Origin of the sequence: Pseudomonas sp. Mn2068 (assembly GCF_049319725.1) — a bacterium.
Lineage (GTDB): Bacteria > Pseudomonadota > Gammaproteobacteria > Pseudomonadales > Pseudomonadaceae > Aquipseudomonas > Aquipseudomonas gingeri.
On record NZ_JBMOUG010000009.1, the window covers coordinates 171,254 to 228,645 of the forward strand.

Here is a 57,392-nt window from a genome sequence, read left to right on the forward strand (position 1 = left end):
GGTGATGTCATCCAGACTCTGCCAGGCCGGCTGCTGTGGCTTGGGGATGAGATTGTGGTTGGGGTCGAATACGTTGATTGGCAGGCCGATATCAGTCTGGGCTTGCTTGCTCAGGGTATGTTGCTGCGACCAGTTCGCGCCCACCATCAACTCATGAGTCAAACCGAAGGCGTCGAAGTTGCCCGAGACGTGTCCGTCAATTCCCTTGCTGGTGATGTACTCGCGTCGGAACTGCGTGGCGCTCAGCTCTGTGTTGCTCAAGGTGACAGGGTCGACGGCGCCTTGAGCATAAGCTACGCGTTGGTTGAACATGCTTTCTGACTGAGTTACCGATAATTTGGAGGTCCAGTTATCGTTGATATGGTGCTCGAGGTCGGCGAAGACTTCGTTGACTTCGATTTCGTGGCGGTTCCAGTCCTGGCCCAGAGAGGTGGAGCGTGAGACATCGAGGGCGTGTCCGTCGGTGTAGCGGGGTAGACCGTAGATCGTATAACCCTCGTAGATCGTACGCTGGTGACGCAGGCCGACGGCCAGGGTGGTGGCGTCGTTCAGATCGGCTTCGACGATCCCGTACAGCAACGGGGTCTGGGAGTTGAGGCCGTCCTGGAAGTAACCGCGATCCTCGTAGGCGACTACGGCGCGACCGCGCAGGGTGCCTTGATCGTTCAGCCGGCCGCTGCCGTCCAGGTCCATGCGGTAGTTGTCCCAGGAACCGGCGCTGGTGCTGATCGAGAAGCGCGGATCGGCGGTAGGGCGCTTGCGCACCAGGTTCACCGCGCCGCCTGGATTACCGACCCCCACTAGCAGACCCGCGGAGCCCCGCAAGACTTCGACACGGTCGAATACCGCCATGTCGGGACGTAGCCAGCCAGTGAGATTATAGGCCAGTCCCGGTACGCCATCGATCAGATAGCTGTCGTCTTCCAGGGTGAAACCCCGGGAGTTGAATACGTTACCGCCGAAGTTGCGGTTGGAGCGGGTGATACCAGTGGTCTGGGCCAGTACCTCATCGAGCTTTGTGAGGTTCTTGTCGTCCATCTGCTGGCGGGTGACCACCGTCACCGATTGCGGGATCTCGCGCAGGGTGTGGGGCGTCTTGCCGATGGTCACCGCGCCTGTGGTGTAGGAGCCGGTGCCGTCGGTGCTGGTGCCGAGCATCTGGCCGCCGATGGTCGTGGCCGCCAGGTTCACGCCCGAGCTGGCGCCGGTGGCGGGGGCGTTGCTCAGGGTCAGCGTATCGCCCTGCATGCTGTAGTTCACACCGCTGTTCTTCAGCAGCTCACTGGCCGCCTGGCCGGGAGTCAGCTTGCCCTTTACCGCGCCACCTTGCAGTCCCTTGACCCGCTCCGGGTTGTACAGCACCTGGATATTGCCCTGGCGCCCCAGTTCCTGCAGGGCGCTCGCCAGCGACTGCGCCGGAATGTTGAACTCGAACTCCTGGGCCTGGACCTGGGCGGCCATCGGCAGTGCCAGCGCCATCCCCATGGCGCTGAGCGAAACAGGCGAGCAGAAGAGCTGGCGAACCAGCAACGCTTTGCTCAAAGGGGTCAGTCGGTGTGTTTTCGGCATTGTTTCAGCTCTTTTTAAAGTGTCGGAGAAGCGAGTAGGAATTGTTATCACTTGAGAAGAAGACGCACCGGCTCGACAAAATCGGAAAAAAAAGAAGAAAAAATTCGCTGAGGGGGCTTTCTTCCATGGCGCCTGCGCGGTGGACGCAGGGCCGGAGGGGACTGTCGGGTCGTTGGCTATAGGGAAGAACGAAACGGGCGCGGGGAAATTTAGGGCGGGGTTGCTCCCGCGTGGCACGCACGGGAGCGAGGGCACTCGGTGATCAGGCCGGCAGGGCTTGCCGCTCGACGCGCTCGACCTGGATCTGCCCGGCCTGCATCCGCACCAGCTGGTCGGCGACCGAGAAGTAGCGGTCGTCGTGGGAGATCACGATGATGGTCTTGCCCTGCTGTTTGAGCTCCGGCAGCAACTCGGTGTAGAACACCCGGCGGAAGGCCGGATCCTGGTCGGCGGCCCATTCGTCGAACACCAGCACCGGACGCTGGTCGAGCCAGGCGTTGATCAGGGCCAGGCGCTTGCGCTGGCCGGTGGACAGGTCGGTGGTGGTGAAGCTGCCGTCGCGGATGCTGACCTTGTGGGCGATATCCAGGCGTTCCAGGTACTTGATCGATTCCGGCGGCAACGGGTTGCTGCCCTGGGTCACTTCGTCGAACAGGTAGTAGTCGGCGAAGATGGTGGTGAACAGCTGCCGGTAGTCGTCCAGGCCCTCGGCGGTGACTGCCTTGCCGTTGAGGCGGATCTCGCCCTGCTGCGGGGTATACAGGCCCAGCAGCAGCTTGATCAGGGTGGTCTTGCCGCAACCGTTCTCGCCGACGATGAACAGGATTTCGCCTTGCTGGATGGTCAGGCTCACCGGCCCCAGGTGGAAGGCCTGGCTGCCTTCGACCTGCGGGTAGTCATAGCGCAGCTGGTGCAGTTCGATGCTTTGCAGCGGGGCCGGATCGACGGCGCGGTCGCTGACCAGCAGGTGCGGTTCCGGGGAAGAAAAACGCCACGACAGCTCGGCGATACGGCGGAAGGCGATCTCGGCGCGGCTGATGCTCGGCAGGGTGTTGATCAACTGTTCCAGCGGACCCTTCATGTACAGCATGACCAGCACGAAGCCGCCGAGCACGGTCTTGTCGGTGGTGGGCCAGAGCGCCTGGAAGGCGATGGCGATACCGATGACGGCGAAGAACAGCATCGACCCGAAGGTTTCCGCGCTGACGAAGATGTTCGCCGCGCGGATGTTGGCCTTGCAGATGCGTTCGGTGGTGCCGTGAATCTGCTCGTCGAGCATGTGCTGGCGGCGCTTGCGCTGGATCCGCAGTTCCTTGGCCCCGCCGGAAATCGCCTGGTAATGCTTCTGCAGGTCGTCTTCGCCGTCCCGGGCCTTGAGAATGCTGCGCATGCCGAAGCGGTGGGCGAGGAACTGCGCGCCGGTCCCGATGATCACGGTCAGCACGGTCAGCAGCAGGATCTGCCAGGACAGCATCGCCAGGTAGGACAGGCAGCCGATGGTCACGGTGAAGGAAATCACCATCGGTGCCACCGACAGGGCAAAGGAACTGATGGTGCCGACATCATTGAGCAGCACCGGGATCAGCCGGTGGGCGCGGTAGCGCTCCAGTTGCTCGATGGGGGCCACCAGGACCTTGGCGGCCAGTTCGCGGCGCAGCTTGGCGACCACCCGCTGGCCGACATAGTTGGTCAGCAGGTTGGAGACGGTGGAGCAGGCCAGGGTCAGGAGGCACAGCCCGCCGAACAGCAGGGCGGTATGGGTATCCGGGCCGCCGACCGCGTTCATGGCGCTGTTGATGGTCGCCAGCAGCGCCGTGACACTGAGGCCACTGACAATCCCCAGCGCGGCCGAGAGCGCGACCAGTAGCCAGAAAGGCTTGAGGATCCTCAGGGTTTCCTGGGCGAGGCTTTGTGCTTGGAGGGTCATGGGGTCTACTCGTGATGGTTCGTCGGCGCCGCCGGGTGGGGCGGCGCCTTGATCTCTTAAAGGACGAGAGGGTCTGGCCGTGATTTAGCGTCAGAGCTCGCGGGCAACCCGAAAGCCCAGCCAGTCGCCGCGGGTGATCGCGCTGCGTTCGTTGCGGTTGCCGGAACGGGAAAAGATCGGCGCTTCGGTCCAGTCATTGCCGCGAATCGAACGGCGCTCCTCGCATTCCTGGCTGTCGAGTCGCGGGCTGCCATCGGTCGGGGCGCCTTTGTAGGTGTCGACATAGCAGTCGGCGGTCCATTCCCAGACATTGCCGTGGCCGTCGTAGACACCGAAGGCGTTGGGCGGGAAGCTGCCGGCCGGCGAGGTGTAGCTGAAGCCGTCCGCCGGACCGTAGGTGTTGGCGTGCTTGGCGATGCTGTATTCCTTGCCTTCATCGAACGGGAAGGGGAACGGCCCCGTGCTGCCACCGCGCACGGCATATTCGCGCTCGGCTTCGCTGACCAGGTGATAGGCCTTGCCGGTCTTTTTCGAGAGCCACTCGGTGTAGGCCTGGGCTTCGTGGAAATCCATGCACACCGCCGGCTGGCGGTCGCTCATGGGATAGCGCGGCTGGCCGGCGAGGCATTCGCGGCCAGGCCGGTCATCGCCGTCGGGCATCTTGTAGCCCGAACTGCGGATGTAGGCGTTCCACTCGCCGCTCAGCACCTGGAAACGGCTGATGGCGAAGGCCTTCTTGAACGTGACTTCGTGCATCGGCCCCTCGTCCGGCTCGCGGCCGAGTTCGTCCTCGGGCGAGCCCATGGTGTAGGTGCCGGCCGGCAGCACGACCATTTCCGGGCAGTCCTTGCAGTCCTTGAACACCTTGCCCGGCAGTGGCGCGGTGGCGGCGAGCGTGACGCCCGGCAGCCAGGCGCCGAGCAGGGTACCGAGGGTCAGGGCGGACCAGAGGCAGGCGCGAGGCCGGACAGTGAGCAGGTTGGATTTCATCGGATTTCTCGCAGGCAAGGAACAGAAGTCTGAAGGTGTCGGGGGGGGCGCGGTGCTCATGACTGTTTGCCGAGCAGGGTCATGAAGCGATCAAGCTCGGCTTCGGTATTGAGCAGGCCCGGCGCCGTGCGCACGACCGGCCCGACATCGCGATCCACCGCGTCGACCACCACCTTGTTCTTCATCAGGTAGGCGGCGACCTTGTCGCTGTCCTGGCCCTTGACCCGGAAGAAGCTGAAGCCGGCTGACAGTTCGGGGCTCATGGGCGTCACCAGCTCGATCCGCGAATCGGCTTGCAGGCGCTGCTTGAGGTCGCTGTTGAGGGCATGGATCCGCGCCTGGACATCGGCCTTGCCCAGTTCCATGTGCAAGTCGAAAGCCTTGTCCAGGGCCCAGCGGTGTTCGAAGGCGTGATAGCCGCCGGGGCTCATGGAGGTGGCGAAGTTGGTGTCTTCGGAGAAGGTCGGTTCCAGGGGCGTGACGTCGCGTACTTCTTCCGAGCGGGCGCAGACGATCCCGGTACCGCGCGGGCCGAACATCCACTTGTGGGTGCCGGCGATGAAGAAGTCGCAGTGCATGTCCGGGAAGTCGAGGTTGTCCACGCCAAAGCCATGCACGCCGTCGACCACGTAGAGGATTCTGTCCTTGTCGTCGCGGTTGCGGTTCTGTTCGGCCACCAGCTTGCCGATCTCGCCGATCGGCAGCTTGACGCCGCTGCCCGACTGCACCCAGGTCATGCCCAGGACACGGGTTTGCGGCTTGATCGCGCGGGCGATGTTGCCGAGCACTTCATCGGCTGAGACCTGGTGGGCGTCCTTGAACAGGCTGATCTTGCGCACCTGGGTGCCTTCGCGTTCGGTGCGCAACCGCAGGATGTTGCGGGTCGAGTAGTGCTCGTGCTCGGTGGTGAGGATTTCCTGGTCGGGACGCACATGAATGCCGCCGTAGATCATCGCCAGGCCTTCGGTGGTGCTGCCGGTTAGGGCGATCTGCCCCGGCCTGGCCTTCAGGTAGCGGCCGGCGGCGAGCCGGACCTGGCCTTCGCGCTTCCAGGTTTCCTCCAGGTCCCAGTCCATCGCTAGGCCGGGGTTGCGGTCGAGTGCCGCGCGGTGCAGTTCGATGGCGTCACGCACCGGCTTGGGGTGGGAGGTGACCAGGAAGTTGGAGAAGTGCAGGTAGTCGGGATCCTGGTCGAACAGCAGGCGCAGCTGTGCCCATTTGTCCCGGGGCAGGGGCGGCGTGCTGGCCGCCCGGGCTGTCAGGCTCACACCGAGTGGCAGGCTGGCGGCGAGTACACCGGCCTGTTTGAGAAAGGTTCTGCGGTCAGTCATGGGAGCGTTCACTTGAGCTGTCAGGGTGGTTGGGCGGCGGGTGGGCAAGCCTGCCCGCCACCTTTGCGGCGATCTCGAGATCAGCGTCTGGCGGCCTTTTGCACCTCGTCCCAGACCCGCAGGAAGTTGCCGCCCCAGAGCTTGGCGATATCGGCCTCGGAGTAGCCGCGCTCAAGCAGCTCGGCGGTCACGTTGCGGGCCTCGCTGACATCCTTGAAGCCGTCGATGCCGCCGCCGTCGTTGAAGTCGGAGCTGATGCCCACATGGTCGATGCCGATCTTCTTCACGGCGTAGTCGATGGCATTGCCGAAGTCCTTGAGGTCAGCCTTGGGCTCCTGGTCGAGAATGGCGTAGAGCGCGCTGGCGTACTCGCCGAAGCGTTGCTCGGGCCAGACGGTGATGATCGGATCGCCGGGCATCAGGGCCATGGCCAGGTTGGGCAGTGGCGGCAGGTCGAAGCGCTTGCGCAGGGCATTGAGCTTGTCCTGGGTGGGTTGGCTCAGGGGGCGCAGATAGGCCGGGAAGGCGACGATCTGGACCACGCCGCCGCTGTTCTTGATCAGTTGCATTTCCTTGTCGCTGAGGTTGCGCGGGATATCCACCAGGGCCCGTGGCGCCGAATGCGAGGCGACCATCGGCGTGCGGCTCAACTGGCTGACCTGCTCCAGGCCCCTGGTCGACATCTGCGAGACATCGATGATCACCCCGAGGTCGTTGAGGCGGTGCACGGCCTGCTTGCCGATATCGGACAGGCCGTCGAGGGCGTCGGGGGTATCGTTGAGGAACGGCAGCGGGCGCGAGGAATCGGCCCAGTCGTTATTGCCGACATAACTGAAGCCGAACATGCGCATGCCGCGCGCGGTCCAGGTGTCCAGCAGGTCGAGGTCATGGCCCAGCGGATAGGCATTGAGCATGCTGATGAATATCGCGAACTTGCCTTCGCCGTGCAGGCGCCGCATGTCGTCGGGGGTATAGGCGATCCCTACCTGGTTGGGAAAATCGCGGACCATGCCGGTGATGATCTTGTAGCGCACTTCCTGCTGCTTGCGCGCCTCGTCGACGAAGCCCGCCGTCGGACGGTGTGGCGCATTCGGCCCGTTCCAGATTTCCGGCCAGCCGAACACCGTCAGTGCCGCGCCCGACAGGCGCCCGCGAGCGGCCTTCACCAGGTCGAACTGGCCGGAACCGTCCTTGTCGGCCTCGCGGCCTTCGGTGCCGAAGGTCAGGGGCACGGTGATGTGGCTGTCGAAGGAAATGATCCGGTCCTGGAGTTCGTCCGCCTGTTTCATGACCTTGAGCGAGTAACCCGGATTGGGCCAGTAGTCCCAGGTCAGGTAGGCCGCCGCAGCGGAAATGGCCAGGGCCAGGGGCAGGCCGATATAGAGAGCCTTTTTCGAACGCGGTTTTGTCATTGCCATCTCATTCTGGTTCGCAGGTCACAGGCAGGCACAAGGGCCTTCGCTATCTGGGAAGAACGAGTGGAGGGGCACGCAATTTAGGCCCCGGGTGGCCTGTCGCGGGCTAAATTTCCCCGCGGGTGCAACGTTCTAGCTTGGATAAAGCCTGCTTCAGGGCTGACACAGGTAGGGCGATGACGATTTCTCGACGAGGGTTCATAGCGGGCCTGGCGCTGACCGGCGCCGCCATCCCCGCGGCTTATTATGCGCACCGTGAACTGACGCGGGAGGATGACCCGATTACCCCGGGCGAGGCCACGGTCGATCTGCCCGACACCGCTGGCCAGCGCCTGGCCAACCAGTTGCGCGGGGTCTGGAGCCTGCGTTTTGAGGGGCGCGATGGCGGTCTTGACGGTTTGCCGCTCAAGGGGCTGGAACTGTTTGTCGATATTGCCCCGCGGGGGCGGGGGGTGCGCGGTTTCATCGATACCGCCGAGGCCCTGCGTAGTGACGCCGAACCGCGCTTTCGCCTGCTGGGCGATCTGGCGGTCGCCGACGGAGCCCGCCTGTTCTGGCGTCTGATCCGTGTCGGGCAGGACATCCCCGAGTACGAGCTCAGCCTGACCCTGGATGAAGTCTGGGCCACTTATGGCAATGCCGGCACCGGCACGCTCAGCGGTCGCATCGATCGTCTCGACCGCCCGCTGGCGTTGCGGCAACTGGATAATCGTCTCGTCGCCAGCAAGCAGGTCTTCCCCGAGGCCCGTGAGCGGATCGCCCTCGGGGCGCCGTTGCTGGCCTCGCTGGTGTCGCCCGAGCACCGCCTGTTTCACCAGCTCTGGCACGCCACCCGGGACAAATGGCACACCTTGTCCGAAGACAAGCGCAACGGCTTGCGCGGGATCGGCTGGCAGCCCGGTCCGCGGGACAAGGAGCGCGACGCCCGGGGGCCACGCAAGGACCGCAACGGTTCGGGCATCGACTTCTTCTTCATGCACCGGCACATGCTGCGGGCGGCGCGCCAGTACCAGGCGCTGCCCTCGTGGACCCGCTTCCCGCAGCCCCAGCCCGAGCTGGAACGCGATCGGGCCGGTTTCGCCCGGTACTTCGACAACCACGACGGCTGGTCGGTACCGCCGACCTGGCTGGCCGAGGATGACGATGACTACAGCAAGTGGGTCGGCGACATCAAGAGTGCCGAGACCTACCACAGCAATTTCCAGGTATGGGAATCGCAGTACGGCGATCCGCGCTACCTGTCGAAGTTGACCCTGGGCCAGTTCGGTTCCGAGCTGGAACTGGGCCTGCACGACTGGTTGCACATGCGCTGGGCGTCCGTGGCCCGTGATCCTTCCAACAGTGCGCCGGTGCCGATGGCACGTGAATTCATGGACTTTGCCCCGCGCTGGTACGAGCCGGAAAACGACTTTCTCGGCGACCCGTTCTCGTCCCATGTGAACCCGGTGTTCTGGCTGTTCCACGGCTGGATCGATGACCGTATCGAAGACTGGTTTCGGGCCCACGAGCGCTTTCATCCGGGCGAGGTGTCACGCCTGGAGGTCAATGGCGTGCCCTGGTTCGCACCAGGACGCTGGGTCGAGGTGGATGATCCCTGGCTCGGCCCGAGCACCCATGGTTGCAGCACCACGCCGGGCCTGAGTGTCGGCAAGTCGGTGGAGATGGATCCGGAAACCATGAAGCTGGCGCTGCGGATCACCTTTACCGAGGAGAAAAGCGTCGGCGACCTGTTGCGGCGGGTTCCGCGACGTCCCTGGTATGCCCGTCACCTGTCGTTCAAGGACCGCTTGTTCTAGGTCGCGGCGCTGTTGTAGCCGGCTTGTCGGGACGGGCAGGGCAGCGATGGGGCCCTTGAGCCCTGAGGCGCTCTTTCGGGCGCCATCGCCGGCAGGCCGGCTCCTCAAGGGCGGGTATTTCAAGTTTGCGGGGGCTTGCCCGTCAGGGCGCCTGCCAGCCGCCCCCGAGCGCCTTGTACAGCGCGATACTGGCCTGCAGTCGGGACAGGCGCAGTTGCACGTTGAGGTCCTGGGCGGCGTAGAGCGTGCGCTGGGTTTCCAGCACGGTGAGCAGGTCGGCGGCGCCGGCCTGGTAGCGGCTCTGGGAGATCTCGAAGGCCGTCCTGGCCTGCTGCAGTTCCTCATCCTGCCAGCGTCGTTGCTGGTCCAGGCCGCTGATGCTGTTCAGGGCCTTTTCGACATCGGCGAAGCCATTGACGATCGAGCCGCGATAGGTTTCCAGCAATTCTTCCTGGCGGGCCGTGGCTTTGTCCCGTTCGGCCCGCAGCCGGCCGTTGTTGAAGATGGGCGCCACCAGGCCGGCGGTCAGGTTGTAGAACGGCGTGCGCAGGGCCTCGGAGGCGATGGTCGATTCCGAGCCCAGGCTGGCTCCCAGGGTCAGTTTCGGCAACATCGCCGCCCGGGCCACGGTGACATCGGCCTGCGCCGCCGCCAGTTGGGCTTCGGCCCTGGCAATGTCGGGACGCCGGCTCAGCAGTTCGCTGGGAACTCCCGAACCGATTACCGGCCAGTTCAGGCTGGAAAAGGCCTGGGTGCCGATCTTCAGGTCCTGCACCGGTTGGCCGAGCAGCGCCGCGAGGGTGATCAGCGACTCCCGGGCCTGTTGCCGGATCAGCGGCAGCTGGCGTTGCTGGGCGGCCACCAGGCTTTTCTGCTGGGCCAGCTCCAGGGCGGTGGTCGAGCCCGAGTCATAGCGGGTCTGGACCAGCCTGAGCACGCTTTGCGCGTTGATCAGGTTCAACTCGGCAATCCGCTCCTGTTCACGGGCGGACAGGGTCCGGGCGTATTGATCGGCGACGCCGCCCAGCAGGGTCAGCTCCACCGTGGCCTGGTCGAATTCACTGGCGCGCAGGCTCTGCAGGGCGCTGTCGCGGGCGGCGGCCAGGCCGCCCCAGAAATCCACTTCGTAGCTGGCGCTGAGACTGGCACCGAAACTCTTGCTGTTGTTGTCACTGTCGGCATTGTCGTTGCCGTGCAGCAGTTTGCTGCGGCTGGCATTGAGGCTCAGCTTGGCTTCCGGCAGCAGCGGCGCGCCGGCGATCACGGCCGAGGCCTGTGCCTGGCGGACCCGGGCCACGGCGGCGGCGACATCGTAGCTGCCCTGGCGGGCCTGCTCGATCAACTGGTCGAGCTCCGGGCTGCCGAATTGCCGCCACCACTGGCGGGTGTCCTGTTGCGTGCTGCGTTGTTGTTCGAACTGCCAGTTGGCCGGCGGCACCAGGCCGCTGTTGGAACCTGGCGGCGCGCCGCTGCAGGCGTTGAGCAGCAGGCAGACCGTGAGCAGGGAGAGTTGCGGCTTCATAGATCGATCATTCACTGGTAAGGGCCGTAACCGGGTCGAGCCGGGCAGCTTTGCGGGCAGGCATGAAGCCGAAGATGACACCGGTGACCAGGGCACAGGCAAAGGCTCCGACCACGGCGGCGAGGGAGAACGCCACCGCGACCTTGCCCAGCAGCAGCACGCCGCCAACCCCCAGGGCCAATACCACGCCCGCGAGGCCGCCGACCACCGAGAGCATCACCGCCTCGGTCAGGAACTGGCGCAGGATGTCCCGCTGGCGGGCTCCGGTGGCCATGCGGATGCCGATTTCCCGGGTACGTTCGCGCACGGTCATGAGCATGATGTTCATCACGCCGATGCCGCCGACCAGCAGGGAAATGGCGGCAATCGAGCCGAGCATCAGCGACAGGGTGTTCTGGGTGCGGGCTTCGGCCTGGATCATCGCGGCGTTGTTGGTCAGGCGAAAATCCCGCCGGCCGTTGTGCATGCGCAGCATCACCTGGTCGATGGCCTGCTCGGCCTCCTTGACGTTGCGTCCGTCGCTGGTGGCGATCGCCACATATTCCGGATTGCGCGTGCCGAACAGGCGTGTGCTGGCGGCGGAGTAGGGAATCGCGACCCGTTCGTCACTGTCGGTCTCGCCGGAGGTGGCGCCTTTTTCCTGGAGCACGCCGATTACCTGGAACGGCACGTTCTCGATGAGGATGTACTGGCCGATGGGATCGGGGATGTCCTTGAACAGCTTTTCGCGAATCTTGTGGCCGATCACCGCCACGGCGGCCCCGGCGCTGGCGTCGGCCTGGGTGAAGTAGCTGCCCTCGACCACCGGCCAGTTGAAGATCGCCGGGAACTGGGTGTCGTTGCCGCCGACATAGGCGGTGTGGTCGAGGCTGCCGAAACGCACCACCGCGTCATTGCCATTGACGGGCATGATCATTTTCACCTGGGGCAGGGCCGACAGCGCGGCCACGTCGTCGAGGGTGATGATGCCCAGGGGCGCGCGCGGGGTGGAGGGCGCGCCGCTGAGGTAGATGATGTTCGATCCGAAGGCGCCCATCTGGGCGATGACCTGGCGCTTGCTGCCTTCGCCGACCGCCAGCATGACCACCACCGAGGCGACGCCGATGACGATGCCGAGCAGGGTCAGGGCGGTGCGGAAGCGATTGATCCACATCACCCGCCAGGCTGCCTGCACGGCCTCCAGCAACTCGCTCTTCCAGGCGCCGCTGTATTCGCTGCCATCGCTCAGGCGTTGGCGCAGGTCCACGGCCTGCAGGGCGGAAGGGTTGGCGCTGCGCTGGACTTCGGGGTTGTGCCGCGCGGTGTCGCTGATGATCAGGCCGTCGCGGATCTCGATGATGCGCTTGGCGCGGGCGGCGACTTCCCGGTCGTGGGTGATCAGGATCACCACATGACCCTGGCTCGCCAGTTCGTCGAGCAGCGTCATCACTTCCGCGCCGCTGTGGCTGTCGAGGGCGCCGGTGGGTTCGTCGGCGAGAATGATATGGCCGCCGTTCATCAGGGCCCGGGCGATCGATACCCGCTGTTGCTGGCCGCCGGACAGCTGGTGCGGACGATTGCCGCTGCGGCTCGCCAGGCCCAGCCGGTCGAGCAGGGCGGCGGCCCGGGCATGGCGTTCGGCGGCGGGCGTGCCGGCATAGATCGCCGGCATCTCGACGTTTTCCTGGGCCGAGCCGGAAGGAATCAGGTGATAGCCCTGGAACACGAAGCCGAAGGCTTCACGGCGCAGCCAGGCCAGTTCGTCGCTGTCGAGTTCGGCGACGTTCTCGCCGGCGAAGCGATAGCTGCCGGAGGTCGGGCGGTCGAGGCAGCCGAGGATGTTCATCAACGTCGATTTGCCCGAGCCGGAGGCGCCGACAATGGCGACGAACTCCCCGGCATGGATCGACAGGTCGATGCCTCGCAGCACTTCCACCAGCGGGCTGTCGTCTCCCCCATAGGATTTGCGGATGTCCTGCAGGTCGATCAGTGGCGTTTGCATTCAGCCTCCGCTACCGACAGCCGGACCGATCAGCAGGTGGTCACCTTCGACCAGTCCGTCGAGTATCTGGATGCGCAGGCGGTCGCTGATGCCGGTACGGACTTCGCGGGTCTGGATCTCGCCCTTGGCGTTGACCATGCGTGCGCTCTGCACATGGGGCTGCGCACCGCCCTGCAGGGCGGCGATGGGCGCGGTCAGGACGTTTTGCGCACGGTCGGCGACGAAGAAGACCTGGGTGGTCATCTCGGCCATCAGCGCCTGGTCGGCATTGTCGACATCCAGCAGGACGGTATAGAGCACCACGCGGGCGGCCCCGCTTTTACTGCTGCTGTTGGGGCTGCCACCGCTCTGGCTGGTCTGCTCCAGCGGCTTGGGCGGTACCGGCAGAATCTGCCGCACGCTGCTGTTCCAGCGCCGGTTGCCGCCGCTGAGAGTGGTGAAGTAGGCGTTCATGCCCGGCTTGACGTGACCGATATCGGCCTCGGAAACCTCGGCCCAGACCGTCATCGGCGACAGCTTGGCGATGCGCAGGATCAGCGGGGTCTGCTGCTGGGCATTGAGGGTCTGGCCTTCCCGGGCGTCGAGGGCGACCACCGTGCCGGCCATGGGCGCGTAGATACGGGTGTAGCCCAGTTCCGCCTCGTCACTGCGCAGGCTGGCCTGCGCCTGGAGAATCTGCGCCTGGAACATGTCGATGCGGGCCTGGGTGGTGCGCATTTCGGCCTGGGCGCTCTGCACGTCTTCGACCCGGGTCGCGCCGCCGGCATTGAGCTGCTGCTGGCGCTGGTATTTCTGCCGGGCCAGGTCGTGCAGGGCACGTTGTTCCTGGAGCTGGGCCTTGAGGTTCTCGATGGAGTAGCGCCCGGCGTCCAGCTTGGCCTTCTGGGTGGACGGATCGATTTCCACCAGCAACTGGCCTTCCTTGACCTGGTCGCCGACTTCAACGTGGATCTTGTGGATCTGCCCGGAGGCCTGGGCGCCGACGTCGACGTAGCGGCGCGGTTGCAGAGTGCCGAGGGCGGTCACGCTGCTTTCTATATCGCCGCGGTTCACCGTGACGGTGGCGAACCTGTCCCGCCCTGGCGGCAGGATCTGCCAGGCGGCGAAGGCAACGACAGGGATCAGGCACAGTGAGACAAGCAGCGCGCGTCGGGTGCGTCGGGGACGTTTCATGCAGGGTTCCAGCCGGTGGAAGGTCGGTCCGTTGCCACGCCGGTGGGGCTGTTTCGCCCGGCGGCGCTTGTTGTCGCCGGGCGACAAACACGGAAGCTGTCCAATAGACGAGGGCTCGCCGCGGTAATTTAAGCCTTTGCCCAGGGCTTTTTTTCGAAACATTTCGGGCTTTTGCCCAGGGGTACTTTAAATCTATATGAGAATTACTATAAATTACGACCCCTCAAACTGACATCATCGGGACGTCCTTGCCGCGGACCTTGTCGATGGTTTCAAGGACAGCTCCCGCCGACTGTGCGGACAGGAGTCATGTTGGAAAACTACTACCGCGAACTGGTGTGTTTCCTCAATGCCAAGATGGGCAATCGTCATGGTGTCGAAGACGTGGTGCATGACGCCTATGTGCGGGTCCTGGAGCGTTCCAGCGATACGCCGATCGAACAGCCGCGGGCCTTTCTCTATCGCACGGCATTGAACCTGGTGATCGATGACTATCGGCGCAACGCCGTGCGCCAGAACGAGTCGCTGGAAGTGCTCGACAGCGATGAGCGGTTTTTCAGTCCTTCCCCGCAAACCTCGCTGGACCATGGTTTGCGCCTGGACATGTTGCAGCGGGCCCTGGCGGAGTTGCCGAGCCTGTGCCGCGACAGTTTCCTGTTGCGCAAGCTCGACGGCCTGTCGCATCCGCAGATCGCCGAGCGCCTGGGCATTTCCCGCAGCCTGGTGGAAAAACATATCGTCAATGCCATGAAACACTGTCGCGTGCGCATGCGTCAGTGGGACCGTGAATGACGCGGCCCGCGCCCTCAACCTGAACCCTTCCTGAAGAATCTTTCGGTAGCGCCGTGAAACACGCCGTTACCGTTTACCCGTGCAAATGACGAAGTGTAAGCTTCGCGCGTTTTCATCCCCCGCGGAGGCCCATGTGGGCACTTGTTCGAGTGGCAGTAGGCGGTCGGTCTCCATGACCGGCACAGTCTCGGCAAGATAACGCGCAGCTTCCCTGTCGTTGTCTCGCCCGAAAGCGAGAAGCGATATTCATGAAACTCACCCTGTTGAAAGAATTCTTTGCCGGCTTCCTGCGGACCCGGCATTTCGCCCGGCATTTCCGCCGTCTGGCCCTGTTCGAGAGCATCACCGACGCCAGCGTCAGCCGTGAGGTCCCGCCGACCCTGGCGCAGACCCTGGCGACGGCGGCCAACGACCATCCGCTCGGGCTGATGGAACGCCTCGGTGCCCATGCCGATGGCCTGAGCGAGGCCCAGGCCCAGGCCCTGCGCGAGAAGTTCGGCCTCAACGAGATCGAGCACGAGCAGCCGCTGGCGTGGTGGACCCACCTGTGGCACTGCTACAAGAATCCGTTCAACCTGCTGCTGACCCTGCTGGCGCTGATCTCCTGGCTGACCGACGACCTGAAGGCGGCCACGGTGATTTTCTCCATGGTGGTGCTCTCGACCCTGCTGCGTTTCTGGCAGGAGGCCAAGTCGAACAAGGCCGCCGATGCGCTCAAGGCGATGGTCAGCAACACCGCGACGGTCATGCGCCGCGATTTCGCCGCCGACACCTCGCCGGTGTTCGGCAGGTTCCACGGGGCCGCGGTGCAGATCCAGGGCGCCCAGCGCATCGAGCTGCCGATCAGGCAACTGGTGCCCGGCGACCTGATCGTGCTCTCGGCCGGCGACATGATTCCCGCCGATTGCCGGGTGCTGACGGCCAAGGACCTGTTCGTCAGCCAGGCGGCGATGACCGGCGAATCGATGCCCGTGGAAAAATTCCCGCGGCAGATCGACCCCAGCACCACCAACCCGCTGGATCTCGACAATATCCTGTTCATGGGCACCAACGTGGTCTCGGGCGCGGCCACGGCCGTGATCCTGACCACCGGCAACAACACCTACTTCGGTGCCCTGGCCCAGCGCGTCAGCGCCACCGACCGGGCGCCGACCTCGTTCCAGCACGGGGTCAACAAGGTCAGCTGGCTGCTGATCCGCTTCATGTTCGTGATGGCGCCACTGGTGCTGTTCATCAACGGCTTCACCAAGGGCGACTGGATGGAGGCGCTGCTGTTCGCGTTGTCCATCGCCGTCGGCCTGACCCCGGAAATGCTGCCGATGATCGTCACCTCGACCCTGGCCAAGGGCGCGGTGTTCCTGTCGCGCAAGAAGGTCATCGTCAAGCGCCTGGACGCGATCCAGAACTTCGGCGCCATGGACGTGCTGTGCACCGACAAGACCGGCACCCTGACCCAGGACAAGATCTTCCTGGCCCGGCATGTCGACGTCTGGGGCGAAGAGTCCGAGGACGTGCTGGAAATGGCCTACCTCAACAGCTACTACCAGACCGGCCTGAAAAACCTGCTGGACGTCGCCGTGCTCGAACACGTCGAAGTGCACCGCGAGCTGCAGGTCGGCACCGCGTTCCAGAAGGTCGACGAGATCCCGTTCGACTTCAACCGCCGGCGCATGTCGGTGGTGGTGGTCGAGCAGGACCATCCGCACCTGCTGATCTGCAAGGGCGCGGTCGAGGAAGTGCTGGCGGTGTGCACGCGGGTGCGCCATGGCGATGCCGAGGAGCCGTTGACCGACGCGCTGCTGGCGCGGATCCGCCAGGTCACCGCGGCGCTCAACGAAGAAGGCCTGCGGGTGGTGGCCGTGGCCGCGCGCGCCATGGAGGCCGGCGGCGATATCTACAGCCTGGCGGATGAACAGGACCTGACCCTGATCGGCTACGTGGCCTTTCTCGACCCGCCCAAGGACAGCACCGCGCCGGCCCTGCGCGCCCTGGCCGAACACGGCGTGGCGGTGAAGGTGCTGACCGGCGACAACGAACGGGTGACGGCGAAGATCTGCCGCGAGGTCGGCCTGGAGCAGCAGGGCCTGCTGATGGGCAACGATATCGAGCGCATGAGCGACAAGCAGCTGGCCAAGGCGATCGAGACCACCAACGTGTTCGCCAGGCTGACCCCGTCCCACAAGGAACGCATCGTCCGCCTGCTCAAGGCCAATGGCCATGTGGTCGGCTTCATGGGCGACGGCATCAACGACGCGCCGGCCCTGCGCACCGCGGATATCGGTATCTCGGTGGACAGCGCGGTGGATATCGCCAAGGAAGCGGCGGATATCATCCTCCTGGAAAAGAGCCTGATGGTGCTGGAGGAGGGCGTGCTGGAAGGCCGCCGGACCTTTGCCAACATGCTCAAGTACATCAAGATGACCGCCAGCTCGAACTTCGGCAATGTGTTCTCGGTGCTGGTGGCCAGTGCCTTCATCCCGTTCCTGCCGATGCTGCCGATGCACCTGCTGGTGCAGAACCTGCTGTATGACATCTCGCAGATCGTCATTCCGTTCGACCATGTCGACCAGGAAATGCTGAGTAAGCCGCAACGCTGGCAGCCGGCGGATGTCGGTCGCTTCATGTTCTTCTTCGGGCCGATCAGTTCGATCTTTGACATCACCACGTTCGCCTTGATGTGGTATGTCTTCGATGCCAATACCCCGGACCACCAGACCCTGTTCCAGTCGGGCTGGTTCGTGGTCGGCCTGCTGACCCAGACGCTGATCGTGCACATGATCCGCACGCCGAAGATTCCGTTCCTGCAAAGCCGCGCGGCGCTGCCGCTGATGGCGATGACGGCAATCATCATGGCGGTGGGGATCTTCCTGCCGATGGGCCCGCTGGCGCACTACTTCAAGCTGCAGGCGTTGCCGTCGCTGTACTTCGTGTTCCTGCCGGTGATCCTGCTGGCGTACATGGCGCTGACGCAGGCGGTGAAGGGGTTCTATATCCGCAGGTTCGGCTGGCAATAATCAGGAGCATGATCAAGGAGTGAGTGAATGCAGGCCCTCGACAACATCAACCTCGACTCGCTGGTCGACACCCTGGTCAGCCTCAGCGCCGCGTTTATCCTTGGCGGCCTGATCGGTTTCGAGCGCCAGTACCGCCAGCGCACCGCCGGTTTGCGCACCAATGTGCTGGTGGCGGTGGGCGCGGCGATCTTTGTCGACATGGCCAACCGCCTCGGCGGCGCCGAGGGCGCGGTACGGGTGGTGGCCTACGTGGTCTCCGGCATCGGTTTCCTCGGCGCCGGGGTGATCATGCGCGAAGAGGGCAATGTCCGCGGCCTGAACACCGCGGCGACGCTCTGGGCCTCGGCGGCGGTCGGTGCCTGCGCCGGTGCCGATCTGATCCTCGAAGCGCTCCTGGGGACCCTGTTCGTGCTGGCGGCGAACACCCTGCTGCGGCCGATCGTCAACTACATCAACCGCCAGCCGCTGGATGTGGTGTCGGCGGAGGTCACCTATATCCTCTATCTGATCGCCGGGCGCGACCAGCAGAAGACCGTGATGTCGTTGCTGGAAAAGGAGCTGGAACGCAGCAACTTCCCGGCCAGTGACGTCGAGGTGCGGCCGTTCGGCGACGAGGATGTGGAAATCGAGGCGACCCTGGCGATCACTTCGGTGGACGGCGATGAGCTGGATGCGCTGGTGGCACGCCTGTCGACATCGAGCCTGGTCCAGCAGGCGTTCTGGAGCCCGAGCACCACCGACTGACCCGCGTGGCCTGCCGGCTTCCTGCCGGGCGGCCGCGATCTTCCGTTCCGGCGGGACAGTCTTGGGATTATTCCTACATATCTTGCCAGGACCGCCCGCTAAAGTGCGTGCCCCATCCGGCCGACGGCTGAGGTATCGAGCCCGTGCGCCAAGGCAAGTTCCAGGAAGTTTCCTACACTCTATGGGGTTGGATTGTCTTCCCTTACTGATCGATGCAAGCACGTTCCCGTCTCAAGCAGTGGCCGGCGTACTTCTCAAGGATTTGCGGATGCGTAACGCACTGATTGTGGATGATCACCCGTTCGTTCGCCTGGCGATCAAGATATTGCTGGAGAAGCTCGGTTTTGAAGTGCTGGCCGAGGCCGATAACGGCGTCGATGCGGTGCAGCGGGCCCGGGAACTCGAACCGCAGTTGATCGTGATGGATCTGAACATTCCCCGGCTCGACGGCCTCGAGGTGATCACCCGGATCACCACGCTGGGGTTGTCGAGCAAGATCGTGGTGTTGACCGAACAATCGCCGGAGTTCTATTCGGAACGCTGCATGCGCGCCGGCGCCCTGGGCTATGTGTCGAAGACCGCCGAGCTCGACGAGCTGCAATTGGCGGTGCGGGCGGTGATGCTCAACAAGAGCTTCTTCCCGCGCCTGGAGGACCGTGGGCGCACGGCCGCGAGCGTCAATGAATCCGAGTCACGGCAGATCGAGAACCTGAGCAATCGGGAACTGAGCATCCTGCGGTATATCGCCCGTGGCATGAAGAACAAGGAGATCAGCGAGTTGATGCTGCTGAGCGACAAGACCGTCAGCACCTACAAGACCCGCCTGATCGACAAGCTGAACCTCAAGTCGGTAGTCGCGCTGGCGGAGTTCGCCAAGCGCAACCACCTGATCTGAGGGGGCGGGGCGATCAGTCCCAGTCTGGCGCGATGCCCTTGGGGCTGGTCAGGCGCTGGCCGCGCTCCAGGCCGGCGATCAAGGTCATCTCGGCGTCGCTCAGGCGCAGCTCGCGGGCCTTGAGGTTGCTGGCGAGGTTGTCCCGTCTGGTCGAGGACGGAATCACCGCATAACCCATCTGCATCGCCCAGGCCAGGGTGACCTGGGCCGCAGTGGCCTGGTGTTGCGCGGCGATCTGCTGGATCACCGGGTCCTTCAGTACCTCGCCATAGGCCAGGGTCATGTAGGAGGTGATCTGGATGCCCTGGCTCTGGGCGAACTCCACCACCTTGCGGTTTTGCAGGTAGGGGTGCAGTTCGATCTGGTTGGTGGCGATGTTGTCGGCACCGACGGCGGCGATGGCCTGTTTCATCAGGTCGATGGTGAAGTTGGAAATGCCGATCTGGCGGGTCAGGCCCAGTTGCCTGGCTTCCAGCAGCGCGCCCATGAACTCCTCGACCGGTACCTGGTCCTCGGGCGAGGGCCAGTGGATCAGCGTCAGGTCCAGGTAATCGGTGCGCAGCTTGCGCAGGCTTTCCTTGAGGCTGGGGATCAGCGCGTCCCTGGCGAAATTGGCGACCCAGATCTTGCTGGTGATGAACAGCTCGTCACGGGCCACGCCGCTGGCGGCGATGGCCTGGCCGACTTCGGCTTCGTTCTCGTAGATCTGTGCGGTATCGATGACCCGGTAGCCCAGTTCGAGGCCGGTGCTGACCGAATCGATGACGACCTGGCCCTGCAGGCGGAACGTGCCGAGGCCGAAGGCGGGAACAGACATGGGTGACTCCTGGAATGACAGTGGGAATGACCAGGAGTATCCCCATCGCTATCTTTGAGAAAAATAGGTGATGGGGAAAAGGACTCTTTACCGAAAATCAAGAGTCCCGTGGGACGGCGGCCACGGCTTCTTCCGGGGTGGCCCGATAGGCGAGCAGGTCACCTGGCTGGCAATCGAGGAAGCTGCAGATCGCTTCCAGGGTCGACAGGCGGAAGCCTTTGACCTTGCCCTGCTTCAACAGCGAGAGATTCTGTTCGGTGATGCCGATGGCTGCCGCGAGATCCTTGGACCTGACCTTGCGCTGGGCGAGCATGACATCGAGCTTGATTTCGATCGGCATGGTGCTGTCCTAGACGAACTGCTGGTTTTCACGGGCCAGCGAGCAGGCGTTGTAGAGGATTCTGGCGATCAGCATGATCGAGGCCGCGAGAAACAGGGCCACCACCTGTGCCGAACTGAAGCCGAGGGTCAGCATGCGCTCGCCCTCGGGCAACAGGAAGGTCATCCACACGCTCAGGGCCGGTTCCAGCAGAAACGTGGCGAGTACCCAGAAACCGACACTCCTGCCGATCCTGCCCAGCCGTTCGGCGGAGTCCGGGGAAAAGTAATCGCCCTGGCTATAGGCCTGGAACAGGCTGCGCAAGGCAAACAACCCGCGGGCCAGGATCAATAGCGGAATGCTCGACAGCAGGATGCAGCCCGCGACCTGCCACCACGGCATGTCATCGACTTTCACGCTGTACTCGGTGGCCATCGAGCCGAGGTTGAAACCCACGCCGTAGTTACTGACCAGGCTGGGATAGAACCAGCAGGCGATATTGACGAGCAGCATGGCAATGATCAGCAGCAAGGTGGCGGAGGCCAGGAGGCGGCTGTGGCGGGCCAGGCGATTGGAGGTCATAACACGTCCTTATTGTCGGGAAGCGATCTGGAGAACGCCCGAGAGGGTGGGCGTTTGAATGACTATATTGCAGCAATTAATTACTGTAAAACGATAATTTTATATGTTTGTAACCCTGTGCTTCCCAAGTCGCCCTTTCAGGTCGCGCGAACGCGCGCAGGGTGGCAGAGTGACAAGGGAGGGTCGTGTGAACAGGGGGAGCCATTCCAGCACCGTGCGGGTGAGGAAGTGGGGTTGATCCGGTTCTGTGATCGTGTAGCGGCTTCTGCCCATGGATTCATCCTTGAATCGGTGGTGGCCCGGCGACGCGGAGCGTCGATGGAGGCATTCCCACGCGGAGCGTGGGAACGATCATTGGAGTTTAGGCGCAGCCGCGGAGTGCTCGTACCGCAGAGTGTTAGCAGATCGTGCTGCACAGCTATCGATGCGGCCCCGCACCCCCGATCGTTCCCACGCTCCGCGTGGGAACGCATCCCGTGACGCTCCGCGTCACAGCGCATCATGACCTAGCACCATCGCTGAATTTCGATCAGCCCCTCCAGCCCTGCATAGTTGCGAGCGCTGGAGTATCGCCAGTGCTCCGCCTGATCGACATAGCCACGTTTCACTGGGTTGTGATGGATGTAGTCGAGCTTTTCGCGCATGACCTGTTCGCTGCACACCAGTTCGGCGTGTGAGCCTTCCTGCCAGAACTGATAGACCCGGTCGTGTTTGTGAGCGCGCTTGCTGAAGCGCAGGCGTTGTAGTGCGCGTTCAGCGTTGTTCTCATGAAGGTGATCAATGATCTGACGTGCAGTGAATGACTTGAAGCTGCGCAGGCATGTGTTCAACTCGGGTGCCTGAGCGACGAAATGCAGATGGTTTTCCAGCACAACGTAACCATACAGGCGCAGTCCCTGATTGGCTTGTTGATAACGCCAGCAGTCCAGCAGCAGAGTGACGAGGGAGGGGCGGGTGAACAGGGGGAGCCATTCCAGCACCGTGCAGGTGAGGAAGTGAGGTTGATCCGGTTCTGTGATCGTGTAGCGGCTTCTGCCCATGGATTCATCCTTGAATCGGTGGTGGCCCGGCGACGCGGAGCGTCGATGGAGGCATTCCCACGCGGAGCGTGGGAACGATCATTGGAGTTTAGGCGCAGCCGCGGAGTGCTCGTACCGCAGAGTGTTAGCAGATCGTGCTGCACAGCTATCGATGCGGCCCCGCACCCCCGATCGTTCCCACGCTCGGCGTGGGAACGCAGCCCGTGACGCTCCGCGTCACAAACCCACGCGGGGGCGTCAGGCGTGGACTGGCTGCGTGGCCTTGCGGGCGACGCGGTCCAGTACCAGGCTGCACAACGCCGGCAGGAACAGCAGCGTCAGCAAGGTGCCCACCAGGACGCCGCCGATCAGCACATAGGCCAGCGACGACCAGAACACCGACAGCGTCAGCGGGATAAACGCCAGTGCCGCCGCCAGCGCGGTCAGTACCACCGGTCGCGCTCGACGCACCGTGGCTTCGATGATCGCCTCGCGGATCGCCATGCCGTGTTCCTGGTTCTGGCGGATCTGGTCGGTGAAGATCAGCGTGTTGCGCATCAGGATCCCGCCGATCCCGATCAGCCCGAGGATCGCGTTGAAACCGAACGGCTGGTTGAACAGCAGCAGGGTCGGCACCGCGCCGATCAGGCCCAGGGGCGCGGTGGCGAAGACCATGAACATCACGCCGAACGAACGCACCTGGAACATGATCACCAGCAGGGTCAGCAGGATCATGATCGGGAACAGCGCCGCCAGCGCAACGTTGGCCTTGACGCTTTCTTCCACGGGCCCGGCGATCACCACCCGGTAGCCGCCCGGCAGCTTGGCCAGCAGTGGCTGCAGGTCGGCCCAGACCGCCAGCTCGACATCCGGCGGCTGGCTGCCGTCGACAATGTCGGCACGCACTTCAAAGGTAGTGGCGCGGTCGCGGCGCTTGAGGATCGGATCCTCCATCACCGGCTGGAAATGCCCGACCTGGGACAGCGGCACCGACTCCCCGGCGTTGTTGGTCAGGGTCATGTTGTCGAGGTTGCCGAGGTCTTCGCGCTGGTCGCCGCGGGAGCGCGCTACCACCGACACCACCCGCGTACCTTCGCGTACTTCGGTGATCGGGTTGCCGCTGAGCAGGGCATTGAGCTGGGATTTCACCTGGTCCGGAGTGAAGCCCAGCAGACGCAGACGATCCTGATCCAGGACCAGGCGATAGCCGCTGGTGCGCTCGCCCCAGTCGAGGAAGGCGTCGCGGGTCAGCTTGTTGGCCGCGACCACCTGGCGCACCTGCTCGGCCAGTCCACGGAGCACGTCGGCATCCGGCCCGGACACCCGGAAGACCACGGGGAAGGGCACCGGCGGACCGAACAGCAACTGCGTGACCCGTACCCGCGCCGAGGGAAATTCGCCGGCGGCGATCCGTTCGCGCATTTTCAGTTTCAGCGCATCGCGAGCATGGGCATCGGCTGTCTGCACGATCAGCTTGGCGAAGGCCGGGTCCGGCAGTTCCGGGTTCAGCGACAGGAAGAAGCGTGGCGCACCGCCACCGACATAGCTGTCCACCAGCAGGGTCTGCGGTTCCTCCAGCAAGGCCTTCTCCACCTGGGCGGTCACCGCCTCGGTGCTCTTGAAGGCGCTTCCCGGCGGCATATAGACCTCGAGGATCAGTTCCGAACGGTCGGAGTTGGGGAAGAACTGTTTCTTCACCACGCCCATGCCCAGGCCGCAGAGGACAAAGGCCGCCACCACCAGCCCGGTGACCAGCCAGCGGTTGGCGATGCAGCGTTCCACCAGGGCGCGGAAACGCCGATACCAGCGACCGTCATAGATCGCCTCGTGGCCACCCGGGACCGGTTTGATGTCCGGCAGCAGCTTGACCCCCAGGTACGGGGTGAAGACCACCGCCACCAGCCAGGAGGCGATCAACGCGAAGCCGACGATCCAGAAGATATTCCCGGCGTATTCCCCGGCACTGGAGCGGGCGAAACCCACCGGCAGGAAACCGATGATGGTCACCAGGGTGCCGGTCAGCATAGGCGCCGCGGTGGAGCTCCAGGCAAAGGTCGCGGCATGGATGCGGTCGAAGCCTTCCTCGAGTTTCACCACCATCATTTCAATGGCGATGATCGCATCGTCCACCAGCAGGCCGAGGGAAATGATCAGCGCGCCGAGGGTGATGCGGTCGAACTCGCGCCCGGTCATCAGCATGATCACGAAGACGATGGACAGGGTCAGCGGCACGGCGGCGGCCACCACCAGGCCGACCCGGAAACCCAGGGCCAGCAGGCTGATCACCATCACCACGGCGAGGGCGACAAAGAACTTCAGCATGAACTCGTTGACCGCCAGGCGGATGTTCTTCGCCTGGTCCGCGACCTTGTCGAAACGCATGCCCAGCGGCAGGTCCGCCTGGATTCGCGCTTCCTCGGCCTGCAGGGCCTTGTCCAGTTCCAGGCCGTTCCAGTGTTTTTCCATGATCACGCCGAGCATCAGCGACGGGTCGCCCTGATGGCGGATACGATAGCCGGGCGGGTCTTCATAGCCACGGGTCACGGTCGCCACATCGGCGATCCGCAGCACCTTGCCATTGGCCACCAGCGGCACGTTTTCGATCAGCGCCAGGCTGTCGAAGGCCCCGTCGACACGGATATAGGCGCGGGCGCCGGCGGTCTCGACAAAACCCGAAGGGGTGACGCTGTTCTGCGCAGCGAGGGCGGCAAAGATCTGCTCCGGCTTGATGCCCAGGGTCGCCAGGCGCTCATAGGAAAACTCGACGAAGATCCGCTGGGCCTGTTCGCCGAGGATGTTGACCTTCTTCACCCCGGGCAGGTTGAGCAGGCCCTGGCGCAGGTCCTCGGCCATCTGCACCTGCTGGCGATGGGGCAGGTCCTGGGCTTCGAGGGCATACAGGGCGAAATAGACATCGGAATACTCGTCGTTGAAGAACGGCCCGATCACCCCCTTGGGCAGTTTCGAGGCTTCGTCGCCGAGTTTCTTGCGGGTCTGGTAGAACAGGTCCTGGATTTCCCCGGGACGGGTGGAGTCGAGGAAACTGACCTTCATCGATACAAAACCGGGCTGGGCGATGGTCTCGACCCGGTCGTAGGAGTCCAGTTCCTGCAGGCGCTTTTCCAGGCGGTCGGCCACCTGCTCCTGCATTTCCTGGGCCGTGGCGCCGGGCCAGGCGGCGGTCACGGTCATGATCTTGACGGTGAACAGCGGGTCTTCCGAACGCCCCAGCTTGCCGAAGGCGAAGATGCCCGCGGCGAGGATGGCGAGAATCAGGAACAGCGTGACCGCGCGGTGCTTGACCGCCAGTTGGGACAGATTGAGGCCGCGCATATCAACGATCCTGGGCAGGGGTAGGCGTTCGGTTCAAGGCCAGGGCCTGGGCGGCCGGGACCCGTATCGGGTCGCCGGGATGCAACAGGTGCGCGCCGAGGGCGACGATCAGTTGACCGGCGCTGACGCCGCTGTCGAGCAGCGCGTATTCCTGGCCGAGGCTGGCGACCTTGACCGGGGCGAAGCTGACCCGGTTGTCGCTGCCGATCAGCCACACGCCGGTACCGGTGCCGGGATCATGCAGGGCGCCGATGGGCACGCGGGTCTGTTCCTGGCCGGCGGCGGACAGGCGCACGGTAATGGTCGAGCCGATGGCGAAGCGTTCGGCCTGGCCGTCGAGCACATAGCGCGCCCGGAAGGTCCGGGTGCTAGGGTCAGCCGCCGCGGACAACTCGCGCAGGCGGGCACCTACGGCCTGGTCCGGAGCGCCGAAGGGGAAGGCCTGGGCCGGATTGCCGGCCAGTGGGCGCTGGTTCTCCGGCAGGTTGATCACCGCTTCGCGGGCACCGTCCTGGGCCAGGCGGGCGACGACCTGGCCTTCGGCGACGACCTGGCCGCGATCGACCCGGACTTCGGTGATCACCCCGTCACCATCGGCCTTGAGCACCGAGTAGGTCCGGCGGTTTTCGATCTGCCGGGCGTCGGAGTCGGCCGAGGCCATTTCCGCTTCGGCGACCCGCAGGTTGGTCGCGGCCTGGTCGAAGATCTGCCGGGAGATGGCCCCGGTGGTCGTCAGGCGCTGGTAACGGTTGGCGTCATCACGACGCTGGCGCAGTTGGGCCTGGGCGGCGACCACGCGGTTTTTCGCGGCCTTGAGGGCCAGGTCGAAGTCCTGGATATCCAGCACCAGCAGGGTATCGCCCTTGTGCACGCGCTGGCCGGGATCGACCTTGCGCTCGATCACCTTGCCACCGACGCGGAAACCCAGGTCGCTTTCGGTGCGGGCGGCGACCACCCCGGTATAGGCATTCTGCTGCTGATTGGCCGGTTCCACCCGGACCGCCAGGACGGCCCGGGGCAGGGCGGCGGTGACGCCGGTATCGGCCTGGCTGTTGCAGCCGCCGAGAAGGACCAGCAGGGCCAGCGGGGTCAGGCGTGCCAGGTGGGTGTTGAAGGGCTTCATGGCTTGATTCTCATGTATTCGATTCTGAAAACAACGCTGCTCTGGTAGGAGCCGGCTTGCCGGCGATCCTATCGACGCGGTGTCCTGTCATTCCGCGTCGCCCGGATCGCCGGCAAGCCGGCTCCTGCAGGGAGGCGTGGTGTCGAGTCAGGCGAGGCTCAGCCCCGGGGTTCGAGGATCATGCAGGTGGTCGTGCCCGTCGCATAAAGCCGGCCGTCGACGTCGTAGATGCGACCTTCGGCCAGGGCGGTGGAGCGCCCGAGGTGGACGACCTTGCCTTCGGCGCGGACCGGTCCGCTGCGGTTGGTCAGTGCCCGTACATAACTGATGCGCAGGTCCAGGGTGGTGTAGCCCTGGCCTTTCTGCAGGCGGGTGTGCACCGAGCAACCCATGCACGAGTCCAGCAAGGTCGCGGCGTACCCGCCATGGACGATGCCCAGCGGGTTGTAGTGGCGGTTGTCGGGCGTGCCCTGGAACACGAACAGCCCCTCGGACCACTCGATGGGCACGAAGTCCAGCAGATCACCGATAGGAGGCGCGGGCAGCTCGCCATTGCCGATGCCATCGAAGAACTGCGCCGGCGTCAGTTCGCTGACCTGGGCCATGGTGAGACTGCCGGGGGCTTGCAGGCGACTGCGCATGGCCTGTTCCTGGGCTATCCATTGAGCCAGCGTGGCATCGCGGGTTGGGTTTTGCATGGGGCACCTCGACCGTGGGTGAAAAGCAGCGAGAGAGAAAAATTACGGGTATAATATTTTTCTATATTATGGTCGAAATATAAATTAATCCAGCCCCCCGCACGCCACTCGTGAGCATTAGCCCCAGGGCGGATGCGCCGGATCGGACCCGGAAGCCAGTCGTTCCATGGGTGGAACGATCAGATCGGTTTTTGCCGACTACCGCCAAAAACATAACGAATCTAAGCTGTACTCCATCACCTGATGGAGGCATCCATGAAAAAGATTCTTGGTATCTACAGCAGCCCGCGCGGCCACTGGGTCGGCGATGGATTCCCGGTGCGCACGCTGTTTTCCTACGACAACCTGGGCCGGCAGATCAGCCCGTTCCTGTTGCTGGATCACGCCGGGCCGGCCGAATTCACCCCGACCGACGAGCGCCGCGGGGTCGGCCAGCACCCCCATCGCGGTTTCGAAACCGTGACCATCGTCTATGACGGCGAAGTCGAGCACCGTGATTCCACCGGTGCCGGCGGCGTGATCGGACCGGGCGACGTGCAGTGGATGACCGCGGCGGCGGGGATCATCCATGAGGAATTCCATTCCGAAGCCTTTGCCCGACGTGGCGGCAAGCTGGAAATGGTCCAGCTCTGGGTCAACCTGCCGGCACGCGACAAATCGGCTCCGGCCGGCTACCAGAACATCCTCGACGGCGATATTCCGCGGATCGCCCTCAAAGACGATGCCGGCAGCCTGCGTCTGATTGCCGGTGAGTTCGACGGGCACAAGGGGCCGGCGCGGACCTTCACGCCCATCGATGTCTGGGACCTGCGTCTGAACGCCGGCAAGGTGTTGAACCTGGACCTGCAGGCCGGCCACAACACGGCGCTGGTGCTCCTGCACGGTACGGTGCAGGTCAATGGCGAGGCCGTCGCGCGTCCGGGGCAGTTGGTGCTGTTCGAACGGGACGGCACGCAGTTGTCCCTGGAGGCCAACGATGACGCGGTATTGCTGTTGCTCAGCGGCGAACCCATCGACGAGCCGATCGTCGGCCATGGTCCGTTCGTGATGAACAGCGAGGCGGAAATCCACCAGGCGTTCACCGACTTCCACAGCGGGCGCTTCGGAACGATGCACAGCTGACGGCGAGCTGTAAGCTGCAAGTGAAAGCGGGCTATTCTTGGCGCTTGAAGCTTGCAGCTGTCCAGCTGCTCCCGGAGTCGTGCGATGCCAGACCTGTTCACTCAACACCCCCTCTTGTCCGAACACCCCCTGTTATGTGCGTTGCTGCTGCTGGTGGTCGACCTGTTGCTCTGGCGCCTGCTCGGCAGCCGCAGCAGCACCTGGAAGCTGGTGGTGCGCCTGTCGGTGTTTACGTTGTACAGCCTGGTGCTGTTCAACGAGGGCATGAACCCCCTGCAGACCGCGCCCTGGCCCGAGGATATACCCCGGCACCTGTCCGCCACCGGCTTGCAGATCGGCTGGTGGCTGTTCGGTGCGCGAACCCTGACGGTGCTGCTCGGTACGGTGATGATGCAGCGGGTCGGGCATGCCGGGCGGCTGTTGCAGGACGTACTGGGGGCGATCATTTTCCTGATCGCGATTGTCGCGGCGGCAGCCTATGTGCTCGACCTGCCGGTCAAGGGCGTGCTGGCGACCTCCGGGGCCCTGGCGATCATTGTCGGCCTGGCATTGCAGAGTACCCTCAGCGACGTGTTCTCCGGCATTGTGCTCAACACCACCAAGCCCTATCAGGTGGACGACTGGATCGCCATCGACGGCATCGAAGGCAAGGTGGTCGATATCGACTGGCGCGCCACGCGCATGCAGACCTCCCAGGGCAGCATGGCGGTGGTGCCCAACTCCCTGGCGGCGAAGGCCAAGATCATCAACTTCAGCCGGCCCCGTGACATGCATGGCGTGGTCATCAGCCTGCAGGTCAGTCCCCACGCCCGGCCGCACGTGGTGATAGAGGCCCTGGAGCGGGCGATGCTCGGGTGTCGGGCGCTGTTGGCGGCGCCCGCGCCGAGCGTGGCGCTGAAAAGCTCCAGTGCGGCGGGCGTGGAATACGAGATCAGCGGTTTCGTGGTGTCGATGGGGCTCAAGCGCGAGGTGCGCAACCAGCTCTATGACCTGGCGTTCCGGCATCTGCAGGCGTCTGGCGTGAGCCTGCTGTCGACGGGGGAGAGCACGTCGCCGTCGACCATTTCTCGTTCGCGGGCCTTGCTGGAAAGCTCGGTGATTTTCTCGACCCTGCGTTCGGAGGAAAAGGACACCTTCAGCCAGAACATGACCCCGCAACTGTTCCGCGCCGGCAGCATGATCCTGCCGCGGGGCGAGGTCAGCGATCATCTGTTCATCATCGAGTCGGGGGTGGTCTCGGTTACCTTGCTGCGCGGCGACAAGCCGATCGAAGCCGGGCGGATGGGACCGGGGGAGGTGATCGGCGAGGCCGGGATCCTCTCCGAAGAAGGCGTGCCGGCGGACTTCACGGCCAAGACCGATTGCATGCTGTACCGCATCGAGAAGGAATACCTCAAGCCCTGCCTGGATGCCCGCCACGACATCAGCGAGGCAATGAAGAGCCTGCTCGATCACCGTCTGCACGCGGCGCAGAACCTGACCCGCGAAGTACCCAAGGTGGTGCCGAAGAGTGGCTTCATGCAGTGGCTGCGCAGCCGGGTCTGACCTGAGTGATCGACCCGGGTTGGCGTGTCACATTGAGTGTTCCACGCCGCACCCGCAGGCGCCGGGCTTGCCCGCGAAGAACGATAACGCGGTCTATCAGAAGTCCACGGTCGCCGAGACTTTCAGGGTGCGCGGCGTACCCTGGGTCAGGTAGCCGCCGTTGGCCGAGGCCCAGTAGGCGGTATTGGCGACGTTCTCCAGGTTGGCGCGCAAGGTGATTGCCTTTTCATCCAGCTTGAAACGGTAGCGCGAGCCCAGGTCGAAGCGGTTCCAGGTCGGCAGGCTCAGGGTGTTGCCGGCGTTTACATACTGCCCGCCGGTCCGCAGCATCCGGGCGCTCAACGCCGCTCCTTCGATCCCCGGGATATCCCAGTCGGCGCCCAGGTTGAGCTGGAAGCTCGGCACCCCGATCGTGCGGTTGCCGTCATTGCTGCCGTTGAGGGTGCCATCCAGCTCGGTCTTCATCACCGTCGCCCCACCCAGCAGGCGCAGGCCATCCAGCGGCTCGCCGTAGAGGTTGAGTTCGACGCCCTTGTTGATCTGCTCGCCATCGACCCGGAACACGTTGTCGGAGCCGGTGTAGCTCGACGGCTGCTCGATCCGGTAGACCCCCAGGCTCGCCCCGTAGGTGTCCATGTCCAGGCGCACCCCGGCCTCGACCTGCTTGCTGCGTACCGGGGCGAAGGTGGCGTCGCGGTTGACCGCCGAGGTCGGCGGCGTCGGGCCCTTGGCCAGGCCTTCGATGCGGTTGGCGTAGAACGTGACATGCTCCCAGGGCTTGATCACCAGCCCGTAGACCGGTGTGGTGACGGACTCTTCGTAACTGGCGTTGCGCGCGCCGGTGACGGTACTCCAGCCATCGACCACGATGGACTGGCGCCGCACGCCGAGGGTCAGCAGCACGCGGTCGTCGAGAAAGCCCAGGGTATCGGCCACCGCCGTACTTTTTATCTGGTTCTTGCCAACGATCCGCGGGTCGTGGATATCGCTGCCGAACGAGGTGGCGACTGGCCGCGGGCGCTGGACTACATCGTAGAGATTGTTGAAGTAGCGCGCGCTGGTGGCGATGGTTTCGTAGGCCGAGCGCTGTTCGCCCCACATGCCGGCCAGTCCGAAGTTCAGTTGATGGCTGACCGGTCCTGTCTGCAGACGGCCGTTGAGCCCGGCCATCAGGCTCTTGTTTTCCTCGTCGTGGGGCGAATAGAGCATGCCGCCGCGACCGTTGCCGGCCAGGTCGGTCAGGGTCAGCGAAGAGTACACGCCGTTTTCCCGGGTGTACTTGGCGCCTCCGGCGACGTAGCCGGTCCAGTTGTCGCTGAAGTCATACTCGGCGCGGGCCATGCCGAAGGTGTCCTCCAGTTGCGAGTAGCTCCAGTCCTGGGCGTAGTTGTCCCTGGCCGAGGGGGCATGGGGCACCTTGCTCAGGCCGGCGCCGAGGTAGACCACCGGCCGGCCCTGGTTGATCACCTGCTTCTGGTAACCGAAGTCCGCCGACAACCGCAGGCGCTCGCCGCGATAATCCAGGCCGAGGGTGGCGAGGGTCGAACGCTGGTCTTCGTCGTCGATACCGGTATCGCCTTCGCGTTGCAGCAGGTTGACCCGTGCGCCGAAGCGATTGTCCTCGCCGAAACGCTGGCCCAGGTCGATATGCCCACCGGTACGGCCGGAGCCGCCGGCATCGAGGGTCACGCTGCGGGTCGGGGTGTCCTCGGCGCGCTTGGGCTGCAGGTTGACGCCGCCGCCGATCCCACTGCCGCTGGGGGTGACGCCGTTGACAAAGGCGTTCGGGCCCTTGAACAGCTCGACCCGCTCCAGGGCCTCGGTGGCGATGATCTGCCGCGGCAGCACGCCATACAAACCGTTATAGGAAATATCGTCACCGTTCAGCGGCAGACCGCGAATCATGAACACCTGGGAGAAGTTGCCGAAGCCGGCGGACTGGCGCACCGAGGCGTCGTTGAGCAGCACATCGCCGACGGTCTGGGCCTGCTGATCGCGGATGGTTTGGGCGGTAAAACTGGTGACGCTGAACGGCACATCCTTGACCGACTGGGTGCCGAGCATGCCCAGGCGGGCGCTGCGGGCCACCTGGCCGCCGGCGTAGACCTCGGCATCCTGGGCGGACTGACCGTTGATGTTGGTCGCACCCAGCTCCAGGGCGCCGTTGGCCTCGACGTGGGGCGCGAGGGTGTAGCCGCTGCCGCCGCTGCTGACCAGGTCGAAGCCGCTGCCCTGCAGCAGTTGCTGGAAACCTTGCTGGACGCTGTAGTTGCCGTCGAGACCGGGGCTCTGGCGGTTGCCGAGCAACGCCGGGTCGAAGGACAGGGGCACGCCGGCGACAACGGCGAACTGCGCCAGCACCTGATGCAGCGGGCCGGCACCGATGGTGTAGCGGTGCGGGGTGTTTTCGGCGGCGACTTCGGCGGCGCTGGCAGGCGGCAGCGTCACGCCGAGGCTCAGGCCGACGGCCAGGGTCAGGGCCTTGAGTGGCAGGCGGGGAGTGAGGGGGGAGGAAGGCCTGGAAGTCATCGAACAATCCTGTCGGACGCGTGGAAACGCAAGGGGTTATCCACACACCGGACGAGAGCGGAAAAGGTATCAGTTAATAGCAATTATTTTTTGAGGCCCTCTACCACGATAGTTCCAGCTGTTGCGTTTTCCAGATAGACCGGCAATGCACCAATGCCCCGATGAACACAGACTTGTGATTGTTGCGATCCTTCGTGGCTGAGCTCGTCACCCAAGGTGATTGAGATGCTATGCACGATTCTTATCATCAAGGCTGCCTTTCATATTCCAGCGTAACGGTGCGGCAAACAGCATGAGCGTCATCCAGATGAAAGTAGCCGGCCCCGCCAGCATGTAGACCAGGCTGGCGACCAGCCCCGAAGCAGCATCACCGATAACGGCTGTAAAGTAGTACAGCGAGAAGTTCTTGCCGACTTCATGATCTTTTGACAGACACTGGATATTGGTGACGATGGCAATATCGACAAAGGCGCCAACGAACCCGACAAAGAACAGAATCAGCAGGAATAACCAGCTATTGAATTCGAGCGCCACGGCGGCCGTGGCGAAGAGTGCGCCATACACGACCCAGTAGCGCAGCACCAGGCGTGCGGTGGTGTGTTTGTTGAACCGGGTGTAGAGCACTCCGCCCAACACCGTGCCCGCGGCCAACAGGGAGAACACATAGCCAACCGCTGCTTCGGAAGCGAAGTGTTCAAGTATCGAGGCTGGAAGAATGAAGCGGATCACCGAAGTCGCGAATAAGGCACAAAGTGTTGTACAGCAGATCACTGCGAACAGTGGCGGGTTATCGATCCTGAGTTTGCCCACGCACCGGGCCGCATCACGTATCAGGATCAGGCCATCAAAAGCGACTTTTGGGCTTCTCTTTCCGGGTTCCAACAGGGTGATGCTGACGGCGGACAACAAAAGACTGAAGCCGAAGAACAGAAATGTCGTATTACTGGACAGCAGCAGGGCCAGTATCGAGAAAACCAGAGGGCCGAGAATCGAGGAAATATCCTCGATTACTTGCACGCCGCTGTTGACTGAGGAAAGCTCATCCTTCTCGACGATATCAGGAAAGTAGGCACGGAACGTCGGCACATACAAGCAATCCAGCGCGGTCATCAGCATCGCCAATCCGATGACTGCACCTAGTGTCGGGGTGGACAGAGTAAACAAGGCAAAGAAGGCCAGCGCCAGAAGACTTTTCGCCAACTCCACTCTCACCAGAGTGCGCTTCTTCTCGCAGTTATCCGCCAGCCAGCCTCCGATGGGGGAGCACACTACGCTCGGTAAATAGCGGAAGAAATAAACCACACCGATAAATAACAGATCCGCTTCGGCCATCGAGACGACAGCAACAGCGAAGGTCGTCTCGAATGCGAACTCACCGCATTTTGAGAAAAAATAGCCGACTGAAAGAGTGCGCGTACCTCGATTCAGACTCAACGCTCGCATATCGATTGCTCTTTCTTAACTCGCTGCATAGATCAACGCATTACCACATGCCGACGCCCTTGGTGGTTACGTCAGTGATGTCGGTTTTGAAAAGTTTGATTGCAGATTTCATGAGTTTTCTCTATTTGTTGTTTTGCGTTGGGTTGTGACCCTAATCTACTTAGGGTTAGTGAAAGTTAGGTGTGCTTTGTGTATAAGACAAACTGTAGTTTGTAAGTTTGTTTTTCTGTTTTGTAGGAGTGCTTGGATGTGGCTGATTTTTTTGGAGTTTATGATTTGTTTTTTATAAGGTGGGGTGCGTTGTTTGGCTAGGGCTTGATCTTAATGTTTTTGTTTTATAGAGATTAATGTAAGAGTTTTCTTTTGTTGTTGAGTTATATTTCTTTTTGATTGTGTGATTTTTCTTGGCTTTTTAATAGGCTCTATCTGGAAAAGCTGACTGTGCATTGTCTTTGCCCAGGGGGCAGGTTTTGAAAAAGACATCTTCAAATCAGCGGGGGCCGCAAAGAACTCCTGAAGATCACCCCCGGCTCTCGACCGACACCCAGTACCGGGTCAACCGGCTGATCTTCAGCGGCAAGGTGTTCTGCAACAGTTGCAGGCTCGAGTCGGTGTCCTTCAGGGAGAAGGCCCCCGACACCCGCAACTCGGCGACATCCGCCTGATAACGCAAAACCCCCGGGCGATAACGCCCCAGTTCATCCAGCACCTGCGCCAGGCGCAGGTTGCGCGCCAGCAACATGCCACGATCCCAGGTCAGGCTCGTCATATCGAAGCTCTCCGGCGGCTCGACCCGACTATGGCGCATGCCCGCGCGTTGCCCGACCTGCAGTGTCGAACCCGGTCCGCCAGCCTGGGCCTTGAGTTCCACGGCGCCTTCGAGCACCGCGACTTCGCTGCGATGGCCATCGATCCGCACATTGAAGCGAGTCCCCAAAGCCCGCGCGGTGCCTTGCGGCGTCTCGACGATAAATGGCCGGTAAGCCGGGGCGGGGTCCCTGGCGGTGCTGATCAGGATCTCGCCGGTCAGCAGGATCAGCCGGCGCTCATGGCCGCTGAAGGCGATATCCAGCGAACTGTCGGTGTTGAGCACGACCTGGGTGCCGTCTGTCAGCGTCAGGGTTTTCTGCTCGCCAACGGCGGTGCGCTGTTCGGCGCTCCATTGTTCCCACGAGGCATGCTGCCAGGCCACGCCGATCGGCCCGGCCAGGAGCAACAGGCCGAGACGGGTGAGCACCTGGCGCCGGCCCAGGCCGTGCTGGCGCTCGGCCTGCTTGAGGGTCTGCAGGGCGATCCCCGCCGGTACGCTGCGGAAGTCGCCGAGGATCGCCTGCGCCCGTTGCCAGGCCTGGGCGTGTTCGGCGCTGCGCTGGCGCCACTGCTCGATGGCCTGGCGATCCGCCGCGGTGGCGGTGCCGGAATGCAATTGCACCAGCCAGTCGGCGGCTTCGCCGAGGATATGCGGGTTGATGGCCGGTGTGGACATCAGGCGACGCTCAGGCAGGCGATAAATGCCTCGCGCATGTAGCGCTTGACGCTGACCAGCGAGACCCCGAGGCGCTCGGCGATCTGGGCATAGGTCAGTCCCTCGATCTGCGACAGCAGGAACGCCTCGCGGGTCTTGCGCGGCATCTCTCGCAGCAGTGCCTCGATGCGCCACAGGGTTTCAAGGATCAGCAGGCGGGTTTCCGGCGACGGTACTTCCTGCGGCGGCAGATGGGCGATGGTGTCCAGATAGGCCCGCTCGACGTCCTGGCGACGCCAGCGGTCGATCAGCAGGCCCTTGGCGATATGCGTCAGCAGCGCCCGTGGCTCGCTGCCCAGGGACCGCGCGGCGGGGCGGGTCAACAGACGCAGGAAGGTATCGTGGGCCAGGTCCGCGGCATCGAAGGAGTTGCCCAGCTTGCGGTTGAGCCAGCCCTGCAACCAGCCATGATGCTCGCTGTAGAGCGTATGAATATAGGGGTGATGGGCTGACGACATGGGACCGACTGCTCGCTACGCGGCATCCTGCCTGAATGTAATTAAGAATTGATCGCATTCTAGCGGTGCGCATCGCGAGCTGGCAATTGTCCTGTGTGGGCGAGTGAATCGGTGGTTATGCCGCCGGTCGGATCAGGCGATCTGCCTGAGCACCTCGCGCACCCGGTCCAGCGACGGCTGGATATCCAGGGTTTCGATGGAGCCGTAGCCCATCAGCAGGCCCGTGCGTGGGGTGGCGGTGTGGTAGAAGGGCGCCAGCGGGTACAGGCCGACCTCGACCTTTTTCGCCAGGTCGATCAGCAGCGGGATATTCAGTTCGCCCTTGTCGAGGATCGCCAGGTGGAAGCCGGCGGTGGAATGGATGCGCTGGAACCAGGGCGACAGGTCGCCGTCCAATCGTTCGATGAGGTGTTCGCGGCGGCTGGCGTAGGCCTGGTGGCAGCGGCGGATATGCTTGAGCAGGTAGCCGTCGACCATGAACTTGGCCAGGGCCCACTGGGTCAGGGTCGCGGTGTGCCAGTCGGTCAACTGCTTGGCCGAGATCAGCGCCTTGAGCAGGCCGGGCGGGGCCACCAGGTAGCCCAGGCGCAGCTCCGGCAGCAGAGTCTTGGAGAAGGTCCCGACATAGGCCACCAGGCCATGCTGGTCGAGGCTCTGCAGGCAGTCGGTGGGCCGTCCTTCGTAGCGGAATTCGCAGTCGTAGTCGTCCTCGATGATGATCGCTCCCAGCTCCCGTGCGCGCTCCAGCAAGGCCAGGCGGCGTTCCAGGCCCATGGGCATGCCGAGGGGGAACTGGTGCGCCGGGGTCACGTAGATCAGCCGCGTGCCTTCGGGGATCAGCTCGACCCGGATGCCCTGGTCATCCACCGGGATGCCGACCACCCTGGCGCCCTGGGCGGCGAACAGCAGCCGCGCCGGCGGGTAGCCGGGGTCCTCGACGGCGACGGTGCAGCCGGGCTCGACCAGCACCCGGGCGACCAGGTCGAGGGCCTGCTGGGCGCCGTTGGTCACCAGCAGGTCATCGCTGTTGCAGCGCACGCCACGGGAAAACCCGATATGCCGGGCAATCGCCTCGCGCAGCATCGGGATGCCTTCCGGCTGGCTGTACAGGCCGCGCACCTGGGCGGTCTGGCGCAGGGCGAACAGCACGCTGCGGCGCCATTCGTCATGGGGAAACTGGTTCTTGCTGGTGGCCCCGCCGAGGTAGTCGTAGCGCAGGGTGCCGATGGGGTGATGCATCGGCATCGACGCCTCGCGCCACTGCTGGATCACCGCCGCGCCGGCCAGTTCCTCGCCCTGGGCCTTGGCGCGGGCCTGGGGGATATGCGAGTTGACGAATGTCCCGGCACCGACCCGGCCGACCAGCAGGTTGTCATAGGTCAACTGGGCATAGGCATCGGCCACGGTCTTGCGCGAAACCCCCAGTTGTTCGGCGAGCAGGCGGGTGGGCGGCAACTGCGTGCCGGCGACCAACTGGCCCTGGGTGATGGCCGTGCGCAGTTGTTCGGTGATCTGCCTGGCCAGGTCGCGACGACCCTCGAGGTTGATATGCAATTCCATGGAAAGGCTCGTTGAGAGGAGAAAAGCCGTGCGCGGTGGGGCGCAGTTTAGCTTGCCGTGGCCGGGCTGGCATCCGCTGTCCGGGCCCGGACGATTGGCTTCCCGATCTTTGCCGGAATTGGCTATTTGGCCTGGCGTCCGGTGGGCTTAACGTAGCGTCATCCCCAACGTTATCAGGAGCGACACCATGCAACCTCGTATCGATTTCTACACCGCTTCCCCGGATGCCATGAAAGCCATGCTGGCCCTGGAAAACGCGGTCAACAAGCTGCCGCTGGAAAAGTCCCTGCTGGAACTGGTGAAGATGCGCACCTCGCAGATCAACGGCTGTGCCTTCTGTCTCGACATGCACAGCGCCGACGCCCGCAAGGCCGGGGAAACCGAACGGCGCCTGTACACGCTCTCGGCCTGGCGCGAAACGCCGTTCTTCAGCGCTCGCGAACGCGCGGCGATGGCCTGGACCGAAGCCCTGACCCGGATCTCCGAGACTCACGCTTCGGACGAAGACTATGCGCTGCTCAGTGCCGAGTTCAGCCCGACGGAAATGGTCGACCTGACCCTGGCCATCAACACCATCAACAGCTGGAATCGCCTGGCCATCGGTTTCCGCAAGATGCCGGTGGAGTGATCGCGGTCACGTCTGGCTGAGCGCCTGTTTTTCCGCGCCACTGAGGCTGTTCCCGGCGGACGCGGGCTTTTACAGTGTGGAACTGTGAGCCAGCATCCTGGGGAGCGAGAGCGGATGTACAGCCTGTTGCAGCCACCGGCGTTGCCGGAAGCCTTTCACACGCGGATCTACGCCGGGGAGATCTTTGCCCTGGCGTTGCCGGCCATGCAGGAACTGGTCGACGTGGCCCGCGGGTTGCTGGAAGAAACCCTGTATCCCCATGACCCGACGCTTGTTCACCGGCATCTGGACCATGCACGGCAGGCGGAATGTTTTACTCGCCTGCAGGCGCAGTTCCATCAGCATGATGGCGTACGGCGCTGCTGGCGGCAGGTGCTCGACAGTCTCGGGCTGGCGGCTTCCGGGATTACCTGTGACCGCCTGCACCTGCGCTTCCAGCCACCGTCCGAGCCCGGTCGAACGGCCCCCCGGGACCGCGCGACGGCGACCATTGCCTTTCACCGCGATACCTGGGGCTCGAACCTCTACGCCCAGACCAACTGGTGGGCCCCGATCTATCCCATCAGCGCCGGGCGTACCTTCGCGATCTATCCGCAGCTCTGGCAGCGGACGCTGGCCAACAGCAGCGCCGACTTCGATCTGCAGCAGGTTCTCCAACGCTCACACCGTGACGGGCGCAATACGGTGGATGCCGATCAGGCCATCGCGCACCTGCTGGAGTCCATCGAAGGCGAAAGTGCCATACCGGTGGTGATCGACCCCGGCACACTGCTGGCATTCTCCGGGGCTCATGCCCATGCCGGAGTGCCCAACCACACGGGGTTGACGCGGATCTCCTTCGAAACCCGCACGCTGTGGATCGACGATGTCCTCGCCGGTCGCGGTGCGCCGAATGTCGATGGTCGGGCACCCTGGCAGTCGCCGGGTTTTTTCCGCCGACTCAGCGACGGCCGGCGCCTGCATGAACTGCTCGGCTGCGCCTATCTGGAGCCCTATCGAGCCGCTGCTCCGGGCTTATGACAGGCCAATGGCACCGGCGGCGAGCATCAGGGCCGCGAGTACCCCGACCAGCGCAAACAGCTGCTGCAGCCTCGGGCCGGCGAGTCGTCCGGCGACCTGGCGACCGAACACCAGCCCCAGTACCGCACCGGCGGCGAACGGCGCACCGATCGACCAGTGCATCACTCCGGACAGCGTCGCCGTGACCACGCTGCCGACGGACACCAGGGCAATCACCGCCAGGGACGTGGCGACGATGCTTTTGCTGTCCAGGTTGGTATAGCGGGTCAGGCCGGGGATGATCACGAAGCCGCCGCCGACCCCGAGCAGTCCCGACAACAACCCCGACAGCATGCCGGTCACGGTCAGCGCCCGGGCACAGGGCAGGGTCCAGCGCAGCCGACCCTGCAACGGGTTGAGCACACAGGGCAGGAAATCGGCCCGTGGCGCCGGCTGGCCATGCAGCAACTCGTGGCGGGCCTTGTTGAAGATCCGTGCGCAGGCATAGACCATCACCACGGCAAAGCCCAGTGCCAGCGGTTCGTTGGGCAGCCGGTGGGCCAGCCACAAACCCAGCGGCGTGAGCAGGATGCCGATCCCGGCGATAAAACCGGCGGCCCGGTAGCGGACGATGCCCTGGCGCAGGCCGAGCAGGGCGCCGACCGCGGCCGCCAGGCCCACCGCCAGCAGGCCGATCGGTGCCGCCTGGACCATCGACAGGCCGAGACCGAACACCAGCAGCGGCACCGCCAGGATGCCGCCACCGGCTCCGGTCAGGGCGAGGATCGCGCCGATCAGCGTGCCGAGTCCGGCGCCCAGCAGCATATGTTCATTCATACCGGCTGCTTGTCCGCTTTCAGCGTCGGTCGGGCCAGCCATTCGTGGCCCTTGAGCATGCCGCGCCAGTACAGCGGCGGCAGCAGGCGTTCCTTCAGCCACCAGGCCAGGCGGGTCGGTTTGCGTCCGTCGAGCAGCCATGGGGCGAACGTCGGCGCCAGTTTGCCGCCGTAGGTGAATTCGGCCAGGACGATTTTCCCGCGCTCCACCGTCAACGGGCAGGAACCATAGCCGTCGTAGACCGCCTGGCGCGGCAGGCGTCCGAGGGCCACCAGCACATTGTTGGCCACCACCGGCGCCTGCTTGCGCGCGGCGGCGGCGGTCTTGGCGTTGCTGGTGTTGGTTACGTCGCCGAGGCCGTGGATATTGGCGAACTGGCGATGCTGCAAGGTGCCGGGATCGACATCGACCCAGCCGGCGGCATCGGCCAGCGGGCTGGCGCGAATGAAGTCCGGGGCGACCTGTGGCGGCACCACGTGCAGCATGTCGAAAGGCCGGACCAGGGTTTCGCGGCTGCCGTCGGCCAGGGTGCGGGCGAAGGTCGCCTGTTTCGCCGGACCGTCGACCGCTACGAGGCTATGGCCGAACTGCAGGTCCACCGCGTACTTGTTGATGTACTCCATCAGCGCCGGGACGTAGTCGGCGACACCGAACAGGACGGCGCCTGCGTTGAAGAAACGGGCCTGGATCTGCCCCAGGCGTCCGTTGCGCAGCCAGTGGTCGCAGGACAGGTACAGGGCTTTTTGCGGGGCACCGGCGCACTTGATCGGCATCGGCGGCTGACTGAACAGCGCCTGGCCGTGTTGCAGCTCCTGCACCAGTTTCCAGGTGTAGGGCGCCAGGTCGTAGCGGTAGTTGGAGGTCACGCCGTTGCGGCCCAGGGTCGCTTCCAGGCCGTCGATGGCGGCCCAGTCAAGTTTCAGGCCGGGGCAGACAATCAACTGCTGATAGCCGATGCGGCGCCGGTCGGCCAGCACCAGCGTATCGGACTGCGGTTCGAAGGTGCTGACCGCGGCCTTGATCCAGTGCACGCCCCTGGGGATCAGCGAGGCCAGCGGCCGGGCGGTGGATTCGGGGCTGAACACCCCGGCGCCGACCAGGGTCCAGCCGGGCTGGTAGTAATGGCTGTCGGCCGGGTCGATGATCGCGATATCCAGGCCGGGCGCGCGGGCCAGCAGGCTGGATGCGGCAGCGATGCCGGCGGCGCCGGCACCGACGATCACGACCTGGTGCCGGATCGGGGCTTGTTCGGGTGTCGAATTCATGGAAGCGGGTCCTGGTTCAGAGGGCATTGAGCGGGATCTTCAGGTAGCGCATGCCGTTTTCTTCCGGCTCGGGCAGGTGGCCGCTGCGCATGTTGACCTGCACCGAGGGCAGCATCAGCACCGGCATCTCGAGGGTGGCGTCACGGGCTTCGCGCATGCTGACGAAGGTGTCTTCGTCGATGCCTTCGTGCACATGGATATTGCGTGCACGCTGTTCGGCGACGGTGGTCATGTACTGCAACTCGCGACCGCCCGGCAGGTAGTCGTGACACATGAACAGCCGGGTCTGCGGCGGCAACGCCAGCAGGCTGCGGATCGAGCGGTACAGAGTGCGCGCATCGGCGCCGGGGAAGTCGCAGCGGGCGGTGCCGTAGTCGGGCATGAACAGGGTGTCGCCGACAAAGGCCACGGTTTCGTCCTTGTCGCGGATCAGGTAGCTCATGCACGCCGGGGTATGACCCGGGGTGTGCAGGGCCAGGGCCTTGAGGTTGCCGATGGTGAATTCGCTGCTGTCGCCCAGCAGGACGTCGAACTGGCTGCCGTCGCGCTTGAAGTCAGTGCCTTCGTTGAACAGTTCGCCAAACACCTGCTGGACCAGGGTGATGCGGCTGCCGATCGCCACCTTGGCGCCCAGCTGTTCCTTGAGGTAGGCGGCGGCCGACAAGTGATCGGCATGTACATGGGTTTCCAGGATCCATTCGACCCGGGCATCCAGTTCGCGAATCCGCGCGATCATCCGGTCCGCCGACTCCGTGCGGGTGCGCCCGGACTTGGGGTCGTAGTCGAGCACGCTGTCGATCAGCGCGCAGTGGCGGGTCTCGCGGTCCATCACCAGGTAACTGATGGTCCAGGTATTGGGATCGAAAAAGGCTTCTACGGTGAGCTTGTCGCCGATGATCATTGCGTACTCCAGGCAAAGAGGGGGCCCACCTGTCCAGCCGGGTGCCTTCCCTTGTCTGTCAGTGAGTTCAATAAGCATGCCAAGCACGGGTTGCGATTTTTTTACCTGTTCATTGACTTTTGTCAGCGCAATTGCCGAAGTTATCTGGATGAGATAAATAATTGGCAGAAAATGGCAGTCATTGTGGCAGTCAATGGCAGAGGATGGCAGAAGCGCTCCGGCTGTATTAAGCTCCGGCCTTCGCCCGGGAGTCGCCATGAACATCCTTGCCACCGATCTTTCCCACCCGGACATGCAGGCACTGGTGTCCTACCTCGAACACGATGTGCAGCCGACCATCGTCCTCGACACCGAGTACAACATTGTCGCGGCCAACACCGCCTACCAGCGCCAGTTCGGCGTGCAGGGGCGGCCTCATGTCGGCGCCAAGTGTTATCGGGTGTCCCATCAGTTCGCGGTGCCCTGTGACCAGGCCGGCGAACACTGCCCGATGCGCAAGGCCTTTGATACGCGCCTGCCGGAACGGGTGCTGCATATCCATCACACACCACGCGGGCCGGAGCATGTCGATGTGGAGTTGCGCCCTCTGCTGGACCGCCAGGGTGAGGTGGTCGGTTATGTCGAGCGCCTGAACAGTGTCGCTGTGGCCTCGGCGCAGCCCCAGCACCAGGGGCTGGTGGGGCGTTCGGTGGCGTTCAAGGAAGCCTTGACCGCACTGCAGCGGGCCGCGCCGTCGCCGATCCCGGTATTGCTTCAGGGCGAATCGGGCACCGGCAAGGAGCTTTTCGCCAGGGCCCTGCATGAAGGCAGCCCGCGGGCCGGCGGGCCATTGGTGGTGGTCGACTGCACCGGCCTGACCGAGACGCTGTTGGAGAGCGAACTGTTCGGCTACGAGAAGGGCGCCTTTACCGGTGCCTTGCAGCGCAAGATCGGCCTTGCCGAGGCGGCCCATGGCGGCACGCTGTTCCTCGACGAGATCGGCGAAGTGCCGCTGGCGATGCAGGTCAAGCTGCTGCGCCTGATCGAGTCCGGCAGCTTCCGTCCGGTGGGCAGCCTGCGCACCGTGCATTCGGACTTCCGCCTGGTCTGCGCGACCCACAAGCCGCTCAAGGACATGGTCGCGGCGGGCAGTTTCCGCCAGGACCTGTTCTACCGCATCAGCGCCTTCCCGATTCGCCTGCCGGCATTGCGCGAGCGTGGCGACGACCTGCCGCTGCTGATCGACAGCCTGTTGCAGCGCCTGGCACCGGGTGCCGTGCCACGCGTTGATTCGCAGGCGCTGCGGGCGCTGACGTTGTACGCCTGGCCGGGCAATATCCGTGAGCTGCGCAATGTGCTGGAGCGGGCGCGGCTGTTTACCGACGATGGGGTGATTCGCGTGCAGGACCTGCCGGCGGAATTGCGCGGCGATATTCCCCGAGTGGCGCCGGTGCGCCAGCGCGGGCGCAACGAACTGGAACAGCTGGCCCATGCCCTGGAGATGTTCGAGGGCTCGCGCAGCGAACTGGCGAAGGAACTGGGCATGAGCGAACGGACCTTGTATCGGCGATTGCAGGCGCTCGGAGTTGGTAGATAATCGTCGAGATGAACGGACTCGTTGTCATCACCACCTATTTCAACCCCTGCGGCTATAGCAGCCGCCGGCACAACTACGACCTGTTTATCGCCGGCATGCGCCGGGCCGGGGTGACCTGCATCACCGTCGAATGCGCGTTCGGCGAGGAACCCTTCGAATTGCCCGCGAGCCTGGACGTGATTCAGGTCCGCGCGCGCACGCTGCTCTGGCAGAAGGAGCGCCTGCTCAACCTGGCCGCCTCCTGGCTGCCGGGAAATTGTCGTTATGTCGCCTGGCTCGACTGCGACATCCTCTTCGACAACCGTTCCTGGGTCGGCGACCTGGTCCGTGTGCTGCGTGAGTACCCGGTTGCGCAGGTCTTCGAAAGCTGCCTGCGCCTGGAACACGGCAACGTCGAGGGGGCCGTGGCCGACGTCGCGCATTCCTTTGCCGCGGTGACGCGGCGCCAGCCCGACAGCCTCGATGCCGGCCGCTACGACCTGCATGGCCACACCGGCTACGGCTGGGCGATGCGCCGCGAGATCTTCGATGAAGTGGGGCTCTACGAGTGCGCCGTCTCCGGCAGCGCCGACCACTTCATGGCCCATGCGATCTTCGGCGACTACAACTTCTGCATCCGCAATGCCCTCAAGCACGACCCCCGGCAGATCGACCACCTCAAGGCCTGGGGTCGGCGCTTCCACCAACGGGTGCAAGGCCGCCTCGGCGTGGTGCCAGGACGCATTCGCCACCTGTGGCATGGCGACGCCGTGAACCGCCGCTACTTCCTGCGCATGCACGACATCACCGACCTTGGCTTCGACCCCTGGACCGACCTGCAGATCGTCCCCGGCGCGCCGCTGGAGTGGGCCGCAGGGATGGATAAGCCGGGACTGCGCCAGTACTTCGCCAACTACTTTGCCAGCCGCCACGAAGACGGCCTCCAGGCGATCGAGGAGAATCCTGCATGAACGATTTGCGCGACCCGGACCTGGACGACGCCATTGCCGAGCTGGGCAATGTGCTCGAAACCCTTGAACAGCGCGCCGAGGCCAGCGAACGCGCCCTTGGCAAACTGGCGCGCCAGCGCAAGGCCTACCTGAGCCAGGTGACCTACGACCTGCTGCCCAAGCTGTCTTCGGTGGTCCTGGCCAGGCTGCGCGAGCAGGTGCCGGGCTTCGTCACGCTACAGGTGCAGGAAAGCTTCGACACCCAGCGCAAATTTCTCGGCCTGTTTGCCAGCAAGGACTACGCCCATACCCTGGCGTTATTGCAGACCCGGTTGGCCAGCCATCTCGATCAACTCCAGCATGCCGGCCTGCGCGAGCGTAATGACGAGATCGCCCAGGTGTCGGCGCAGCGCGAAGGGCTGCAGTTCCAGCGCCAGGCGACCGGCGAACTGCTGGCATTGCTGCAACAGGCGCGACGGCAGGGCACGCCGTTGCCGCTGCAGGTGCAGGAACAGGTCCGGCACCTGGCGACCCTGGCCCGGGCGGCGCGCAGGAACGATGACCGGGCGGATTTCATGGAACGGGATTATCGTGATTACAGCTCCCGCCACGCCAACGACTCGAGTCGTACGACGGTGGACGAGCGGGGGCCGGAGCAGCGCGATAATCCGCTGGACCTGCTGATCTACTGGGCAACGGATATGTCCACGAGCTTGCGCACGCTGGTGATCGATACGGTCGAAGAGGCAAGGCGGGAGGTTGATGAGGTGCGGCGGGAGTTCAGTAGCGAGTCGAACGAATCGAGAGCGCCAACGGAATCAGGGACTTCAGGCTCTTCGCAGTCGTCTTCGGCGGCGGATTCGTTGGTGCCCGCCGCTGTGGCGGTGGGAGTGACGGCTGCGGCGGTGACGGGGGCGGTGATTGCGACGGATGATAGTTTGGGGTTGTTTTCGTGAGGGGTGTAGTGGTCAGAAACCAGACCCTCACACCGTACTGAATCATTTCCGCGTCGAGTCCCTGGCGAATCTGGCGGGCGACCGTGACTTCTTCTCGAGTGGGGTGGTGTCGGGTCGATCCGCGTCCACGGGGCTCGCCGGCCAGGGTGAGTCCCTCCAGTGGATTTATTCGTTCTCTTGTCCCTGATGTACGACCGGAACACTACGTGGATAACTGGGCTTCCCGGTAGCAGGTGGTTGTTTTCAAATATTGCAACACTTATTCCGGGGCGAGTTGTTGTTTCAAGATTTAACTCTGGAGTAGATTGAATTTCTAAAGGAATAGTATGGTGATGCCAATGAGGCAAAATGCTGATTTCATGACGTGGTGGTTCGACGTCAATTCGCGCTTCGCCAATTGTAGTCGGCCGGAGGAGTTGTTTCGCCAGATTGAACATGAAGTTCATCTCATGGGTTTTGATTGTTTTGCCTATGGTTATCGTCGCCCGGTGCCCTTCAACCAGGCCGAAACACATATCGTGGGCACCTATCCCGGGGAATGGCTCGAGCGCTACAACGATAAGGGCTACGGGGCCATTGACCTCTCGGTGATCAAGGCGCGTAGTCAGGGGCTTGTGATCTGGGAAGAGCATGGCGAATTGCTGGGCTCTGAACTGTTCCGTGAGGCGCGCGAGTGGAATCTGAACATTGGCGCTACCTTTGTGGCCCGGGGGAGGGACCAGACGCTGCACATGCTGGGGATCTCCAGGGCTGAAGACTCTGTTGGCGCTGATGAAGCCCTGCTGCTCAAGCTCAAGTTGAGGTGCATCACGGAGCTGCTTGAGGACAATTTGTCCTGTCCTGACAATCTTGTTCAGGCAGAGGTGCTATTGAGCGGGCGCGAGGTCGAAATCCTGCGTTGGATTGCCGATGGCAAATGCTCCAGGAGTATCTCTGAAATATTGAGTCTTTCAGAACATACCATAAATTATCATGTAAAGAGCATCCAGCGAAAGTTTGGCTCCAGTAACAGGGTGTTGACGGCGGCATATGCGGCGGCGCTTGGTGTTATTTGATCTTGCGGATTTCGTATTTTTCTTCTGCCTGGATTTCCGTTCTCCGAGTTGTCGGCATGACTGATAGCAGTGTGCCGCTTTTCTTGATTTGCCTGGCCTGAACGACTCTTCGTTCATGTATGGCGGACTCACCCAATGCTTTTCCTTCTGATTAGTACGTCTTCTCCTGTTTTTTTCACAGGATAAAAGTGTTTCATATTTTTTCGTGATATGTCTGACTACTAATTTTGGTAGTTGCGGTCTTCAGGCTTTATCCATAGTGTTTAAATAATTACAGGAAGTTCTGCCTGATCTGCAAAGGAGGTGCTGTCCGATGTACAGGTTTGTGTGCAGGCGTTTTGCCGATATGGATAAGGATGCACTTGAAGAGTTGGGCCGATTTCGTCATGAGGTGTTCATCGGAAAGTTGCGCTGGGACGTTGTTAGCTTGCATCCGAGGCCAGGCATAGAAATTGATCAGTTTGATACGGATGGAACAATTTTCATCACTGCCTTGGATAATAAAGGGCAAGTGGCTGGTTGTACTCGCCTGTTGCCGACAACTCAGCCTTATCTGCTTGGCGAGGTTTTTCCCCGACTCTGTGACAAGCCCGTTCCCCGTGATGCGAAAGTCTGGGAATTGTCGCGCTATGCAGCTATTCCCGAGGTCTCGGGGACGCTCGGCATCAGCCTGTTCAAGGTCTCCATGCAGTTCGCCCACATGCAGGGCGTTCGTGACGTGGTGGCTGTGACCACGCAATCGCTGGAGCGTTACTTTCTGCGTCATGGTGTAGAACTACGCAGACTGGGTGGATCCTTGAGCAGGGGCAAGGACAAGCTGGTTGCATTGTGTTTTCCCACTCATCAGTTCTTGAACTTCATTCACAGGGTGAATCTGGATGAAACATTGCAAGAGCATATCGATAACAAGTCGATTATTGCTCTCTAGTTTTTTCAGGCCTGAAGTTCGGGTTTCGGTTTAAGTTTTAAGTGTTTTTCTGCGGAGATAAAGATGATCTACGATGTTGTTGTGGTCGGTAGCGGTGCTATTGGTGGCTCCATTGCATTCGAACTCGCAAGTCGCGGACTCAAAGTCTGCCGGGTGGGGGAAATAAACAGGATCAATGCGGCATCCAGAGCGGCAGGCGCGATGAATGGATGTTTTGGCGAGATTACCAACGGTCTGTTGGCCAGCGAACATGGTCGCCTGAAACTGGCGATGGATATCCAGGCCAAAGGCGTGTGGGGGCAATGGGCCGAGCGTCTTGCCCAGGCCTCCGGCAATCGCGAGGAGTTGCTGACGGCCCGTGGTACCCACGTCATCCTGAACTCTGCCGGCATGGCGGAAATCGACAGCGTCAACTATGCCGCTATCGAGAAATCCCTGGTTGATCACAAGGTCCCCTACCGCGAGGTCGCTCCTGAGCGGCTGGATTGGATCAAGGCCAACGACCTGGTCCGGCCGATGCAGGCACTGCTGATCCCCGATGAAAACGCGCTCGATTCGCACCTGCTCCTTGAAAAACTGGATGCCGCCCTGTTGGGATGCGGCGGTGAACTTGTCACGAGCAATGCCCGCAGCCTGATAACCGAAGGTCGGGTTGCCACGGGAGTGGTGCTGGAGAATGGCCAGCAAATTGCCGGCAAGCATGTCGTCGTGGCGGCCGGTGTCCAATCGTTGGAGCTGTTCGACGCCCTGGACGATATAAAAACGCGGATTCCCCCACTGTTCGCCGGTTACGGCGTGTCCATCCTGGCCAGGCTCAAGCCGGGGCAGACTACCCCCTCGACCGTTATCCGAACGCCCAACAGGGCCTTCGCCTGTGGCTTGCACTGTGTTCCGCGCTCGGCCGACCTGCTGTATATCGGCGCAACCAACATCCTGGCTGAAGAACCTCGTTCCCATGCGTTGATTTCCGATGTGCAGTTCCTGCTCGACTGTGCGGTCGACCAGCTCAACCTGGATTTGCATGATGCCGAGGTCGTCAATATCCAGGTGGGGAACCGGCCTATTCCAGCCGATGGTTTTCCGCTGATCGGCCAATGCGAGTACGAGGGCCTCTGGCTGGCCACCGGCACCTACCGGGATGGCCTGCATCAATCGCCGCTGCTGGCGTGCTGGATGGCGGACCAGATACAGGGCGTGCCCAACGGTCTCGACCTGTCCTCCTTCGCTCCGGTGCGCAAGCCGCTTCAGGGCCTCGCGCGCAGCAGTACGGTCGCCGAGACGGTGAAACAGATGTTCGCCACGGGCTATGAGTACCGCTGGGACATCAAGCCTTACTGGACGCCACTGCTCGACAAGGGCATGACCGACAACTACACGAGATTGATCGAGTCGTTGCACCCGCATTTCACTCCGCCGCCCGAACTGGTTGCCTTTTCCTATCTGTACCGTTCGATGTACGAGCGTCTGGCGCGCTACTACGAGGCCTGGTCATGATCCATTCACAGCTTGAGCATGAGCACGTCACGGCATTGGAGAACCTGACGAAAGCGGGTGTATGGGACCCCCTGGGAGATCTGCGGGCCATTGCGGGTAAGCACTTTTCTTCCGGGCTCGAGCCCGATGGCCACAGGTTGTCGGCGTTTCAGCTGGATGTGGCTGAGCGCTGTGCCCGGACGCCCCTGGGGCACATCCTGGGATACACCGATTTTGCCGATCTGCGCTTCGTCGTGGGCAGTGGCGCATTCATCCCGCGCTTGCAGAGCATGGCGATGGTGAGGTGGATCGAGGAGAACCTGCCACTCGATAGCCATTCGATGGTGTATGACCTGTGCTCGGGAGTAGGTGCAATCGGCCTGTCGATATGGTCCAGATCCGGGGCAAGGGTGGTCTGTGTCGAAAACGACCCGATCGCCCAGGCCTACCTCGGGCGCAACATCCATCGGCTCTGCCAGGGGCGTCCGGACGTGACGTTGTGCGAGGGGGATATCAGCAGGCTCGACACGTTCGAGCAGGCGCGTGGCAGCGTCGACGTAGTCGTGTCCAACCCTCCGTATGTATCGGCGGGGACCGAGCTTCTGCCCGAGTGGGGCATTCATCATCCTTCCGGCGCCATTTACGCGGGTGACCAGGGCGGCGAGTTGATCGAGGCGTCGGCGCGACTGGCCGACCTCATCCTCAAGCCGAAGGGGGCGCTGCTGATCGAGCATGGCGAAGCGCAGGGGCATCGGGTCAGGTCGCTGCTCGAACAGTATGGTTTTGACTCGGTTCGTACTTGTGTCGATGGACGTTTTGGCGATTCGACGGGACCTGCCGTCGTGACTGTAGGGAGAAAGGCATGAACAACATGGACTCACGCCTGGCGGCAGCCACCCATGACAACTGGATGACGATTCGCCAGCAGCGCACCAGTGGGGCGCTCGGTAGCGCGTCGGATGATGGCCTGACCGGTTTCGAGGTGGTTTCACGCAAAGGCAAGGAAGTGGAGTTGGCCGATGGCTCGACCTGCACGGAGTTTATTTCATGCTCCTATCTGGGACTTGAAAGCCATCCCAAGCTGATCATGGCGGCGCAGTCGGCCCTCGAGCGAATCGGCATCCACCTGTCGGCCAGTCGCAGCGCCATGAGCCCGGTCTATCTGCGGCAGCTCGAACAGTTGCTGGGCGAGATCTATCTTGGAGCCAGCGTGACGGTATTCACCTCCACCAGCAATGCCCACCTCGGTGTATTGCCGTTGCTGGGCAGTGGCACAATGGAAGGCTATCCGATCAGGCGCTCGGTCATGTGGCTGATCGATCGAACCGCCCACGCCTCGATGCAGGTTCTGCGAGGGGTCATGTCGCAGTTCGGCGCGGTCAAGCGAGTCGATACCCAGGACATCGATGCGCTCAGGCAGGCACTGGTGCAATGTGACAGGGAGCAGATTACCCCCGTCCTGCTGATTGACGGGGTCGGCTCGATGTCGGATCTGCTCCCGGTGGGTGAGCTGAGCGAGTTGCTGCAGGCCTATGGCGGCTACCTCTATATCGACGACGCCCATGGCATTTCGATTACCGGCAGGCATGGTGCCGGTTATGCCTTCGAGAATCTGAGCTACCGGTTGCCAGCCAATACCCTCATCGCGGGCTCGTTGAGCAAGGCATTTGGTGGTACGGGCGGTTTCATCGTGCTCAAGCCCGGCTACAACGCGGCGCAGCTACGGGCGTTGGCCAATCCGCTGGTGTTCGGTCACACCATTTCCGTGCCACTGCAGGCGGCAAACGTCGCAGCTGCGCAGATTCACCTGTCCTCCGAGATATCGTCCCTGCAGGACGCGTTGTGGGCGAACGTGCGGAGTCTCGACGCCCAGGTCTCGCAGCGCATGATGAATGCCTCCTTGCGTGCTCCCATCCGTGGAGCCCTGTTCGAGTCGGAACGGCAGGGGGTCATGGCGGCCAGTGCCCTGCGGGCCTCGGGGCTGATCGTGTTTCCAGTGTTCTATCCGATCGTGGAGACCGGCAAGGCCATGCTGCGTTGCGCCGTCTCGGCAGTTCATACACCGGGACAGATCAACGCGCTGGCCTGTCAGCTCAATCAGCAACTGGGCCGGGCATCGGCCTGACGACGATAAACAGCAAGGACCATGTCAATGAATGCAGAAAGGAATGCTGCGTCGGCGGAGCGGGATCTTCAGCCGTGTCGTCAGCAGTTGGACCGGATCAACCAGTCGCTTGTTGATCTGTTGGCCCAGCGCATGGACGTATGCCGGACGATCGCCGGGATCAAGCACGTGAGCGGAATCCCGATGATGCAACCGCACCGGATCACCTCGACGCTGGACCAGGTGATGGCGTTATCGCGATCTCGTCAGTTGCGTCCGGAATACCTGGAGCGGGTGTTCGAGTTGATCATCAAGGAAACCTGCGATGAGGAACTGCGCATCATGGATGCTCTCGATCAGTCACGTGTGGAGGAATGAGGCATGCGTACACTGATTGTCGATAACTTCGACTCCTTTACCAACAATATTGCCCAGTACATCTACGAGGCTTGCGGCGAACAGCCTGAGATCGTGCCCAATTCCACTGCTTTCGAGGACCTCGACCTGGAGGGTTACGATGCCGTCATCCTCTCCCCGGGCCCCGGACATCCTGCCCGCAACGCCGACTTTGGCGTGTGCCGGGAGGTGCTGGCACGTGCCCGGATCCCGGTGCTCGGGGTTTGCCTGGGGCACCAGGGGATCAACTGCTTCTTCGGTGGTGCGGTCGAGCACGCACCGGAACCCGTACATGGCTACCGTACCCGCATCATTCATTCGGGCAGCGGCCTGTTTGCCGGAATTCCACAGGCATTCGAGGTGGTCCGCTATCACTCGCTGGTGTGCACGCAGGTTCCATCCTGCCTGGAAGTGACCGCACGCTCCGACTGTGGCCTGATCATGGGGCTCGCTCATCGTGAGCGGGCAATCTGGGGCGTGCAGTTCCACCCGGAGTCCATAGACTCGGAATATGGCTTGCAGGTTATCCGCAATTTCGTGCGTCTCGTCGCTGAGGCGCGAGGTCGCCAGAATTGCGAACAGGAGATCGATCCTGTGCGACGGGCATTGCAAGTTGCGGGTGGTTCGATGGAGCTGTCGTTTGACTTCCAGCTCATTGAGCAAGCTCCAGGGCCATCGCAGATGTTCAAGGCCCATTTCGCAGAACGGCCGGCGGCCTTCTGGCTCGACAGCGAATTGTCGGATCGGCCGCAAGCCCGGTACTCGGTGATGGGCGCCTGTGATCGCGACTCGGCGCTGGTATTCAGGTATGACGTCAATCGTCGGCGTCTGTCGATCGAGGGGCCCACGGGGCAGGCGAGTCTCGAGGGGGATTTCTTCGAGTTGATGGCCGGCATCGTCGAGCACCTCGGGGCGGCCCGCCAGTCCGAGGCGCCGTTTCCCTTCAGTGCCGGCCTGATCGGCTACCTGGGGTACGAACTCAAGGCCCTGACCGCTACCGGCGTGTGCAACACGCATGTGTCCGAATTGCCCGATGCGCTGTTCTACCTACCGCAGAACATGCTGGTCTTCGATCACCGGAATGAACTCACCTATCTCTGTCACCTGTGGGGTGAGCGTCTTGTGCTGAAACCTGCGGACGATGCCGAGCAACCGCGCTACCAACCCTTCGTTCCCGGGCCGGTGGCCGAGTCGGCGCTGCAACTGGCCGACTGCTCGAAGGCCTACATCGAAAAGGTCAATCTGTGCCTGCAGCAGATCGTCGATGGCGAGTCATATGAAATCTGCCTGACCAACCGTGCGAGCCTGGAATGTACGGAGGATCCGCTAAACGGCTATCTGCGCATGCGCAGCATCAGTCCCGTGCCCTATGGTGCCTATATCGACACCGGGGAGTTCTCCATCCTCAGCGCGTCCCCCGAGACGTTCCTGTCAATCGATGGCTGCGGCCGCATTGCCTCCCGCCCTATCAAGGGCACACGTCCGCGGGGACTTGACCTTGAGCAGGATGATCAGCTCAAGCGCGAGCTGGCGAGTTCGGCCAAGGACCGTGCGGAAAACCTGATGATTGTCGATCTGGTGCGTCACGACCTGAACAGTATCTGTGTGCCGGGCTCGGTGAAAGTGCCGAAAGCGTTCGATATCGAAAGCTATTCATCGGTACATCAACTGGTCTCGACCGTCGAAGGACAGTTGCGTGCGGGGGGCGATTCGTTCGCGGCGATCAAGGCCTGTTTCCCTGGCGGCTCGATGACCGGTGCGCCGAAAGTACGCACCATGGAAATCATCGACAAGCTGGAGTCCTCCGCACGTGGCATCTATTCCGGGGCCCTGGGCTGGATCGGCCTGGATGGCTACATCGACCTCAGCATTGTCATCAGGACGACGGTGATCAAGGACGGCGTGGCCCGTTTCGGCATTGGTGGGGCAATCGTGGCCGCCTCCGATCCGGCAGAGGAGATGCATGAGACGCTGGTCAAGGCCAGTGTGCCATTCCACAGCATCAGCGCGAGGGAGATAGCCGTTGAATAATTTTCTGATCCTGGGTGGGGCCGGCATCGTAGGCAGCTTTGTTGCGAGGATGTTGCAGGAGCGCGGATACGAACCGACGATCGTGGACCTTGTACCCTCGCCCCTTGCAGTCGATTACCGGGTAATGGATGCGCTGGGTTTGCCCGAGCAGGCACCGGGGTTGCTCGAGGCCACCGACGCTATCGTCCTCGCCTTGCCCGAAGACGTCGCGATACAGGTGCTTGAGCGTTATGCGGGAGCCTTGGCCTCGATCCAGGTCATCATCAATACCTGTTCGGTGCAGGGACCTTTCCAGCGCAGGGCCGAGTCGTTGTTTCCCGACGTGCCTTGCGTTGGCATCAATCCCATGTTTTCCCCGACGCTCGACTGTCGCGGGCGTCCGGTGGTGGTGTGTGAGCGTACGGCCAGCAAGGCGGGAGACTGGTTCGAGACACTGTTGCACGAACAGGACATGCAGGTGAGGCGCCTGTCGCCGGATGAGCATGACCAGGCGATGGCTGTATGCCAGGCATTGCCCCATGCCGCCATCCTTGCGTTTACTTTTGCATTGTCGAGGAGCCAGTGCGACCTGGAAACGATACAGGCGCTGGCACCGCCGCCAATGAGGACTCTGCTGAGCCTGTCGGCGCGGATCCTGCTCAATGCGCCTGTCACTTACTGGGATATCCAGAAACATAACAGTGCAGGTCAGTTGCAGCGTGATCGACTGTCGGACAGCCTGGCTATGCTGGACCAGCTGTGCGGGCTCGATACTCCGGAGCGCTTCGCCGAGGAAATTGTCGCGGTGCGCCGGCAACTGGGCGGCTACGTGGATGAATACGGAAAAACCTGTGAAACACTATTCAATGTTCTAAGTCCTTCGGGGAGAAATGACTGATGCAGGGAGCAGCAAGTCCACTGGTTTCAATCCTCAAGGATCGCTCAAAGGGCGCGGCGTTACTCGTCATCATGCTACCGGTACTGCTGGTGACCATCGATAACACCATTCTCAGCTTCGCCCTACCACGTATCGTGACGGCGTTGGCGCCCTCGGCCGCCGAACAGTTGTGGATGATCGACGCTTATTCCCTGGTGCTGGCCGGCTTGCTGGTCACCATGGGCAGTACCGGCGATCGTGTCGGGCATCGCCGGATGCTGTGCCTGGGCTGCAGCGGCTTCGCCGTCATTTCGGTCCTGGTAGTCTTTTCCCAGCAAGCCTGGCACTTGATCGCCGGCCGGGTGTTGCTGGGCTGCTTTGGGGCCATGATCCTGCCGGCAACCCTGGCCCTGATTCGCACGGCTTTCGAGGACCGCGAAGAGCGTCGCCTGGCGGTGGCGGTCTGGGCAACCTGCCTGACCATCGGTTCGGCATTGGGGCCGCTGCTGGGAGGCTTGTTGTTGCAGTATTTCGACTGGCAAGCGGTATTTCTGGTGGCTTTGCCTTTCCTGTTGCCGGTGCTGTTGCTGGCTTCGTCGATCACCGAATCGTCAAGGCAGCAAGGGGCGCCGACCGATTACCTGAGCATTCTGCTGAGCCTGGGGGCCATGACCGGTACCATGCTGGCTCTCAAGCATCTGGCGACGGTCGGAGCCGATACCCAGGCGCTGCTCTGGGCGTTGGCCGGTGTGCTGATGGGTGTGCTCTTCGTCCGTCGCCAACTGCTGCTGGAGCAACCCCTTCTGGACCTCAGGCTGTTCGCCTGGCCAGTATTCAGCGTATCGATCACGGTCAACCTGGTGAGCCTGGGAATGCTGATCGGTTTCATTTTCTTCGCCACCCAGTTGCTGCAACTGGTGTTCGGGATGTCGCCGCTGATGGCCAGCCTGATTCTCGTACCCGGCCAGGCGCTGGCAATTGTCGCCGGCATGGCCATTGTGCCGGTTGCGCAACGGGTCGCGCCGAACCGGGTCATCAGCGGCTGCCTGCTGGTTGCGGCAGCGGCCTTTACGGTGATGGCTCTGTTCCCGGCGACGATGCTGACGGTGTGCGTAGCGTTCATATTGTTGAATGTCAGCGTGGCAGCCATCACCAGCGTATCCAACGATCTGGTGCTGTGCTCGGTGCCCGCCGAGAGCGCGGGCAGCGCTTCGTCAGTCAGCGAGACGGCCTATGAGGTTGGCGTGGTGCTGGGGACCACCTTGATCGGAGGGGCAGTGGCGGCCCTCTATCGTTTGTCGCTGGCCTTGCCGGAGGGGGTGTCCGAAGAGGTTGTGAAAGCAGCGCAAACGCTGGGCGGCGCGCATGCCATCAGCCAAACCCGGTCCGACGCTGCGACCGTGGGGTTGTTGGAGGCTGTCAATGCGGCATTTCGAGAGAGCGTTGCTATTTCCAGTGGCATGGTGGCGGGGGCAACCGTGCTGTTTGCACTGCTGACCTACCGCTACCTGCGCAGATAGAAACCGCCAGCAATGTCTCAAGACGGGGTATTGCCGCTTCTGCGGGAATACCCCGTCAGCTCAATCACTCACCTGCGACAACGGCCTGGCCACATGCTCCAGCGAGCGCCGTTCCGCCGCCACACCCCAGATCGCCTGGATCACCGCCGCGGCAATCATCAGTGCTGCGCCGATCAGGTAGCCGTAGAGCACATTGGTGCGCTCGCCGGTTTCGATCAGGGCACCGAACAGGGTCGGGCCGATCAGGCCGCCCAGGCCGGTGCCGAAGGCGTAGAACACGGCGATGGCCAGGGCGCGGATCTCCAGCGGGAAGGTTTCGGCCACGGTGAGGTAGGCCGAGCTGGCCGCCGCGGAGGCGAAGAAGAAAATCACCACCCAGGCGATGGTTTGCTGGGTGGCGTCGATCATCTGCTGCTGGAACAGATAGCCGCTGAAACAGAGCAGCACGCCGGAAATCAGGTAGGTGCTGCTGATCATGATGCGCCGGCCAATCACGTCGAACAGGCGGCCCAGCAGCAGCGGCCCGCAGAAGTTGCCGAGGGCGAAGGGCAGCAGGTACCAGCCGATATGCGCGGAAGGCACGTCATAGAAATTGGTCAGCACCAGCGCATAGGTGAAGAAGATGGCGTTGTAGAAAAATGCCTGGGCGGTGAGCAGGGTCAGCCCGACCATCGCTCGACGGCGGTGATCGACGAACAGGCTGTGGAACACCTCCCGCAGTGGCGTATGGTCGCGGGCCCGCAAACGTAGGGGCGGCTCCTGCATCGCAGGTATCTCGATGCCGCGTTCGTGGTAATGGCGTTCGATCTCGGCGACGATGCGTTCCGCTTCTTCCGGGTGGTTGTGGATCATCAGCCAGCGCGGGCTCTCCGGGACCCACAGGCGCAGCAGCATGATGATCAGCCCGAGCACCGCGCCAATGCCGAAGCACAGCCGCCAGCCCAGTTCGCCGCCGGCCACGTCCGGGTCGAGCAGGATCACCGAGCCCACCGCGCCCAGGGCGGCGCCGATCCAGAAGGTGCCATTGATGGTCAGGTCGACCCAACCGCGATAGCGGGCCGGGGTGAACTCCTGGATGGTGGAGTTGATGGCTGTGTATTCGCCGCCGATACCCGCGCCAGTGAGGAAGCGGAACAACAGGAAGCTCCACAGGCTCCAGGAAAAGGCCGTGGCCGCCGTGGCGCCGATGTACAGGAACAGGGTGATGAAAAACAGCTTGCGCCGGCCCAGGCGATCGGTCAGCCAGCCGAAGAACAACGCGCCCAGCACCGCGCCGGCAATATAGGTGGCGCCGGCCAGCCCGATCTCGGTGTTGCTCATGGCCAGGACCGGGCTGTCCTTGAGCGCTCCGGATACGGCGCCTGCGAGTGTCACTTCGAGGCCGTCGAGCAACCAGGTGATGCCCAGCGCCAGCACCAGCAGGGTGTGAAAACGGGTCCACGGCAGGCGGTCGAGGCGAGCGGGAATGTCCGTGCTGTAGCAGCGCTCGTCCGCTGGGGCGTCGGCGGCATGTTGCAGGGCCTGGGTCGTCATGGTCACTCCTGTTCGCTGACGGCGTCTCTTAGCGATGGAGCTGTACGTAGGTAAAGGAGTTCAAAAATCTCGCTTTTGCCTGACATGTCAGTTCAGGTTTTCTTGCCTGCGAGCGTCACTCATCCCATGAGGTTGGAACATTTCGCCGAAAGGGAAAACTAACCATCAAGTCAGTATCGATAT

The 57,392-nt window shown here is 63.1% G+C and carries 45 protein-coding genes and 1 pseudogene (1 of these 46 cut by a window edge); 21 read left to right on the top strand and 25 right to left on the bottom strand.

The window, feature by feature from the left end; translation table 11 throughout:
• From ACL9RJ_RS21075 to pvdM, 5 genes are all read right to left on the bottom strand, one after another.
• Nucleotides 1–1,569: the 5' portion of a TonB-dependent siderophore receptor gene (locus tag ACL9RJ_RS21075; RefSeq protein WP_017125747.1), read on the bottom strand. Its footprint begins 891 nt before the window's first position; only the first 1,569 of its 2,460 coding nucleotides appear in the window; its start codon is at nt 1,567–1,569; the stop codon falls past the left edge of the window.
• Between the two features lie 262 nt (nt 1,570–1,831).
• A complete protein-coding gene (locus ACL9RJ_RS21080; RefSeq protein WP_017125748.1) occupies nt 1,832–3,496 on the bottom strand; it encodes a cyclic peptide export ABC transporter in 1,665 nt (554 codons plus the stop codon).
• A 90-nt stretch (nt 3,497–3,586) separates the two neighbouring features.
• On the bottom strand, nt 3,587–4,486 hold the full coding sequence (locus ACL9RJ_RS21085) for a formylglycine-generating enzyme family protein (protein WP_017125749.1): 900 nt from the start codon (nt 4,484–4,486) through the stop codon (nt 3,587–3,589).
• Between the two features lie 56 nt (nt 4,487–4,542).
• Nucleotides 4,543–5,817 (bottom strand): aminotransferase class V-fold PLP-dependent enzyme, encoded by a 1,275-nt coding sequence (locus tag ACL9RJ_RS21090; protein WP_017125750.1) that lies wholly within the window; start codon nt 5,815–5,817, stop codon nt 4,543–4,545.
• Between the two features lie 80 nt (nt 5,818–5,897).
• Nucleotides 5,898–7,229 carry a pyoverdine-tailoring dipeptidase-like protein PvdM gene (gene pvdM, locus ACL9RJ_RS21095; protein ID WP_017125751.1) on the bottom strand — a complete coding sequence of 444 codons (1,332 nt, stop codon included), beginning with the start codon at nt 7,227–7,229 and terminating at the stop codon, nt 5,898–5,900.
• A 179-nt stretch (nt 7,230–7,408) separates the two neighbouring features.
• Here pvdM and ACL9RJ_RS21100 point away from each other — a divergent pair, with 179 nt between their 5' ends.
• Entirely contained in the window at nt 7,409–9,028 is a 1,620-nt protein-coding gene (locus tag ACL9RJ_RS21100) for a hypothetical protein (RefSeq protein ID WP_017125752.1), read from the top strand.
• A gap of 142 nt (nt 9,029–9,170) precedes the next feature.
• Here ACL9RJ_RS21100 and ACL9RJ_RS21105 read toward each other — a convergent pair whose 3' ends face one another.
• The 3 genes from ACL9RJ_RS21105 to ACL9RJ_RS21115 are packed head-to-tail and all read right to left on the bottom strand — an operon-like array spanning nt 9,171 to nt 13,704.
• Nucleotides 9,171–10,550 (bottom strand): efflux transporter outer membrane subunit, encoded by a 1,380-nt coding sequence (locus ACL9RJ_RS21105; protein ID WP_017125753.1) that lies wholly within the window; start codon nt 10,548–10,550, stop codon nt 9,171–9,173.
• Nucleotides 10,551–10,557: 7 nt separating this feature from the next.
• Nucleotides 10,558–12,531 (bottom strand): MacB family efflux pump subunit, encoded by a 1,974-nt coding sequence (locus tag ACL9RJ_RS21110; RefSeq protein ID WP_017125754.1) that lies wholly within the window; start codon nt 12,529–12,531, stop codon nt 10,558–10,560.
• Nucleotides 12,532–13,704, bottom strand: coding sequence for an efflux RND transporter periplasmic adaptor subunit (locus ACL9RJ_RS21115; protein ID WP_422765633.1), 1,173 nt, complete (start codon nt 13,702–13,704; stop codon nt 12,532–12,534).
• A gap of 309 nt (nt 13,705–14,013) precedes the next feature.
• On the opposite strand from ACL9RJ_RS21115, the gene ACL9RJ_RS21120 reads away from it, so the two are divergent.
• From ACL9RJ_RS21120 to ACL9RJ_RS21135, 4 genes are all read left to right on the top strand, one after another.
• Complete coding sequence (locus ACL9RJ_RS21120; RefSeq protein ID WP_017125756.1) at nt 14,014–14,496, top strand: sigma-70 family RNA polymerase sigma factor; 483 nt, start codon at nt 14,014–14,016, stop codon at nt 14,494–14,496.
• Nucleotides 14,497–14,744: 248 nt separating this feature from the next.
• Nucleotides 14,745–17,510, top strand: coding sequence for a magnesium-translocating P-type ATPase (gene mgtA, locus ACL9RJ_RS21125; RefSeq protein ID WP_103032527.1), 2,766 nt, complete (start codon nt 14,745–14,747; stop codon nt 17,508–17,510).
• Between the two features lie 27 nt (nt 17,511–17,537).
• Nucleotides 17,538–18,254 (top strand): MgtC/SapB family protein, encoded by a 717-nt coding sequence (locus ACL9RJ_RS21130; RefSeq protein WP_017125758.1) that lies wholly within the window; start codon nt 17,538–17,540, stop codon nt 18,252–18,254.
• 268 nt (nt 18,255–18,522) lie between these two features.
• Nucleotides 18,523–19,149 carry a response regulator transcription factor gene (locus ACL9RJ_RS21135; protein ID WP_017125759.1) on the top strand — a complete coding sequence of 209 codons (627 nt, stop codon included), beginning with the start codon at nt 18,523–18,525 and terminating at the stop codon, nt 19,147–19,149.
• Nucleotides 19,150–19,162: 13 nt separating this feature from the next.
• On the opposite strand, the gene dkgB is transcribed toward ACL9RJ_RS21135, so the two are convergent.
• The 8 genes and pseudogenes from dkgB to ACL9RJ_RS21175 all read right to left on the bottom strand — a co-directional run bounded on the left by dkgB (nt 19,163) and on the right by ACL9RJ_RS21175 (nt 27,040).
• Nucleotides 19,163–19,966 carry a 2,5-didehydrogluconate reductase DkgB gene (gene dkgB / locus ACL9RJ_RS21140; protein WP_017125760.1) on the bottom strand — a complete coding sequence of 268 codons (804 nt, stop codon included), beginning with the start codon at nt 19,964–19,966 and terminating at the stop codon, nt 19,163–19,165.
• A 97-nt stretch (nt 19,967–20,063) separates the two neighbouring features.
• Complete coding sequence (locus tag ACL9RJ_RS21145) at nt 20,064–20,306, bottom strand: helix-turn-helix domain-containing protein (RefSeq protein WP_017125761.1); 243 nt, start codon at nt 20,304–20,306, stop codon at nt 20,064–20,066.
• Between the two features lie 9 nt (nt 20,307–20,315).
• Nucleotides 20,316–20,867, bottom strand: a complete 552-nt coding sequence (locus ACL9RJ_RS21150) for a DUF2975 domain-containing protein (RefSeq protein WP_017125762.1) — start codon at nt 20,865–20,867, stop codon at nt 20,316–20,318.
• 165 nt (nt 20,868–21,032) lie between these two features.
• Nucleotides 21,033–21,140 (bottom strand): annotated as a pseudogene (locus ACL9RJ_RS21155) (transposase); the annotation flags it as partial.
• Between the two features lie 233 nt (nt 21,141–21,373).
• On the bottom strand, nt 21,374–21,907 hold the full coding sequence (locus ACL9RJ_RS21160) for an REP-associated tyrosine transposase (RefSeq protein WP_103032528.1): 534 nt from the start codon (nt 21,905–21,907) through the stop codon (nt 21,374–21,376).
• A gap of 237 nt (nt 21,908–22,144) precedes the next feature.
• Nucleotides 22,145–25,219: an efflux RND transporter permease subunit gene (locus ACL9RJ_RS21165; protein WP_017125764.1), complete on the bottom strand. Its 3,075-nt coding sequence runs from the start codon at nt 25,217–25,219 to the stop codon at nt 22,145–22,147.
• Nucleotide 25,220: 1 nt separating this feature from the next.
• Nucleotides 25,221–26,342 (bottom strand): efflux RND transporter periplasmic adaptor subunit, encoded by a 1,122-nt coding sequence (locus ACL9RJ_RS21170; protein WP_103032529.1) that lies wholly within the window; start codon nt 26,340–26,342, stop codon nt 25,221–25,223.
• A gap of 158 nt (nt 26,343–26,500) precedes the next feature.
• Complete coding sequence (locus ACL9RJ_RS21175) at nt 26,501–27,040, bottom strand: PaaI family thioesterase (RefSeq protein ID WP_042935192.1); 540 nt, start codon at nt 27,038–27,040, stop codon at nt 26,501–26,503.
• A 255-nt stretch (nt 27,041–27,295) separates the two neighbouring features.
• Between ACL9RJ_RS21175 and ACL9RJ_RS21180 the strand changes: the two genes are divergently transcribed.
• Together ACL9RJ_RS21180 and ACL9RJ_RS21185 are read left to right on the top strand one after the other, a co-directional pair.
• Nucleotides 27,296–28,162 carry a pirin family protein gene (locus tag ACL9RJ_RS21180; RefSeq protein ID WP_017125767.1) on the top strand — a complete coding sequence of 289 codons (867 nt, stop codon included), beginning with the start codon at nt 27,296–27,298 and terminating at the stop codon, nt 28,160–28,162.
• A gap of 84 nt (nt 28,163–28,246) precedes the next feature.
• Nucleotides 28,247–29,707 (top strand): mechanosensitive ion channel domain-containing protein, encoded by a 1,461-nt coding sequence (locus ACL9RJ_RS21185; RefSeq protein WP_017125768.1) that lies wholly within the window; start codon nt 28,247–28,249, stop codon nt 29,705–29,707.
• Between the two features lie 96 nt (nt 29,708–29,803).
• Here ACL9RJ_RS21185 and ACL9RJ_RS21190 read toward each other — a convergent pair whose 3' ends face one another.
• The 5 genes from ACL9RJ_RS21190 to ACL9RJ_RS21210 form a co-directional block, all read right to left on the bottom strand.
• The gene (locus ACL9RJ_RS21190) at nt 29,804–32,236 is read right to left on the bottom strand and encodes a TonB-dependent receptor (protein WP_017125769.1); all 2,433 of its coding nucleotides are present in this window, start codon (nt 32,234–32,236) and stop codon (nt 29,804–29,806) included.
• Between the two features lie 228 nt (nt 32,237–32,464).
• Nucleotides 32,465–33,679 carry an MFS transporter gene (locus ACL9RJ_RS21195; RefSeq protein WP_017125770.1) on the bottom strand — a complete coding sequence of 405 codons (1,215 nt, stop codon included), beginning with the start codon at nt 33,677–33,679 and terminating at the stop codon, nt 32,465–32,467.
• A gap of 520 nt (nt 33,680–34,199) precedes the next feature.
• The gene (locus ACL9RJ_RS21200) at nt 34,200–35,165 is read right to left on the bottom strand and encodes a FecR domain-containing protein (protein ID WP_422765634.1); all 966 of its coding nucleotides are present in this window, start codon (nt 35,163–35,165) and stop codon (nt 34,200–34,202) included.
• On the bottom strand, nt 35,165–35,662 hold the full coding sequence (locus tag ACL9RJ_RS21205; protein WP_017125772.1) for a sigma-70 family RNA polymerase sigma factor: 498 nt from the start codon (nt 35,660–35,662) through the stop codon (nt 35,165–35,167). Before ACL9RJ_RS21205 ends, ACL9RJ_RS21200 begins: the two co-directional genes overlap by 1 nt.
• Before the next feature lie 132 nt (nt 35,663–35,794).
• Complete coding sequence (locus ACL9RJ_RS21210; protein ID WP_017125773.1) at nt 35,795–37,222, bottom strand: PLP-dependent aminotransferase family protein; 1,428 nt, start codon at nt 37,220–37,222, stop codon at nt 35,795–35,797.
• Between the two features lie 187 nt (nt 37,223–37,409).
• On the opposite strand from ACL9RJ_RS21210, the gene ACL9RJ_RS21215 reads away from it, so the two are divergent.
• Together ACL9RJ_RS21215 and ACL9RJ_RS21220 are read left to right on the top strand one after the other, a co-directional pair.
• The gene (locus ACL9RJ_RS21215; RefSeq protein WP_017125774.1) at nt 37,410–37,850 is read left to right on the top strand and encodes a carboxymuconolactone decarboxylase family protein; all 441 of its coding nucleotides are present in this window, start codon (nt 37,410–37,412) and stop codon (nt 37,848–37,850) included.
• A gap of 114 nt (nt 37,851–37,964) precedes the next feature.
• Entirely contained in the window at nt 37,965–38,870 is a 906-nt protein-coding gene (locus tag ACL9RJ_RS21220; protein ID WP_017125775.1) for a hypothetical protein, read from the top strand.
• Here the strand turns inward: ACL9RJ_RS21220 and ACL9RJ_RS21225 are convergent.
• Genes ACL9RJ_RS21225 through ACL9RJ_RS21235 form a run of 3 tightly spaced genes read right to left on the bottom strand, consistent with a single transcriptional unit; the run spans nt 38,865 to nt 41,852 of the window.
• Entirely contained in the window at nt 38,865–39,686 is an 822-nt protein-coding gene (locus tag ACL9RJ_RS21225) for a sulfite exporter TauE/SafE family protein (RefSeq protein ID WP_422765635.1), read from the bottom strand. The two genes, ACL9RJ_RS21220 and ACL9RJ_RS21225, sit on opposite strands and share 6 nt — an antisense overlap.
• Nucleotides 39,683–40,951 (bottom strand): NAD(P)/FAD-dependent oxidoreductase, encoded by a 1,269-nt coding sequence (locus tag ACL9RJ_RS21230; protein WP_178990049.1) that lies wholly within the window; start codon nt 40,949–40,951, stop codon nt 39,683–39,685. The genes ACL9RJ_RS21225 and ACL9RJ_RS21230 overlap by 4 nt, the downstream gene beginning before the upstream one ends.
• A 16-nt stretch (nt 40,952–40,967) precedes the next feature.
• Nucleotides 40,968–41,852, bottom strand: coding sequence for an MBL fold metallo-hydrolase (locus ACL9RJ_RS21235; protein WP_017125778.1), 885 nt, complete (start codon nt 41,850–41,852; stop codon nt 40,968–40,970).
• Between the two features lie 256 nt (nt 41,853–42,108).
• Here ACL9RJ_RS21235 and ACL9RJ_RS21240 point away from each other — a divergent pair, with 256 nt between their 5' ends.
• The 12 genes from ACL9RJ_RS21240 (at nt 42,109) to ACL9RJ_RS21295 (ending at nt 55,676) form a co-directional block, all read left to right on the top strand.
• Nucleotides 42,109–43,428 (top strand): sigma-54 interaction domain-containing protein, encoded by a 1,320-nt coding sequence (locus ACL9RJ_RS21240; RefSeq protein WP_177129705.1) that lies wholly within the window; start codon nt 42,109–42,111, stop codon nt 43,426–43,428.
• An 8-nt stretch (nt 43,429–43,436) separates the two neighbouring features.
• Nucleotides 43,437–44,378 (top strand): hypothetical protein, encoded by a 942-nt coding sequence (locus tag ACL9RJ_RS21245; protein ID WP_017125779.1) that lies wholly within the window; start codon nt 43,437–43,439, stop codon nt 44,376–44,378.
• Nucleotides 44,375–45,313, top strand: coding sequence for a hypothetical protein (locus ACL9RJ_RS21250; protein ID WP_017125780.1), 939 nt, complete (start codon nt 44,375–44,377; stop codon nt 45,311–45,313). The genes ACL9RJ_RS21245 and ACL9RJ_RS21250 overlap by 4 nt, the downstream gene beginning before the upstream one ends.
• A 326-nt stretch (nt 45,314–45,639) precedes the next feature.
• Nucleotides 45,640–46,368, top strand: coding sequence for an autoinducer binding domain-containing protein (locus ACL9RJ_RS21255; RefSeq protein WP_017125781.1), 729 nt, complete (start codon nt 45,640–45,642; stop codon nt 46,366–46,368).
• A 346-nt stretch (nt 46,369–46,714) separates the two neighbouring features.
• Nucleotides 46,715–47,296, top strand: a complete 582-nt coding sequence (locus ACL9RJ_RS21260; protein WP_422765638.1) for an acyl-homoserine-lactone synthase — start codon at nt 46,715–46,717, stop codon at nt 47,294–47,296.
• Nucleotides 47,297–47,359: 63 nt separating this feature from the next.
• Entirely contained in the window at nt 47,360–48,790 is a 1,431-nt protein-coding gene (locus ACL9RJ_RS21265; RefSeq protein WP_042935196.1) for an NAD(P)/FAD-dependent oxidoreductase, read from the top strand.
• On the top strand, nt 48,787–49,635 hold the full coding sequence (locus ACL9RJ_RS21270; RefSeq protein ID WP_017125784.1) for a N5-glutamine methyltransferase family protein: 849 nt from the start codon (nt 48,787–48,789) through the stop codon (nt 49,633–49,635). Before ACL9RJ_RS21265 ends, ACL9RJ_RS21270 begins: the two co-directional genes overlap by 4 nt.
• Nucleotides 49,632–50,894: an aminotransferase class I/II-fold pyridoxal phosphate-dependent enzyme gene (locus ACL9RJ_RS21275; protein WP_422765639.1), complete on the top strand. Its 1,263-nt coding sequence runs from the start codon at nt 49,632–49,634 to the stop codon at nt 50,892–50,894. Before ACL9RJ_RS21270 ends, ACL9RJ_RS21275 begins: the two co-directional genes overlap by 4 nt.
• Nucleotides 50,895–50,921: 27 nt before the next feature.
• A complete protein-coding gene (locus tag ACL9RJ_RS21280; protein ID WP_246356501.1) occupies nt 50,922–51,251 on the top strand; it encodes a chorismate mutase in 330 nt (109 codons plus the stop codon).
• A gap of 3 nt (nt 51,252–51,254) precedes the next feature.
• Nucleotides 51,255–53,300: an aminodeoxychorismate synthase component I gene (gene pabB / locus ACL9RJ_RS21285; protein WP_422765640.1), complete on the top strand. Its 2,046-nt coding sequence runs from the start codon at nt 51,255–51,257 to the stop codon at nt 53,298–53,300.
• Nucleotides 53,293–54,177, top strand: coding sequence for a prephenate dehydrogenase dimerization domain-containing protein (locus tag ACL9RJ_RS21290; protein ID WP_177119632.1), 885 nt, complete (start codon nt 53,293–53,295; stop codon nt 54,175–54,177). Before pabB ends, ACL9RJ_RS21290 begins: the two co-directional genes overlap by 8 nt.
• Entirely contained in the window at nt 54,177–55,676 is a 1,500-nt protein-coding gene (locus tag ACL9RJ_RS21295) for an MFS transporter (RefSeq protein ID WP_042935198.1), read from the top strand. Before ACL9RJ_RS21290 ends, ACL9RJ_RS21295 begins: the two co-directional genes overlap by 1 nt.
• A gap of 60 nt (nt 55,677–55,736) precedes the next feature.
• Here the strand turns inward: ACL9RJ_RS21295 and ACL9RJ_RS21300 are convergent, their stop codons facing one another.
• On the bottom strand, nt 55,737–57,209 hold the full coding sequence (locus ACL9RJ_RS21300) for an MFS transporter (protein WP_017125790.1): 1,473 nt from the start codon (nt 57,207–57,209) through the stop codon (nt 55,737–55,739).
• Between the last annotated feature and the right edge of the window lie 183 nt (nt 57,210–57,392).

Coding starts and splice junctions, on each gene's coding strand:
- ACL9RJ_RS21080 (WP_017125748.1), bottom strand. CDS start 3,496: ATGACCCTCCAAGCACAAAGCCTCGCCCAGGAAACCCTGAGGATCCTC.
- ACL9RJ_RS21085 (WP_017125749.1), bottom strand. CDS start 4,486: ATGAAATCCAACCTGCTCACTGTCCGGCCTCGCGCCTGCCTCTGGTCC.
- ACL9RJ_RS21090 (WP_017125750.1), bottom strand. CDS start 5,817: ATGACTGACCGCAGAACCTTTCTCAAACAGGCCGGTGTACTCGCCGCC.
- pvdM (WP_017125751.1), bottom strand. CDS start 7,229: ATGACAAAACCGCGTTCGAAAAAGGCTCTCTATATCGGCCTGCCCCTG.
- ACL9RJ_RS21100 (WP_017125752.1), top strand. CDS start 7,409: ATGACGATTTCTCGACGAGGGTTCATAGCGGGCCTGGCGCTGACCGGC.
- ACL9RJ_RS21105 (WP_017125753.1), bottom strand. CDS start 10,550: ATGAAGCCGCAACTCTCCCTGCTCACGGTCTGCCTGCTGCTCAACGCC.
- ACL9RJ_RS21110 (WP_017125754.1), bottom strand. CDS start 12,531: ATGCAAACGCCACTGATCGACCTGCAGGACATCCGCAAATCCTATGGG.
- ACL9RJ_RS21115 (WP_422765633.1), bottom strand. CDS start 13,704: ATGAAACGTCCCCGACGCACCCGACGCGCGCTGCTTGTCTCACTGTGC.
- ACL9RJ_RS21120 (WP_017125756.1), top strand. CDS start 14,014: ATGTTGGAAAACTACTACCGCGAACTGGTGTGTTTCCTCAATGCCAAG.
- mgtA (WP_103032527.1), top strand. CDS start 14,745: ATGAAACTCACCCTGTTGAAAGAATTCTTTGCCGGCTTCCTGCGGACC.
- ACL9RJ_RS21130 (WP_017125758.1), top strand. CDS start 17,538: ATGCAGGCCCTCGACAACATCAACCTCGACTCGCTGGTCGACACCCTG.
- ACL9RJ_RS21135 (WP_017125759.1), top strand. CDS start 18,523: ATGCGTAACGCACTGATTGTGGATGATCACCCGTTCGTTCGCCTGGCG.
- dkgB (WP_017125760.1), bottom strand. CDS start 19,966: ATGTCTGTTCCCGCCTTCGGCCTCGGCACGTTCCGCCTGCAGGGCCAG.
- ACL9RJ_RS21145 (WP_017125761.1), bottom strand. CDS start 20,306: ATGCCGATCGAAATCAAGCTCGATGTCATGCTCGCCCAGCGCAAGGTC.
- ACL9RJ_RS21150 (WP_017125762.1), bottom strand. CDS start 20,867: ATGACCTCCAATCGCCTGGCCCGCCACAGCCGCCTCCTGGCCTCCGCC.
- ACL9RJ_RS21160 (WP_103032528.1), bottom strand. CDS start 21,907: ATGGGCAGAAGCCGCTACACGATCACAGAACCGGATCAACCTCACTTC.
- ACL9RJ_RS21165 (WP_017125764.1), bottom strand. CDS start 25,219: ATGCGCGGCCTCAATCTGTCCCAACTGGCGGTCAAGCACCGCGCGGTC.
- ACL9RJ_RS21170 (WP_103032529.1), bottom strand. CDS start 26,342: ATGAAGCCCTTCAACACCCACCTGGCACGCCTGACCCCGCTGGCCCTG.
- ACL9RJ_RS21175 (WP_042935192.1), bottom strand. CDS start 27,040: ATGCAAAACCCAACCCGCGATGCCACGCTGGCTCAATGGATAGCCCAG.
- ACL9RJ_RS21180 (WP_017125767.1), top strand. CDS start 27,296: ATGAAAAAGATTCTTGGTATCTACAGCAGCCCGCGCGGCCACTGGGTC.
- ACL9RJ_RS21185 (WP_017125768.1), top strand. CDS start 28,247: ATGCCAGACCTGTTCACTCAACACCCCCTCTTGTCCGAACACCCCCTG.
- ACL9RJ_RS21190 (WP_017125769.1), bottom strand. CDS start 32,236: ATGACTTCCAGGCCTTCCTCCCCCCTCACTCCCCGCCTGCCACTCAAG.
- ACL9RJ_RS21195 (WP_017125770.1), bottom strand. CDS start 33,679: ATGCGAGCGTTGAGTCTGAATCGAGGTACGCGCACTCTTTCAGTCGGC.
- ACL9RJ_RS21200 (WP_422765634.1), bottom strand. CDS start 35,165: ATGTCCACACCGGCCATCAACCCGCATATCCTCGGCGAAGCCGCCGAC.
- ACL9RJ_RS21205 (WP_017125772.1), bottom strand. CDS start 35,662: ATGTCGTCAGCCCATCACCCCTATATTCATACGCTCTACAGCGAGCAT.
- ACL9RJ_RS21210 (WP_017125773.1), bottom strand. CDS start 37,222: ATGGAATTGCATATCAACCTCGAGGGTCGTCGCGACCTGGCCAGGCAG.
- ACL9RJ_RS21215 (WP_017125774.1), top strand. CDS start 37,410: ATGCAACCTCGTATCGATTTCTACACCGCTTCCCCGGATGCCATGAAA.
- ACL9RJ_RS21220 (WP_017125775.1), top strand. CDS start 37,965: ATGTACAGCCTGTTGCAGCCACCGGCGTTGCCGGAAGCCTTTCACACG.
- ACL9RJ_RS21225 (WP_422765635.1), bottom strand. CDS start 39,686: ATGAATGAACATATGCTGCTGGGCGCCGGACTCGGCACGCTGATCGGC.
- ACL9RJ_RS21230 (WP_178990049.1), bottom strand. CDS start 40,951: ATGAATTCGACACCCGAACAAGCCCCGATCCGGCACCAGGTCGTGATC.
- ACL9RJ_RS21235 (WP_017125778.1), bottom strand. CDS start 41,852: ATGATCATCGGCGACAAGCTCACCGTAGAAGCCTTTTTCGATCCCAAT.
- ACL9RJ_RS21240 (WP_177129705.1), top strand. CDS start 42,109: ATGAACATCCTTGCCACCGATCTTTCCCACCCGGACATGCAGGCACTG.
- ACL9RJ_RS21245 (WP_017125779.1), top strand. CDS start 43,437: ATGAACGGACTCGTTGTCATCACCACCTATTTCAACCCCTGCGGCTAT.
- ACL9RJ_RS21250 (WP_017125780.1), top strand. CDS start 44,375: ATGAACGATTTGCGCGACCCGGACCTGGACGACGCCATTGCCGAGCTG.
- ACL9RJ_RS21255 (WP_017125781.1), top strand. CDS start 45,640: ATGGTGATGCCAATGAGGCAAAATGCTGATTTCATGACGTGGTGGTTC.
- ACL9RJ_RS21260 (WP_422765638.1), top strand. CDS start 46,715: ATGGATAAGGATGCACTTGAAGAGTTGGGCCGATTTCGTCATGAGGTG.
- ACL9RJ_RS21265 (WP_042935196.1), top strand. CDS start 47,360: ATGATCTACGATGTTGTTGTGGTCGGTAGCGGTGCTATTGGTGGCTCC.
- ACL9RJ_RS21270 (WP_017125784.1), top strand. CDS start 48,787: ATGATCCATTCACAGCTTGAGCATGAGCACGTCACGGCATTGGAGAAC.
- ACL9RJ_RS21275 (WP_422765639.1), top strand. CDS start 49,632: ATGAACAACATGGACTCACGCCTGGCGGCAGCCACCCATGACAACTGG.
- ACL9RJ_RS21280 (WP_246356501.1), top strand. CDS start 50,922: ATGAATGCAGAAAGGAATGCTGCGTCGGCGGAGCGGGATCTTCAGCCG.
- pabB (WP_422765640.1), top strand. CDS start 51,255: ATGCGTACACTGATTGTCGATAACTTCGACTCCTTTACCAACAATATT.
- ACL9RJ_RS21295 (WP_042935198.1), top strand. CDS start 54,177: ATGCAGGGAGCAGCAAGTCCACTGGTTTCAATCCTCAAGGATCGCTCA.
- ACL9RJ_RS21300 (WP_017125790.1), bottom strand. CDS start 57,209: ATGACGACCCAGGCCCTGCAACATGCCGCCGACGCCCCAGCGGACGAG.